We start from the raw sequence: 57,671 nt of genomic DNA, 5'->3' as shown, positions 1-57,671 counted from the left end.
GCGATGACCGTGACTTTCCCTGAGACAGACAATTTACGGAATGGGATGACGTTAGAAGGCAGTCTAGTCGTCGATCGCGCTGAAGATGCAGAGACCTTGTCGCTCGACAGCATCATGTTTGAGGATGAGGATGCATACGTGTATGTGCAAGGAGACGAGGGTCCGGTGAAACAACAGGTCGAGCTTGGGTTGACAGACGGAAGTCGAGTCGAGATCAAAGATGGATTAGACGAGACCGAAGTACTCTTACTCGATGAGACGACGAGTGGCGGGTTGATGCCTCCACGAATCGGAGGTGGGCAATGATGACGACACTCATCTCGGTCGAACAATTGACCAAATCGTACGGTGAAGGTGACAATCAGCAGACCGTATTACGAGGAATCGATTTAGAGGTGAAAGAAGGAGAGTTCGTCGCCATTTTGGGACCATCCGGCTCTGGAAAGTCGACACTCATGAACATCCTTGGTTGTCTCGATGGTTATTCGAGCGGTCGTTACCGGTTTGGGAACAAGGATGTGACCGGATTGTCCGAAACGGAGCTTTCTCTGTTTCGAAACGAACGCATCGGATTTATCTTTCAGCAATTCAATCTACTTCCTCGGTTGAGCGCTCGAGAGAACGTGGAACTTCCGCTCATTTATCAACGATCTTCAAAAGCGGAAAGACAGGAACGAACTCGACAGATGTTAGCGCGTGTCGGATTAGGCGATAAGATGGACCACTTTCCAAATCAGTTATCAGGTGGTCAGCAGCAACGTGTCGCTATCGCTCGGGCGCTCGTGACGAATCCATCGCTTCTTCTCGCGGATGAGCCGACGGGTGCGTTAGATCAAACGAACGGTCGTCAAATTATGGCGCTCTTTCACGAGCTACATGCGGAGGGAAAGACGATCATCATGATTACCCATGATATCGATATCGCCAAAGAAGCGACTCGTATCGTACATGTGCGTGACGGGAAGATTGAAAAGGAGGAACGGGTGCGATGATTCGAGAAAATATACGCATGGCTTGGTTGACGGTCATCAGTCACAAGATGCGCTCCTTCTTGACGATTTTAGGGATTGTCATCGGGACGGCTTCGATTATTGCCTTGATGACGATCATTTCCGGTGTGACCGATTCCATTAACGATGAAGTCGCGACGTTTGGAGCTGATCGTATGACCGTTCAAATCGGAGAGGATGGGAAATCCGGTGTCAGTATGGCGGACATGGATCGGCTCGAAGCCATTGAGGGGGTCGCCTCAATCTCCCCGACATTGAGTCAAATGACCGATGTATATGTATCGGGGCAGACGGAACAGCAAACCATTCTTGGGAAAAGTGAAGCGTTCTTCAAAGACGATTCGGTTGTCGCAACCGGGCGCGGATTGACACCACTCGACGTTAATCAACAGACGCATGTCGCCTTGCTCGGAGAAACGATTGCGAAAGAGGCGTTTCCGACATCCTCTCCTCTCGGGGAAGAGATCTCTGTTGGTGGGATTCGTTACATCGTCGTTGGAACGCTTGCGCCATCATCGGAATTTTCCATGTCAACAGACGAGGCGATCGTCATCCCTGTGACGACTGCACTGACGCAGTTTCATCAAGGGACGATTGCCACGTTCGACTTATATACCGAATCGGGTGCATCAGCTGTCGTACAGGATGAAGTGACACAACAGCTGACGACCGCATTCAATGGACGTGACGCCTTCACAGTAACGAGTTTTGAGGATGCGCTCGCTTCCATCGATCAAATCAATGCGCTTCTCAGTATGCTCCTCGTTGGCATCGCTTCGATTTCTTTACTCGTCGGAGGCATCGGGATCATGAACATGATGCTCGTTTCGGTGACCGAACGAACAAGCGAGATCGGACTGCGTAAAGCACTCGGTGCGACACCTGGTAAGATTCGACAACAGTTCTTGTTTGAGTCCGTCCTGCTTTCGATGCTCGGTGGGCTCGTAGGTGTCTTAGTTGGCGGACTGCTCGCCTTTGGACTGACGCTCGTCATGGGCGTACCGTTTACATTGGCAAGTTCAACCGTCGGATTGGCACTCGGTTTCTCTGTCATCATCGGAGTCATATTCGGCTACATCCCAGCCCGGAAAGCCTCGAACTTGCAACCGATTGAAGCGTTGCGAAACGTATAAGCCATTAGAAAGAAGGGGAAACAGATGGTCACCATTTTACTCGCAGAAGATGATGAGGCGCTCGGCGGTTTATTAGTCGATTATTTGACGGTGGCCGGTTATCGTGTCCTTCATGCAAAAGATGGAGAAGAAGCACTCGATTGGCTCGACCGTGAGCCAATCGATTTGCTCATTACCGACGTGATGATGCCACGGTTGGATGGACGTGAACTGACGGGACAATTACGTGACGCCGGGTATACGCTCCCGGTGCTTATGCTGACGGTCCTCGATGCGATGAATGACAAAAAGAGAGGGTTTCATGCCGGAGCGGATGACTATGTCGTGAAACCGATCGATCTCGAAGAACTCGAATTACGAATTGAGGCATTGTTACGACGAGCGCGCATTCATCACAGTCATCAGATTCAGTTGAACGACTGCGTACTCGATGAGACGACGATGACGTTAGAAACGACTTCTGAGACGATCGAACTCCCTCGCAAAGAGTTTGAACTCCTCTATTTTTTGGCGACGCATTTGAATCAAGTCTTCACCCGGCAACAACTGTTAGACCGGATTTGGGGATATGAGACGGAGAGTGAGACCCGAACGGTCGACGTCCATATTAATCGACTGCGTGCGCGTCTTAAGCCGATTGATGCATTTCAGATCAGTACGGTGTGGGGACTCGGTTATCGATTGGAGCTGAAAAGATGAAACGATTTATTAGTACCATCTACGGACGATTTTTAATGATTTTCTTCGGACTCTTGTTGATTCCAATCCTCTTGACGTTCACGATTTTTTTGACCTTTCAGTTCAATGCACTGAAGACACAAGTCGAAGAAATGTTGGTAGACCGGGCCGACAGCATGCAGATGGCCTCACAAGATTACGGTCTAGCGTCTGATGCGGTCTTGGACCTCTTTGATGACGCGACACTGAATGCCCAGACGATGCGTTATGACCGTGCGGAATGGAGCGTTTCGGAACGAGCGACATTAGAACGGGGTGAAGTGCTGTCACAGACCGACCGTCTTCCACAAGTCGCTTTTTTACTCGACGAGACCGTGGTCACGTTGTCTCCGAACGCAGACGAGAATCCGATTTCAATCTTCCGTGACGTGTCGTTACAGACCTTGTTCCTGACAGCACTCATTTCAAGTGTTCTCATTCTATTCGCAGTTCGACTGATGACACGACGCATCGACCGTGTCACGGATGCCGTCAACCGTGTGACCGCTGGAGACCTATCGGTGCGGATTCATGACGTAGCAACAGATGAGATTGGAATGCTCGCGAAGCAGTTCAATCAGATGACCGAGACGCTTGAAACGAATGAAACGAAGAATGAGGAATTGGCATCCGTTATGGCACATGAATTTAAGACGCCGGTCGCTTCGATTTTAGGGTATGCCACGTTGTTGAAACGGGGAGGACCTTTTGAAAAACAAAGTGAATATGTCACGAAGATTGAGCGTGAAGGGAAACGACTATCGCGCTTGTCACAAGACGTGCTCCGGCTGGCGAAATTAGACCACACGATTGTCGGTCTACATGCGACGGAACTGTCTCTCAGTGAGCAGATCCGGGAGGCAATCTTATCCTTAGATTCAGAGATGACACGCAAACGAATGAACCTAGATTTGACTATGGACGAAGTCGTGATGAAGGGTGATGCTACACTTCTTCAGCAAGTTTGGATCAATCTACTTCAAAATGCTGTCGAATATGCATATGAAGAAAGTACACTGCATCTTCTGGTGGAAGAGGATGCGACGCACATCACGTGTGAGATTCGAGACGAGGGAGAAGGCATGACACCTGAACAAGTGGACCGGGCGTTCGAACGCTTTTATCAGGCCGACACATCTCGTCATCGCAACGGTTCAGGACTAGGGCTAGCCATCGCTCGTCAAATCGTACAGTTACATGGTGGAGAGATTACATTATCGAGTGAGAAACAGATTGGGACAACGGCGAAGGTCGTCTTTCCAAAGGAGGACAGGTAAAGCACCTGTCCTTATTTTCGTAGATTCACACCGCCGGCAACGAGCGGTCCTTCATAGGTGATCGTATAGATAATCCGGGCGATGTCTTCCGCTGTCTCTTCCGAAGACGGATTGTTTAACCACTCATAGATGACGCCCATGTGAGCCGAAGAAAGATAGGCGACGAGATATGGAGGCGGGACCATCATCTTGTCCGGATCAAACAAGGTTACCGGGGAGCGCTGAAACAAGGCAGCCTGCATAAATTTTCGAAGTTTTGCCTGGAACGTCGGATCTCCATTTGGTCCGAGGAGCGGCTTCATGATGATTTGATTGTCTTCGATGAAGCGGATGAACGGGACGAGATAATGATACGAGTTATCAGTTCGCTCGTCTCCAAAGATGTGCGGGAGATGATGAATCAACTTCCGTTCAGCCTCTTCAAAGATCTCGTCGACGCATTTCTCCATCAACTCGAACTTATCCACATAGTGACTATAAAAGGTTCCCCGATTAATACCGGCCCGTTCAGTCAATTGCTTGACGGTGACGGCTTCAAATCCCTGTTCTTCAATGAGACTAAAGAAGGCATCTTTGATCAGTTTCTTCGTTCGGATGACGCGTAAGTCAGTTTGTTCCATATTATTTCTCCTTTTCCTCAACACATTCATTGCATCTGTCGGAAAACCGACACGATGACCGATATTGACGATTGTTGCCACCGTGAACGGGGACTATACTGAACATATAAACCAACACGGTGTCGATTATCTTGAGTATACACGAGGAGGCGCCGAAAAGGAGTGACAGAAATGAACATTCAACTGCAACACGTCGACAAGTCGTTCGGTGACCAGCTCGCCATCGACAACATCGACTTCACCATCCCATCCGGAGAGATTTGCTGTTTGCTCGGACCCTCTGGATCGGGGAAGACAACCCTCATCCGACTCATGATCGGCGCCCTCGCACCGGACAAAGGAAGTGTCCACATCGGCGAAACGAAGATGCCAAACATGGACATGCTCCAACAAATCGGATTTATGCCGCAGAACGATGGCTTGTACGAAGACTTGTCGGCCGAAGCGAACCTCGCCTTCTTCGGGTCGATTTATAAGTTAGGGAAAAAGGCGCTCCAAGAACGCATCACCGAAGTGCTCAACCTTGTCGATTTAACGAACGACCGGAATAAGCTCGTCCGCAATTTTTCAGGCGGGATGAAGAAACGCCTGTCCTTGGCTATCGCCATTTTGCATAAGCCAGACGTGTTGTTTCTTGATGAACCGACGGTCGGAATTGATCCGATCTTACGTCGTCAAATCTGGGATCAGTTTCAGGTGATTCGGAGAGAAGGTACGACCATCATCGTCTCGACGCACGTCATGGATGAAGTGCTCGAATGTGATCGAGCCGCGCTCGTCTATAATGGACGGTTGATCGCCTATGACCATGTGCAAGATTTGCTCGACCAGACCGAGAACGGTCGCGTCGAAGAACTGTTCTTGATTGCTGGGAAAGAGGAGGTGGGTGACCATGCGTAACTTAGCAAAGCGTGTCATCTTTCAGACGTTGAATGATAAACGAAGCGTCGCCTTGATTTTGATTGCGCCACTTCTCATTTTGACACTCGTCTACTTCTTACTCGGGGACTCGGATTATGTGCCGACTGTCGTCCTGGACGACAGTGCACCCGAACAGCTCGTCGATGCGTTCGAAGACGAGACGCTCGAAGTGGAACAGGCATCGTTCGATGATCCAAAAGTATATATCGAAGACAATGAACATGTCGATGCCGTGTTTGAAATGAATCAAGAAGGAACGACCATCACGTTACGCGAACCTTCGACGAAGTCGTCGAAGGCGGTTGGTGAGATTCAACATGCGTTGACGACGCTCAATCCCGCAGCCGAGATCGATACGTCATTCGTCTACGGGAAAGAAGGACAGTCGACGTTCGATTCGTTCGGGTTTGTCTTCCTATCCCTCTTCTCGTTCTTCTTCGTGTTCATCCTATCTGCGATGGCACTCGTCAAAGAACGGAGTGGGGGTACGCTCGAGCGACTGTTGATGACCCCAATCAAACGAGGACAGGTCATTTTAGGATATACACTCGGATACGGGACGTTTGCGGTCGTGCAGTCGATTTTCATCGTGCTCTATTCGATTTATGTGCTCGGCTTGTCTTCGCTCGGGAATATGGCGTGGGTCATGTTGACGATGCTACTCATGGCAGGGACCGCAGTACTCTTCGGGGCGACCATCTCGGTGTTTGCCCGATCGGAACTACAAGTCGTACAGATGATTCCGTTCACCATCATCCCGCAAGTATTCTTCTCAGGACTCATCCCGCTCGACTTGATTCCATACGGACTCGGGAACTTGAGTTACGTCATGCCAATCTTCTACGGAGCGACAGCAATCAAGGAAGTCATGATTTACGGAAGTGGCTTCTCAGGCATCTGGATGTATTTACTCGGTTTGATTCTTTATGCAGGTGTCTTATATCTCTTAAACATGCGAGCGCTCGGGAAATACAGAGGACACTAAGTTAAAAGGACAACACCCAGTCTTGAAACTGTTGAAACGCCGGGATTTTATTGGCCAGTCCGATGACGAGAAACCAAGCACCGGTATAGAAGAAAGCAGAGATGGTCGTATAGAACGCATACGTACGAAGTTTGAGCGATGTGAACCCGGCGATGTAATGGAGCGGGTGCCGAAGGCCGGGAATAAAATAAGAAATCATAATGGTGCGTGCCCCGTATGTTTGATAGAGCGCCTCGGCTTTTTTAAGATAACGAGATTCGCGTTGTCGCACGGGTAGGATACGATGAAGCCCTTTCCCGATTAAATAGAACCAGCCGAACGTGAGCGTGAAGAGAATCCAGGTGGAGACAAATAAAAGCCAACTTGGGACAAAATCATCCGCGACCGTCAGATGGGTGATCATTAAGACGTCGTCAGATAATGGGGTAAACATGATGCCGATGGCGAGCATGGCATAATGTATGATCATTTCCATAATAAATTCACTCCTTACCTTGTCTAGTATTCACTCGCAAGCGTAAGGAGTTTTTAGTATTCTCTTAAGAAATCTTAAGAAGGTGGAAAGGAAGTGCCGTTACTGAGTTTGTTACACTCATTAATAGAGGAAATGAATGTAGTTTACTAGTGAAAAACGAGGAGGAAAGAGATGCGTTCACAACCCGTCATCTGTATCGCTGACGACGATGAAGCGATTCGAGAATTACTTGCTATCTATTTAAAAAATGAAGGATATGCACTCCGATTTGCGAAAAATGGACAAGAAGTGCTCGACCTCGCGTCGACCGAAACGATCGATTTGCTCATTCTAGATTTGATGATGCCTGTCATGGGTGGGATTGAAGCTTGTATTGAGATTCGAAAGACGCAGTTTATGCCGATTTTGATGCTCACAGCCAAAACGAGCGACTTGGATTTGATGCAAGGCATTTCCGTTGGAGCGGACGATTACATCAAAAAACCGTTTAACCCACTTGAAGTGACGCTACGTGTCAAATCGTTACTCAGACGGTATCGTGATTATGGGTCAGATCGAGCAGACCTCACGAGTACACTCGTCTTTGAAAATGTGACACTTGATTTACAGACACGACAATGTCGAAAGGATGAGATGTTGATTCGACTTACACCGAAAGAGTTTGATATTCTCGCCTATTTTATGCGTCATCCAAATCAAGTCCTAACAGTCGAACAGATTTACGAGGCGGTGTGGGGTGAGGCAGCATTTGAGGTCGACAACACAGTGATGGTCCACATCACAAAAATCCGAGAAAAGTTAGAAGACACACCACGAAAACCGACCATTATCAAGACGGTGTGGGGTGTGGGGTATCGATTATGAGACGGAGACAATGGGATCGCTTGCTAGTGAAGTTGATTGGTATCATTTTAGTCAATGCATTGATTGCGACGATTGCTTTTTTAATCATGGGCTATTCAATCAGTTTATACTACATTGAGAACGAAACAACACCAGATCCGCTGACGTCCAATCTTATGTTTTTAGGGGTGACGTTCATTGTTATTTTGATCTTTATTATTGGATTTTCACTGATGATGCGGAAAACACTTCGAAAAATCACGTATTTATCGAGTGAGATTGAACAGATTGCAAACGGTGACCTCGGTCGAACTGTCAAAGTGGAGGGTCGAGACGAAATCGCGTCGCTTGGAGAGAGTGTGAATCGGATGTCAGCTCAATTAAGTGAATTATTTGAGAAGGAACGGGCGCATGAAGAAGAACGGAACCAACTATTCTCCAACCTGTCGCACGATTTGCGGACACCGCTCACGAGCATCAAAGGCTATACGCAACTCCTGCAAATGAATCGGGAACTGACGCTTGCAGAAAAAGATCATTTTCGTATTCTAAATGAAAAAACGGATCAGCTTGAACATTTGCTAGATCAGCTGATGAACGTAAACCGACTCTATGCCCCACATATGCAACTAAAGAAACAGAGACTCAACCTGAGTCTATTGACGACGCAACTTATCCACGAGATGGAGCCGTTGTTTAATGAGCGAGGTCTTCATTTACAGACTTCAATCAGACCAGATATATGGATGGAAGCGGATCAAGAACAGCTCATTCGCGCTTTTGAGAACCTTTTATCGAACGCATGGAAATATGCGGAGCAACCGAGTCCGATTCACATTGATCTCCAGACCAGGGAGGATATGCTTGAGTGGTCCATCTCGAATGCGACAACGACTGAAACGATTGAGTCCATTCCTCATCTGTTTGATCGCACATATCGTGTCGATTCCTCGAGAGGGGTCACGCCAGGTGATGGGTTGGGTCTATCGATTGCCCGCCAAATCATTTTATTGCATGGTGGACGGTTGACGGCCGCACCGCTAGAGGGTCAGGTTATTTGTTTTCGGGTATCGTTACCGATGGAATGAGATATCCCATTAAGATTGTATCGAAGTGCTGTCCATAAATAAGCTTATCGTCCCGTAATCGGCCCTCGACTTCGAAGCCGTAGCGCTCATAGATTGCTATGGCTTTTTTATTTGTTTCAACGACACTTAAAGTGACTTTATGAAGGCCTTCCGTTCGCGCCCAATCGAGAACATATCGTAAAATAGCTGAACCTAAACCGAGTCCCCAATGCGCTTGCAGAATTCCAACTCCAAATTCGACAGTGTGGGATTTTCGAGCGAGCACACTACCTTCGCAGCGGGCAAACCCGACAATTTCCCCATCGGCTTCTGCTATAAGAAATAGTCGATTCATGGTATTCAAATCAGAATCGATTAGAAATTGAATGGCCTCCTCACTCAATACACCTTCTCCAGGTTCGCGGTCTAAATAGTCCGTCTCTTGATCGATTTGCAGACGAATGAAAGCGAGGGATTTCGCGTCGTCTTGTGAGGCTTGACGAATGGTACAGTGTTGTTCGTTTCGTATGTATGAAATAGGGTTCATGATATCCTCCTTTGTAATATCGGTCATAAAAAAAGCACTCGGACCATTGTCCGAAATGCTCATTAGCGTTTGAGTAACAACATCACGCCGGTCACGAATAATGCGATTCCGCTCGCGAGTCTAACTTGTTTGCACGTCACGTTCTTTCACCCCTACATTTCTTATCTGTTTGCTTTAGCGACACGTTTTGGTATTTTCGACATTTCTTGATAAATCGAAAGAATCTCGGTCCCGTAATTTCCTTTCGGCTGCATGGCCCACTTTTGGTGAAGAGATGGCCACGTCGTTGCAGAGCCTCGCTTGACGAGATGGAAGCGTGGGTCGACTTGTTTCGTATTCAGTGCATCGTGTGAGGCGTATGCCTTTAGATGCTGAACTTGAGCAGTCACGCCTTGATGCGGTGAACGGAAATAGTGACCTTTTACGCCATTCCCAGTCGTCCCGATTCCGGAATAGTTATGTTGTTCAGGGAGTACATCGCCACCATATCGAAAGTAGCCTGTCTCTTTCAGTGCTTGAGCGAACGCGACATCCCCACGAACACCTTCCTTAGCGCCGATGATGACGAAGAGGTTCGCCAAGTCTTCGACCGACGTTTGTACTAGCCGGACATCACGAGGATTCTTCTTTTTTACGTAATCCGCCATTTGTTGCGGAGTCAAAGCCGATACTCCCATAATAGCACGATTCTGCTTCTTCGGGGCCGCCTCAACGATTGATCCTGTCGAGAGAAAAGAAGATGTGATCAGAAGAAATACAATCATCAAGCTAAACACTTTTTTCATCATATGTACCCTCCTAAACGAATCCTATCCATTGAGAAATAATACCATATTAGGATTAAATTTTAATTTCAGATTTATTTATGAAGGAAATGAGAAATTAAAAAAAGCCGCTCTGAATTCAACATTCAAAGCGGCTTCTCAACATTTAATTTGCTTGTTTCAATTCTTCAACAGTCTCTACTTGATCATCGAACTTCCGCACATCCACTCGTTTTACGAAGAACGCAAGGACGAGCGCCAAGAGGTTCATCCCAAGTGCGACATAAAATGAATATTGAATCCCAGACAAGAGGGCTTGCTGAGTGATGGCACCCATCGAACTCTCTGTGAGTGTCGCAGGATCGACTCCTGTCATCAATGATTCAGCTTCCGTACGTGTCACCGAGTTCATGATGGTGACGAGGACTGCCGTACCAATCGCACCAGATACTTGTTGGGCCGTGTTGTTGATGGCCGTTCCGTGTGGATTGAGGCGAGTCGGCAACTGGTTGAGTCCATTAGTCATAATCGGCATCATAACCATCGACATCCCAAACATACGCAACGTGTACGTTAAAACGATGTACGTGTAGGTCGAATCGAGTTGGACGTTTGCGAGCATATACGTCGATACGGCGGTAATTGTCAATCCGGTAAGTGCCAATAATTTTGGCCCGAATCGGTCAAACAGTTTACCAGTGATCGGCGACATGATTCCCATGATGATCGCACCAGGGAGAAGCATGAGCCCTGAATCGAGTGGTGAGATGCCACGTACGCTTTGGACGTAAGCCGGTGTCAAAATCATACCGGAGAACATGGCGACCGCGTTGACCATCGCAATGACTGACGCGAGTGCGAACATCGGATGTTTGTAAGCACGCAAGTCGAGCAATGGTTTTTCCATATGAAGCTGGCGGTAGATGAAGGCGATCAACGAAATGGCACCGACAATCATCGTCGCCAAGACGATTGGATTATCCCAGCCGTCCGAACTTGCTGAACTGACACCGTATAAAATCCCACCAAATCCGAGTGTCGATAAGACGAGCGACAAGTAATCCAGTGACTGGTCTTTATTTTGGACCATGACGTTCTCTGCTTTCCAAACAGCGAGCGCGAGACCGATGATCGCGAGCGGTAAAATCATTTCGAATAAGACGCGCCAGTCATAGTACTCGACGATATAACCGGAAAGTGTCGGTCCAATCGCAGGTGCCGAGATCATGACAAGTCCGAAAATCCCCATCGCCATCCCCCGTTTTTCACGCGGGAAGCTGACGAGCATGACGTTCATTAAGAGTGGTCCCATTGTTGAGGCACCGATGGCTTGAATCATTCGACCAGTCAACAACCAGCCGAAGCTCGGCGAGAAGGCCGCGATAGCCGTACCGATGGCGAAGATGCTCATCGACGTAATGAACAAGCTGCGGTTTGAAAAGCGAGTGATCAAATAGGCGGATGCCGGGACGAGCACACCCGTCACGAGCATAAAGCCTGTCGCGAGCCATTGAACGGTCGAGTAGTCTGCAATCTCGAGGTCGACCATGATCGATGGGAGCGCGACGTTGAGTAATGAGTTGTTTAAAAATGCGATGAATGCACCCGCAAAGAGCACCGCCAACATGACGTAAGGCGGTTTCTTTTGGAATTCTGGTTTCATATGGATGGCTCCTTTATTTTCTAAATAGTTATGTGTTGGTAAGTGTCGATGAAATGATTTTATACCCGTTGTATAAATAAAGCAACCATTTTGTACTATTAGTCTAAAAAGGTTTTCGGTGCTATAGTAAAGGTACAAACTAGACAGAACGGAGTTACGAAAATATGAAAGAGAAAAAGAGAAAAGTTGCCGATATTGCCATGTCTCTCTTCATCGAAAATGGGGTACAGCACACATCGGTGCAAGAGATCATCGACCGCGCTAATATCTCCAAAGGGACGTTTTATAATTACTTCTCATCGAAGACGGATTGTGTCGCTAGTATCCTCGAGAACTTACGATATGATGCAGGGCAACGCCGAATCGAAATGCAGATGGGGCGGGATAAGCGAGATCGTGACGTCTTCATCGAACAGATTTCGATATTGATTCAATTGAACGAAGAGCGGAACTTGCACGCGTTATTTGAATCGATCATGTCGTCGAACGAGAATGAATTGAAGAAGCTTGTACTCCAACATCGCATTTATGAAATCGAGTGGATTGCGATGCGTTTGACGGAAATCATCGGAGAGTCCGTCAGACCGTATTCGATGGAATTGACGGTGCTCTTCAACGGAATGTTGCAACATATCTTGTTTACGAACCGCATCACGAATGCTGCCTACTCTCCTCAAAAAGTCGTCCGAAGCTTATACACGTATGTCGAATTGATTGCCGCTCGGATGATGGAGACAGGAGAGCACGTCTTGAACCCGGTCACGGTCGATCAAATGCGTGGGACGACAGATAAACATCTCATAACAATCGAAGAATTGATCGAGATGGCTGCTCGCATCGAAGAGCATGTCGACATGACGGAAGAACAGCGAGATTTGTTCGATGCGATTTCGTTCGAACTTAAACAAGAGCGTCTCCGGAAAATCGTGTTAGAGCAATTGTTAAAGCCATTCCAACGGCTATTTAAAGGCGTGACAGGCGAGACAGAAGTACAAAAGTTCACGAATCTCGTGTGGTTGTATACGCGGACACATTAAGGACAAAAATTTCCCGATACAGTAATATAGAAGAAACAAGGAATGGAAAAAAGAATCAAAAAGTTTCCTCGAAAAAGAATTGATTCCTACAAATCCATACGCTACAATCAAATTACCGAAAGCGCTTTCGGGAAGAGGAGAATGACATGGGTACGATTTATGATTTAGCCAAAAAAACAGGATTCTCAATCACGACAGTGTCTAAAGCGTTGAACAATTATAAAGACGTGAGTGACAAGACGAGAGCGAAGATTCTTCAAGCCGCTGCTGAGATGGACTACTTGCCGAACGCACATGCCCAGTCGTTATCGACGAAAAAATCATGGGCGATTGGGGTCATGTTCTCAGAGGCGAATGAAGTCGGGATGAAGCACCCGTTCTTTAACGGAATCATCGAAAGTTTTCGTCACGCGACAGAGGAGCAGGGCTACGATTTGATTTTCGCCTCGCGGAATCTGCGCAATCGTGACATGAGTTACCTCGAACATTTTAAACACCGTGCGGTCGACGGCATCGTCGTCATCTGTTCGGACCGAATGGATGAGCAAGTTCAAGAGCTCATGCGAAGCGACATCCCGATCGTCGTCGTGGATATGGACAGCGCTAACTGTAGCGTCGTCTATTCCGACAACATCGAAGGAGCTCGTCTCGCCGTGAATTATCTCTATGAACTCGGTCACCGGAAAATTGCCCACATCGCTGGGGATGAGACGATTGACGCTGGAGCGGCACGGATCAAGGGATATGAACTTGCGATGCAAGAGCTGGACCTTCCGATTCGACCGGACTACCTCGTCAACGCCGGTTTCTTCTCGGTTGAGGAAGGCAAGCAAGCGATGGAACGATTGCTTGAACTAGACGATCAACCGACTGCAGTCTTTGTGGCCGGGGATCAAATGGCAATCGGTGTCATAGAAGCCATTCACGAGCACGGTCTTCATGTCCCAAATGACATCTCTGTCATCGGATATGATGACATTGAAATGATTCAATACATCACGCCGAAACTGACCACGATTCGCCAAGATACGGACGAAATCGGAGAAGCGGCAGCAGAACTTTTACTTGAACAAATGACCGCGAAAGAGCGACTCACTGAACGTCGCGTCATTCCGGTACGCTTAGTCGAACGGGCATCCTGTGCACCGGTCAAACAGTGATTTATAGCCAATGATGTTTCGAAGTCGCTCTCTTTTCTTCAGTGGATGGAGAGGGGAGCGCGATTTCGAAAGTCATTTTTGAAAGAAATCGAAACCGCTTTCGATATTTTATTTCGATTACAACGAAAGCGCTTTCGATGATTTTAAACCTCTTTTTGCAAGCGCTTTCTACTATTACTTATAAAAAGGATGGGAACAACACATGCGTAAATTAGTCAGCTTACTTACACTCGGAGCACTTTCAGTTGGCGTCTTGAGCGGTTGCTCAGACAGCGAAGGCGGAGCTTCTGAATCAAAAGATGACGTCTTAAAAGTTTGGTCATTTACGGACGAATTAAAAGAACCAATTAAAACATATGAAGAGAAGAACGGTGTCAAAGTTGAATTGACTATCGTCCCGATCGCGGACTATCCAACGAAATTGAAGCCAGCACTTGAGAGTGGCGTCGGCGCACCGGACGTCTTCACGGGAGAAATCGCATTCCTTAAACAATGGGTTGATGCAGGTTATTGGGAAAACCTTTCGGACGAGCCATACAGTGTCGATGAAATCGCAGACAACTACGTCCCGTACGTGTTTGACCTCGGGAAAGATAAAGATGGAAACGTTCGCGCTCTTTCATGGCAAACGACACCAGGTGGCGTTTACTACAAACGTAGCTTAGCAAAAGAAGTACTTGGTACAGACGACCCGACTGAAATCGGTGAAATGATGAGCTCGATGGACGGTGTCTTCGAAGTTGCTGAGAAGATGAAACAAAAAGGATACAAGATGTTCCCAGACGAAGGTGCGATCCGTTGGTTCTCACAAGGAGCAAACCCAGAAGCGTGGGTCAACGATAAAAACGAACTCGTCTTGACAGAAGATAAGATCAACTACATGGACTATGCGAAAGAACTTCGTGAGAAGCAATACACTGCGCTCGCACCAGAATGGTCACCATCATGGTTCGAAGGAATGGATAAGCCAATCAAAGTGAAAGAGAACGGAAAAGAGACAGAGACACAAGTCTTCTCATACGTCCTCCCAACATGGGGTCTCCACTCTGTATTAAAAGAGAACGCGAAAAAGTCTGCAGGTGACTGGGCTGTCACAAGCGGACCAAGCCCATACTTCTGGGGCGGTACATGGCTCGGAGTCTATGAAGGATCGAAAAACAAAGAAGCCGCTTACGACTTCGTGAAACTCATGACACAGGATGAGGAATTCTTGACAGAGTGGGCACAAGAGACAGGCGACGTACTTGCGTTCAACCCGGTCACAGACAAGATCAAAGACGACTTCAGCGATGAGTTCCTCGGCGGACAAAACAACTATGAGTTCTTCCTCGATGAAGCAGATGAAATCACACCAGGTATCGTCACGAAATACGACCAACAGCTCGATACACTTTATGGTGCATCTGTCCTTCAGTATGTAGAAGGGAAAAAGTCAAAAGAAGAAGCGATTGAAGAGTTCAAAAAACAAGCGAAGAACGCTTACCCAGACATCGTTGTAGACTGACGATGACCAACACGAGGGGGGAGCTCCCCCCTCGGTTCTTATGGAAGGAGAAATACACGTGAAAAAACTAGATCGTTACGGCTATCTGTTCATCGCCCCGTTCTGGGTCGTCTTCTTGACATTCAGCATCTATCCGGTCCTCTTAACGCTTTATTATAGCTTCACGAACTATACGGGGAGCCCGGGTGAAGAGGTCGTCGGGTTTGCGAACTACACACGGTTGTTGACGGATACGTACTTTATCGAGGCGTTTTTCAACACCATCAAAATTTGGGGAATTAACTTCGTCTTGCAGATTGGATTGGCGCTTCTCTTGGCGCTCATCTTCTCTGATCTCCGTTTGAAGTTAAAAGGACTATCGTTCTTCCGCTCGTTCTTCTATCTTCCAAACTTGATCACGATCAGTTCGGTCGCGCTCTTGTTCGGTATTTTACTCGACTGGCAGCACGGTTCACTCAACATGGTGTTGATGAAAATCGGCTTGATTTCGGATCCAATCAACTGGTTGGCAGAACCGGTGACGGCACAGTTATCCGTTTCACTCATCTTGACATGGATGTGGTTCGGACATTCCTTCATCATCGTCATGGCAGGGGTATCAGGCATCTCGACAGATTACTTCGAAGCCGCTCACATTGACGGTGCGAACCGTTGGCAGATGTTTACGAAAGTGACGTTGCCGCTCTTGAAACCAATTCTTCTCTACATCATGATCACTTCACTCATCGGTGGACTCCAGTTGTTCGACCTTCCGATGTTGATTACAGACGGGATCGGTTCACCAGACGGTTCGTTGAACACGATGGTGCTTTACTTGTACAACCAAGCCTTCAAGTATAACAACTATGGCTATGCGTCAGCGGTCGCTTACGGCCTATTCTTGATCACGCTGATCTTCTCGGCGGTCGTCTTCAAGGGTATGTTCCGCAAAGAGCGCGCGACACAGAAGGGGGCGTAAGCAATGGAACAAAATGCGGAATCACGGCGAATGCTTCCAGATAGCGAAGCGCAGCCGAAACGGAAAGAGGAGCGTCCGCTTAAAGTGGCGCCGCCTTCTAAGAAGAAAACGAATAAGCGATTCGCACGAGGTTTGATTTATACAGGGCTCATCCTTCTCGCGATTATCTGTTTCATTCCGTTCTTGATGATGATTGTCAACGCGACCCGGACGAATGGAGAAATCATGGCTGGGTTCTCACTTCTTCCGGGGACGGCGCTCGCAGACAACTATGCGACGCTTAGCGAATACATCAACATTTGGAACGGCTTCAAGAACAGCTTGATCATCTCTGTATCGGTGACGGTCTTGTCTGGTTACTTCTCAGCCCTAACGGCTTACGGCTTTACGTTCTATAACTTTAGAGGGAAAAATGCGATGTTCATCTTCATGCTTGTCATGATGATGGTGCCAGCGCAACTCGGACTCATTGGATTCTATGAGATCTCAAAAACGCTCGGTATTTTGGACACGTTCATTCCATTGATTGTCCCAGCGATTGCAACACCGTTCACCGTCTTCTTCATCCGTCAATATACGCAAGCGACACTTCACATCAGTTTGATTGAAGCGGCACGGATTGACGGTGCGAGCGAGCTACGTATTTTCCACACAATCGCACTTCCAATGATGATGCCAGCGATTGCAACGATGTCGATTTTCACGTTCATCGGCTCATGGAACAACTACTTAATGCCACTTGTCCTCTTGTTCTCGCCTGAGAAATACACGTTGCCTGTTTTGATGGGCTTCTTGAAAGGATCACAAGTCGCAGAGAACCTTGGCTCGCTTTACCTGGGCATCGCGATCTCGGTCGTACCGATCATGATTGCCTTCTTGTTCCTCTCGAAGTACATCGTCAGCAGTATTTCGGCAGGTGCTGTCAAAGAATAAATATAGAGAAAAGAGGAAAACACTATGCATTTTAAGAAAGACTTCGTATTCGGGACAGCCACGTCCTCGTACCAAATTGAAGGCGCACATAACGAAGGAGGCCGTACTCCTTCCATCTGGGATATGTTCTGTGACATCGACGGGCGCGTGTTTGAAAAGCATAACGGCGATTTCGCATGTGACCACTACCATCGTTACGAGGAAGACATCCAGCACATCAAAAAGCTAGGTGTCGACACGTATCGATTCTCCATCGCGTGGCCACGCATCTTCCCTGCCAAGGGAGAGTACAACCCAGAAGGAATGGCGTTCTACAAAAACTTGGCGCTGCGTCTACGTGAAGAAGGAATCAAACCAGCCGTCACGATTTATCACTGGGACCTTCCGATGTGGGCTCACGAAGAAGGTGGCTGGGTCAACCGTGAATCGGTCGTCTGGTTCCTCGATTATGCGAAAGTCTGTTTTGAAGAGCTCGATGACATCGTCGACTCTTGGATCACCCACAATGAGCCTTGGTGTGCCGGCTTCCTCGGCTACCACGTCGGTGTTCATGCACCGGGTCATCGTGACATGAACGAAGCGGTGCGCGCCGTGCACCACATGTTGTTATCGCACGGAAAAGCGGTCGAGTTGTTGAAGCGAGAGATGACGTCCACGACCCCGATCGGCATCACGCTCAACTTATCACCGATGTACGCGAAGACGGATTCGGCGAATGACCGCCTTGCGATGAACAATGCCGACGGGTATTCGAATCGCTGGTTCCTCGATCCGGTCTTCAAAAGTGAGTATCCGGTCGACATGATGAACTTGTTCTCCAAATATGTGCATAACTTCGATTTCATCCAACCGGGTGATATGGAGACGATCTCGACATCTTGTGATTTCTTCGGCATCAACTTCTATAGCCGTGGCATTGTCGAGTTCAACGCAGCAAATGATTTCTTGAAGGCAGACGCTTACTCGGACTACGAGAAGACGGGCATGGGCTGGGATATCGCCCCGAACGAATTCAAAGACCTGATCCGTCGTTTACGCGCCGAGTATACTGACCTTCCGATCTACATCACAGAGAACGGCGCCGCATTTGACGACGTGCTGGAAAATGGCGAAGTCCATGACGATAACAGGATCGACTACGTCCGCCAGCACCTCGAAGCCGTCTCCGATTTGAACGATGAAGGCATGAACATTCAAGGCTACTACCTTTGGTCGCTCATGGATAACTTCGAATGGAGCTTCGGTTATGAGAAGCGCTTCGGCATTCTTTATATCGACTTTGAGACACAGGAGCGCATTTGGAAAGACAGCGCGAAGTGGTATGCCGGTGTCATCGCCGACCATAAAGCCAAACACGCGGATAGCGTCGAGGCGTAATTTGCATCCATCCCCACCGCTACGGGGATGGATTTTTTGTGTGGAATGCTATTTTTTTGGGAACGAAGATAGGGGAGGGATATTCTATGAAACGTGAGTTTGCGACATACGAAGTGACGGGATATGACGACCTTGGGAAAATCAAATTCGTTCATTTGAGAGAAGGCGAGTTTGTGTTGCCCGTTGAGATCAAGGGAGATGACTTACGAAAAATCAAGAAAATGATGGAGCTCAATCCAGGTGTGACCGTGATTATTCATGCGGCGATTGACCAGAGGCGGATGCGGTTGCTTGAAGTGGAGGGCTATTCGCTCCGGAAAGAGGATACGTAAAACGCTAGCACTGAAAAAGGACTAGCGTTTGTTTACATAGATTGGGCAACGAAACACCAGGATAAATCCCACGATTCACTCGTGATGACGCACAAAAGTTACCGACCATGAAACGGTTCGTTGACTTCGTTGGATTGACTGATGCGTTTGACTCTTTTCAATACGTCCCGTTTCGGTAAATTCGGGTAATCATGCTGGATGCGTTCGACGCAGGACACGATTGTTTCGGTTCGTAACAGGTGGATGATCTGCTGATCAATTGAATCAAGTTCAAGAGGTACGTCTTCTTTCGAATTCTCACGATTTAGCCAAAATGATGCACCGAATAAGTGTACGAATACAATCCCCATGACGGTGAGCGTCGATAAATCGATAGACGGAAAGAGTGTCAGTACGACGTATAGACTGATTCCGCTCACTGCTCCGTGCAGAATGGTGTCGATTAGACGCGGTACGTTCGCATGACCAAACGAGCGTAACGCTCCCGTTAACCCATCAACGAACAAACTGAGGATTGTCGACAATAGATAGAAACAACCGAGCATCGCGAGAGTCGATAAGATTCGGAACGGTGTGTCTTCAAGCAGATAGATGAGAATCAAATCGACGGCAAGTAGCGGGGCGAGGGCGAGTGTTAGAATCAATGCGCCCCAACCGAGTCCAGTCACAGCCTTCATGAGACATGTGCCCGATATCGTCCAAGTGCGATGATGGCACAGAAGAGACAGACCGTATGGATTACGACCCCGATGAGCATGGCATACGGCAAAATCGATTGGAAGCCAAGACCGAATGCGAGGGCGGCGCTCGATAGGATCAGAAAGCTCGGCGTATAATTTCGTACGGTTGTTTTCTGCTTCTTCGCATGTACCACAAAGTATCCTACAATGAGTAAAAAGACAGGAAACAACATGATGGGGTAGACCGATTGAAGCAACAGTCCGAGTAATCCGGACAGACCAGCGATAACGGCGAATATAGAAGGATAGTATGCTTTCAAATTTCCAACTCCTTTACTCTTTTCCCTAAATATAACAGCCCTCCTCATTATTGAGAAGGGCTGTCGTTTTTGTTTCAGGCTGATGCTTGATCAGAGCCATCTTGTGCTTTCAATTCTTCACCGTACGAAACGCGGTCTTGAATGCGAACGAACGGAAGGTAGACGGCAACGGCCATGGCGATTGTTGCAATCTGTAAGAGGGCAGCGCGCCATCCGCCAATCAAGAATCCAGAGATGACTGGAGGTGTCGTCCATGGTACTTGAAGCGCGTTGAACGGCTCGACCCAACCCCAAAGGATGGCAAAGTAGACCATGAATGAAGCGATGGCTGGCACGACGACGAATGGGACGAACATGATCGGGTTGAAGACGATTGGCATCCCGAAGATGACCGGCTCATTGATGTTGAAGATACTTGGTGCAAGTGACAACTTCCCGAGCTGCTTCAAGTGTGCCGAGCGTGCAACGATTAAGACGGCAATGATGAAGCCGATTGTAATTCCTGATCCACCGAGTTTCGTGAACACATCGAGGAACTGGATTGTAACGATTTTTGCGTTCTCGCCAGCGACAAGCGTACCACCTGCATCGATGATGGCTTGGTTTTGAAGTGCGTTCGCTGTGAGAAGTGGTCCCATGATTCCCATGAGGATTGCGGCACCGTGAATCCCACACCACCACATGACGGACATGAGCACCATGATGATGACGGCTCCAGCGAGTGTGTCAGTCAAGTTTTGAAGTGGTGCTTGAAGCACATCATAGATGACTTCGGTGAACGTACGCTCTGCAACCGCTTGGAAAATCGCAAACGTCGCAACGGCGAGCGAGATGATCGCTAAACCAGGAACAAGTGCAGAGAATGAGTTCGATACGCCTGGTGGAACACCGTCTGGCATTTTAATGCTGATCCCGCGCTTGATGAACTGCGAGTAGATGAATCCGACTGTCAATCCGACGATGATGGCAGCGAGGACACCTTGTCCACCTGTCCATACTTTTGGAATGACGCCACCGACGAATTCCCCAGATTCAGACAAGACAGAAGCTTGTGTGATGATGAGGAACGAGATGATTCCGAGGATACCAGCTGGCACGCCTTCAATCTTTTCGTTCTTGACGTATGAGTAAGCGATTCCAAAAACACCGATTAAAGCAAGGATGTCAAACGTCGCACCGACGACTTGCGTGAGCGGGAGTGACCAGTCTGCTCCAAATAGACCTGACATGAAGTCAGCCCAACCTGGAATCGGTAACGCCAGGATGAGGAGGAACAACGATCCGATGATTGTCATCGGCATCGTGAGGATGAACCCGTCCTTAATCGCAAGGACGGGCTTGGCGTTCGCGAAGCGAACAAAAGCAGGGGTGAACTTTTCAAATACTCTTTCTAAGCGGCTCATAGGGGAACCTCCTTATAGGTCTTCAGCGCGCGTAGCGATGATCTCTTTATACCAATGGAACGACTGTTTCTTCTTCCGTGCGAGACCGTTGTTGTGGTCGACATAGATGAAGCCGTATTGTTTCTTATAACCGTTCAACCAGCTGAGTAGGTCGATTGCAGACCAAGCATAGTAACCTGCAACGTTGATGCCTTGTTGAACAGCATGTTTGACTGCACGAAGGTGTCCTTCGATGTACTCGATCCGTGGCGTGTCTATGATCTCACCGTCGACGATTGGGTCGACATCACCGAGACCGTTCTCTGTGATATAGATTTTGACGTCGCCGTAACGATCTTTCAGCATATGCATCCCAGCGAGGAACGCTTCCGGTGAGATTTCCCAATCCCACTTCGTGTACACTTTGTCATCCATCTTGACCGTCTTGTAGACGCCATCGAATGATGGGTTACCCGGACGACCTGTCGAGTTCTCACGTCCACCGGCCATGACGAGCGCCGAGTCATTCTTCATGACGCGCTGCGGGCTGTAGTAGTTGAGACCGATAAAGTCGTTCATCGGAGCGGTACGTTTCAAGACGTCGAGTTCTTCCTCTGTCATTTCAGGAAGGAGACCTTGTTCATGTAAACCGTTCACGACGTACTCTGGATATTCACCTTTCAAGATCGGGTCATAGAACCAATGTGTCGCATAAGCGTTCGCATGCATTTCGGCAAACTTGTTCTCCTCTGCATCATCGATACTGAACGCCGGGTTGAACACGTGTGTGATCCCGATTTCGCCAGTGTGACCGTTTTGTTTGAAGAGCTCAACGGCACGGGCGTGAGCAACGAAGACGTTATGTGTCGTTTGGAAATATCCTTTGACATCGCCTTCGATACCTGGCGGGTGTGCGCCTGTTAAGTATCCAAGTGAGCAGAAGATGACCGCTTCGTTGAACGTGATCCAGTGGTTGACACGGTCACCGAACGATTGGAAGCAAGTATCTGCGAAACGGACGAATGCGTCAACTGTCTCTTTATTCTTCCAACCGCCTTTTTCTTCAAGTGCTTGTGGGAGGTCCCAATGGTAGAGCGTGACGAATGGGACGATGTCATATTTCAAACATTCATCGATCAAGTTGTTGTAAAACTCGAGTCCTTTTTCGTTCACTTCACCCGTACCGTTCGGGAAGATACGCGGCCATGAGATGGAGAAGCGATACGATTCGAGTCCCATCTCCGCCATGAGCGCGATATCTTCTTTATAACGATGATAATGGTCGACTGCGACGTCGCCGTTTGTGTTTTCAAATGTCTTACCAGGAATTTTCGAGAAGACGTCCCAGTTCGAGAGGCCTTTCCCGTCCTCGTTCCATGCGCCTTCGACCTGGTAAGAGGCCGAAGCAGCGCCGAACAAGAAATCTTTAGGCATTTTCAAAGTCATCACCTCAGTTTATTTATTTACAAGTTTCAATGAGTGGTCTAATACTTTCGCACCGTTCATCATGCCGTAGTCGACTGTGTTGATGACGTCGATTGGAACACCTTTTGGTTCGCAGATTTGCTTCCCTTTTGAAAGGAGGTACTTCACTTGTGGTCCGAGAAGTGCAACGTCGATGTTGTCAACGTAAGTTTCCATCTCCGATTCTGGGTAAGCTGCGATTTCAGCTTCGATGCCACGTTCAGAGGCAACCGCTTTCATTTTTTCTACTAACATACTTGTTGACATACCTGCCGCACAGAAGAGTCCGATTTTAATCATTGTTGATCCATTCCTTTCAATTCGTTGATTTCGTTTTGCATGTTCATCATATATCCAAGCATTTCTTTGACGAGAATCGTGTTCATCAAGTGATCTTGCGCATGCACCATGAGGACACCGACCGTTGCTGATTTACCTTGTGCTTCGAGCGTCACGAATTTCGTTTGAATCGCATGTGCTTCTTTTAATGTCGCGTCACCAGCAACGACTGCTGCTTCGGCTTCGTCTTTCTTTCCTTCTTGCATGAGGAGCATCGCTTGATGGTAGCTCGCTTTGGCGTCACCCGAGAGGGCGATGAGACCGAAAATATCTTCCGGTGAGATTTCGATTGTTTCAGAAACCATAATATCTCTCCTTTTTGTATGGATAACTAAAATTCATAGGTACAAATATTTTCTACACGTTGATAGTAGCACGAAAGCGTTTTCGTGTAAACCCTTTCTTTTCGAAAAAAATGCATAAAAAATGCGCACGAGAAAAGCATCTCTCGGGCGCGTTTAGGACTTGATGTTCGAGACTTTGAGCATTTTGACATGTTTAAAGTGATGGATGGAACGAGAGACGTCGAAGATTTGTCCGTTCGTCAAATAGACGGTGTTGTCGACAATCAAGGCTGGATCATTCTCGTTCAGGTCGAGCAGGTCGGCGGACTCTGAATCTAAAAAGTCTGCGTAAATGACTCGGTCGGCGAATCCGATGGCAAGTTTTTGGTCGTTTCGTAAATACGTGTAGATCGACTTTTGAACGATGTTCTCATCCAAGTAGATGACGAGCTCTTTTCGGAAGTATGAATCCTCTACCGAGAACGGGTGGTCATCGACGAGACGTAGCCGCTTCACGAAGTAGACAGGTGTCCCGATCGGGCACTTCATACGTTCGGCGACCTCATCGTTCGCCACCGTCTGTTCGAAGTGTAAGACGCGTGTCTCGACTTTTCGACCGCTGAAGTCACTTGTGAGACCTTGGAGTTTTTCTAAATTGATGTAATCACTATTGTAATGGTCACGGACGAAGACGCCGCTCCCTTGAACTTGATAGACGTATCCTTTGTTGACGAGGATCTCGATCGCTTTTCGGACCGTGTTGCGGCTGACGCCATACTTGTTGGCATACTCATCCTCGGTCAATAATTTATTCGTATGTTGGTAGACGTGATTGACGATGTCCGCTTCAATCTGACTCGCAACTTGCTTGTACTTCGGAGACATACAGTTCTACACCTTTCAAAAAAATTTGTGGGAATGAATTTGGTAACAGTATAGCAGATAACCTTTGTAAGCGGATACGTTTCGTTCGTCAATTGTTGAAAAAAGTCGAACGATTCAATGCTAGAATATTCGGAAAATGTGAAACAATGAGGGCATAGAGTACGTATATAGGAGTAATGCATAGGAAGGAAAGGAAGTGCTCTAGTTGACTGAGGCACATTGGCATATGGAAGAAACAACATGGCGCAAGTCACACCTTCGGGTCGGCTATACATTATTGGTGTTTGTTGTGACGGCCATTATTTTATCTTTTTTCGGACGTTATGTCTGGTTGACGATTCCGTTCGTCTTGATTGGAATGGCCATGATTGGATTAGACGTGAAGAAGTATCGGATGCGTCGTACGCATATGAAAGATCGAGATGTCGTGAAGTTACTAAAATGCAACCTACTGTATGATTTGATCAGTTCGGGTGTTCTCGTCTCATTGATTTCGGCTCTGCTAATCTTTCAATATGACAGTTTGATGTTAGCAATCGGATTGCTCGTATGGGGAGCAGTCAGCGATCAGATGTCACGGATGTTTCAAAAGAAGTTAAATGAACGTGTTCCGCTGTTACATCAGTTAGATTTGGAGCGACGAAATCAATGATTAGACGCATGACACAAGAAAAAGCATGGAAGCGTTTATTCGACCAATGGATATTCGGCCTGTTTGGAACATTTGTAGTACTGATGTTACCGATCAGTTTATTAACAGATGACCTTACGTGGGGCGTGCTATATATCGCCTGTGCGCTCATTCCGCTGAACATCTTATATGTGAAGCGCTATCGAATGCGTCTGAGGTTTCAACCAGAACTGAAAGGATTGTATCGTCGTCAACTCGTTCGGGACGGGATCAACAGTGCTGCCTTTTTCCTCGCGTTGAATCATCAACTATTGTTCACATCAAACGTGGCGTATGTGTGTGTCACGGTATTCATTGGTGGTGCAATGCTATGGACGTTGAACGTGAACAAACAAACGAAACAACAAGATATGGAGTATATACATTTCGACAAGGAGGCGATATAGGTGTCACAAGACGTAAAGTGGATGCGACGAATGCGACGTTATGCCGTACCCATCTTGATTCTTTATGTCACGGCCATGATTGTCGCTCTCTTATTAGAGAAAATGTGGCTTATCCCTATCATGGCGTCGGTCTCCGTGATCATCGTCGTGATGGGCTATCAAGAGATGCGTATCATGTGGCGAATGACAAAACATCCGAAAGCTCATCGAATGCTTATATTCCAATACGTATTCGAATGGGTGGATGCGATTTTGTTGACGGCGCTCATGGTGACACTTCTGACAGCGGAAGATTTTGGTCTCGTGATCGGTCTCTTTTTTGGGATATGGGGAGTACTCAGTCCGATTCGGCAGAAGTGGTTCACGAAGCAACTTAAACAAATCGATCCGGAATTACCGACGTATGAGGAAGTGATTGAAGGGAGTGTACTAAATGGACCGTCAATTTGAACTCACGATAACGCATGCCAAACAATTCGAACGGTTTTTTGGCTGGCCGGTACTCGTCATATTCCTCATTTCGTTCATCACCATGTTACGGATACAGGCGACATGGATCATCCCCGTCATGTTGGTCGTATCCATGGGCATGGCTTATAAAGGATATATGGAATATCGAGTCATCCGCCCTTTTGCCGAACATCAAAACGTCGTTCGGGTGTTGCGATATCGACTCGTTGACTGTTGGATTAGTGCTGTTTCGTTATTTGTGCTCTTCATCCCGATGTATGTGAACGAAGATGCCTTCATCCTGACCGGTGGGATCGTCGCCCTTTGGGGGTTGACGAAATCGTACCGAGAGAAGAAGTGGGAAGAGCGAATCCATGCACATCAGTCAGGATTACCAACGTATGAAGCAATACTAGAAAGCGAGGGAGCCATATGGAACCATCACCAAAAGTGAAATCGCAAATCGACACCATTTTAAAAGTAGACCGTTTGACGAAATGGGGTGTCGGCATCATCGGAATCGGACTCGTCGTCAGTTTTTTGATTTACGCCTCATATTGGACACTCTCGGACGGTGTCGTCACGGGAACATTATATGCGGTGCTCGCCGCGGTCTTGACGGGTATTTTTATCCAATATCGGATGTGGTTGCGTTTCGTGAAGAATCAAACCGCGCGTAACCTCTTATCGTTCAAGATGATCGCGCACACGCTCGCTTTGACGGGTGTCGGGATTTATGGACTCTTTTACTTCAAGAGTGAAACGACGGGCACACAATCGTTCCGTATGTTCCTCCTTTCGCAACTGACGTTTTTCGGGATTGAATACTTGGCGAAGCGGTTCGACCGCGTCATTCAGTCTTACGATGAAAACTATTTGACGGATCAAGATTTAAAAGAAATTCGTGAGGTCCGTGAATACGAGAAGGAGCAACGTCGTGAACAAGCGTGATCAGATGAGAGAGCTTGTCAGAGTGGAAACTGAAAAGAATGGAGTCTTCACTTTTCTGTCGTGGATGATCTGTATTGTGCTGTTTGTTGCGACTGAAAAAGGATGGGTGTCAGCAGAAACTGTTCTTTTGATTGGTCAATTTGCGGGTCTATTTGCGATTAAAAAATCTTGGAAGAAAGAAACGATTCAATTGAAGTATTTAACGAATCGAGACGCCAAACGTCACATACACTTGATGTCGATTTTTAATTTTTTGACGTTCCCGATTTTGCTCATCCTCATGTTCGGATGGGTAACGAAACAAATTGAGACACCTTACTTTATCGGATTGATGGTGACTGGAGGTATCATATCCGTCATCGGACATAAATGGTACGAGCGATATATGGTTCGTCTTGATGAGAACTATGTCACGGAACGTGAATTAAGAGAAGAACAAAAATGGGGGAGCGCGTGACTCACTCTAGAAAGTAGGAATATGAAGTGAGGATTGCGACGTATAACATTTGGAACCATGACACGCTATGGCAAAAACGAGTCGATGCGATTTGCCAAGAAGTAAAGCGAATCGACGCGGACGTAATTGCACTTCAAGAAGTCCGTTCTTACGAAGAGGGTAGTGTGGCTCATGACATTGCGGAAGCGACGGGTTATCCATACTGTGTCTTTCATGCTTACCCCGACTCACCGGACGAAGGACTCGCTTTTTTGAGTAAAATTCCCTTGTCTTCAGTTGAAGCGATTTGGGAAGAGGATGTAGAAGAGTCAAACTTTTGTGCGACCCGAGTGACGCTTATCTTCGGCGGTCAGGAATGGGGACTCACGAATGTGCATCTGAACTGGCGCTCTTCTTCGATTCGAGAATGCCAGATGGAAGTGGTACGAGACTGGTTAAGCAAGGGGCGCCAAAAGGCGATTGAGGTGTTGTGTGGAGATTTCAATGATCATTCTCGATCGAATATCTATGATGATGTATCAGATGCAGGGTGGCTGGACGTGACGACGTTTGTTGCGGGAGAATCACAACCGACGTTAGACGTAAAGCACAATCCATACTTGCAATCTTCTCATCTCGAGCAGCCTGAACGATATGATTGGATTCTGTTTCGTTCGGAATGTAGTGAACTCGAGGTTCAGCATGTCGATGTATTTGGAGATGTGCGAACGAGTAAGAACGTTATACCGAGTGATCATTACGGTGTGATGGTTGACTTCACCGTAAATTAACAAGGAGGATGTGCGATTTCGCATCCTCCTTTTATTTGAATAATCGAGCGATGAACCCCACACATGCCGCAAAGGGAAGAAGGAGAAGAAGTCCGAGCCATTGATTGCGCCAAACGACAAACCAGAAAGCGGCTTGCAGACATAGGATACCGACTGCAGCAAAAATCACGAATAAGAATGCTTTCTTACGGGTGGAGCGGTCTTCCCACCATTCCTTGAAATAAGGGAAACTGCAGAGAAAAGCCATCGCCATAAAGAAAATCGCAGGAAACAACATGACATCCCCTAACGTGCTATTCCCTTCAAACTCGAGCCACCTGGATAAGACGGATAACAGAATGCCGATCAATAGGAAGATTCCACCCATGTGTTTCCCCTCGTTTCTTTACTCGTTACTTGTATCATGCCCGTTCTCTCCCTACTCGAAAACCTGATACATTGATGGCATTTTAGTGAAAGTGGTGACTTTTACATGAACGGTAAAAAAGTATTTAGCGACTACTTTAACAATTTCTCTATCCAACACGCCTTGTACTCGATAGCATGAAAGCGTATCTGGAGAAACGGCTAGATATGAAGTGGAAGCGCCAGAACTCTGCGGAGTTGACGAGGACGAAGGTGATCGAGATTTCGGCGGATGCCTTCCAGTCGCGTGTCACGACTGAGAGAGTCTTGATAAAACGTTCGGGTGACCGGGCGGACAAAACGAGACTTGATGACATCACTCAAAAAAGCCCGTTTCCTTTTTCGAGAAATCGAAGCGAAGAGGAGAGTTTTGTATGTGTGGAATCGTAGGGATGATCGGACAAGTTGGAACGAAAGAGATTTTATTGAAAGGGCTTGAAAAGCTCGAGTATCGTGGCTATGATTCAGCAGGAATTGCCTTGGTGGGTGAAAACGTTCGTACGTTCAAAGAAGTGGGACGGATTCAAGCACTCCGTGACATCGTACCGGCTGATGCTGAAGGGACGATTGGAATCGGTCATACGCGTTGGGCGACACACGGGGTACCGAGCGTGCCGAACGCCCACCCGCACCAAAGCACGACTGGACGCTTCACGCTCGTGCATAACGGTGTAATCGAGAACGATGAACAATTGAAAGCCACGCTCGACGTCCCGTTCCTTTCAGAGACGGACACAGAAGTCATCGTCCAGCTCATGGAGAAGCACTTCGTCGAGCTCGGCGATGTCGAGGCGGCGTTCCGTAAGACGCTTTCGGACCTCCACGGTTCGTACGCGATCGCGATGATCGACTCAGAGGACAAAGAGCGCCTCTATATCGGCAAGAACAAGTCACCGCTCCTCGTCGGACTTGGCGACGGCACGTTCAACGTCGTCGCATCAGACGCGATGGCGATGCTCCAGGTGACAGACCAGTACCTCGAGCTCCACGATGGCGAGATCGTCATCCTCACACGTGAGTCGGCGACGATTAAGACGCTCGACGGCGAAGTACTCGAGCGTGCACCATACACGGCCGAGATCGATGCGTCAGACATCGAGAAGGGCACGTACGCGCACTACATGTTGAAAGAGATGGACGAGCAACCGGCCGTCATCCGCAACATCATCCAGCATTACCAGAACGAGAACGGCGACATCGAACTCACGGAAGGCGTGCGTGAGCTCGTGTCAGAAGCGGACCGGATCTATATCGTCGCATGTGGGACGAGCTATAACGCGGGACTCGTCGGAAAAGACATTTTGGAGCGCATCGCTGGCATTCCGACAGAAGTGCACGTTTCTTCTGAATTCGGCTACAACATGCCGCTCTTAAGTGAACGTCCGTTGTTCGTCTTCTTATCACAATCCGGTGAGACAGCGGACAGCCGTGCCGTACTCGTCGAAGTGAAGAAACGCGGATACAAAGCGCTCACCATGACGAATGTACCGGGATCGACGCTCTCACGCGAAGCGAATGAGACGATGCTCCTCCATGCAGGACCAGAGATCGCGGTCGCCTCGACGAAAGCATACACGGCACAGATCGCCGTCCTCGCGATTCTCGCGTATGACATCGCTCGTGCGACAGGGAAAGAATTGCCGTTTGATCTCATGCCGGAGCTTGCCCGAGTTGCGACCATCATGGACTCGATCATGGCGCAAAAAGAGTTGTTCGAAGACCTTGCGGAACGTTATTTGAAAACGACACCGAACACGTTCTTCATCGGTCGTGGGCTTGACGCTTCTGTCTGTCTCGAAGGAGCGCTCAAAGTAAAAGAGATTTCGTATATCCAAGCGGAAGGGTACCCAGGTGGGGAACTGAAGCACGGATCGATCGCCTTGATTGAAGACGGGACACCGGTCATCGCGCTCATCTCACAACCGAAGACGAACTTGAATATTCGTGGGAACGTCAAAGAAGTCGTCGCCCGTGGTGCGAACGCCTGTATCATTTCGATGCAAGGAGTCGAACATGAGAATGATGACTTCATCTTGCCGCACGTCGAGCCACTCTTGGCACCGCTCATCAACGTCTTACCGGTTCAGTTGATGGCATATTATGCGGCGCTCGCCCGTGGCTGTGACGTGGACAAGCCACGTAACTTGGCGAAATCGGTGACAGTGGAATAAATAATGAAGAGGCTGAGTTAATAAAAACTGCACTTTGTTTGTTGGATACTTTCAACATACAAAGTGCAGTTTTTAATTAGTTCCTTCGGATTGCCTTAGAATAAATGATTGAATCATTGTATCGAATCGATAGTGTTCAAGTAAGGATTTGTTCTTTCTTGAAATGTTTAATCCGTACTCAGGTTTACTCTTTTGTCCGGGTTTATCGTAATCTCGATCAACGAATAATTCATTGGGGGCTAACCAAGCGACGTTAGGGATTAGATAAAGTTCAGGGTGTGCGTCTTGGGTGAATAAAAGAAGTGTCAAATAAAGGTTTGGAGTCGTAAGGTCGAATTTACTTTTTTGCATAAAAACATATCCTGAATTACGAATTGCTTTTACTTGAATCTCACAAAAGCGGTTATTGGAATCTTTAATGACAAAATCGACTCCGTGATCATCTACTTCTGATGTATAGACGTCACATCCGTAGGACGCGAATTCCATTTTTGCATAGTACTCTGCATATCTTCCGAGCTGTAAGTGGTTTAAATGCTCCCAATTAAAGTTAGGCAATTCTGTCCATTCCTCTCTGTAAATACAAGATGTAATAAATTATAATACAATTCATTACAAGAATAGATATTTTAATCTAAAAGTATATCTTTAATGAACTGTCGATTAAACCGTAGATGAATACTTTCATGAAGACTTTAGCTCCTTATTAAGGAGTGAGTCTAGTGACGTAGACATAACCTTTTTACTCCTTGCCGATATCTTTGCCAACAAGCAAAATAGTAGGAGAAGTAAGCGGTTCCAACTTATGATTAGATAAAGATAAGCGACGAAAGAAGGGCTGACATGAACGTATACATTGCTTGCCATAGCGGGTTTGTGACAAGTGCGATGGCGGCGAAGTTATTCGCGCAGGCAAGCGAGGGGCGCTTGTCTTGTACGATCACGCACGGAACGATTCAAAACATCCCGAATGAGGTGGATTTGATTCTCTATCAGGAAGGGGCGACCCCGGTCACCCATCCAACCGCACGTGTCCGGTCAGTCCGACAACTCCTGTCGCTCGAGGAATACCGACTACTTGTCGAAGAATGGATGGATGAGCATGAGACATGAGTGGACCGCGCGAGAGCGGTCGATTTTACTACACTTATTGGCAACTGAGACATCGACACCGCTCGCCGAAATCGCGCAGGCGGTGAATTTGTCTGAGCGCACGATTCAACGAGAACGACAATTACTTGAAGGCATCTTAAAAGAGTTCGAACTTGAACTCGCTTGGCAACGCGGTCATGGACTGAGCTTGGTTGGCAAACCAGCTGCGAAACAACAGTTACGAGAAGATCTCATCTTATCTGCAGAAGCGATCCCCACGAGCGAGGACCGCTTATTTGAACTGGCGTGGCGTCTCTTGTTTGAGAACGATACACTCAAATTGCAGGCGGTCGCTAAACAGATGCACGTTTCGCCGAGCACGTTGACGCAAGACTTAGAGAAATTGGACAGATGGTTCGAAGAGTATCATTTAGAAGTTGAACGGAAAAAAGGTGTTGGGGCTAGAGTGCTCGGTTATGAGTCCGAGAAGCGTAAGCTACTCATCAACGCTCTGCTTGCCCACTGGGACACGCTCGCATTTTATCGCTTCGTCCGTGGAGAAGATGACTACATTCCTGCTTTTTTGAAGACGGTGCCATGCGAGGAGATGCTTGAAGGTCTTCGGGACGGCTATGATTATTTAAAGTCTCGCGCGTTTGAGCGGATGGACGACCGTACCATCATGCGAGTCACGTTCGCTTACGGGGTACAACAAGAGCGGTTAGCTTCTGGATTCTTTTTAGAGATGTATACGAAAGGACGGTCCGAGGACTATCTGAAAGTCGCCACCGATATGGAAGAGGCACTCGGGATCACCTACTCGATGGCGGAACGCGTCTGGTTCGCGGAAGAGGCGAACCGTCTGCGCTCAATTAAAGATCAAATGAAAGAAGACGAGGAAGAACGCTGGATTATGCAGATTCGGGTGCATAAACTGATTCATCACGTCTCGCTCATCTATGGATTCACCTTTACGGATGACACGGCACTCGAACGGGGACTGCTCGCGCACATCCTCTCGAGTATGAATACGCAGGCGCTACCAGAGACGAGTACAGTCAAGCCCCACATCGACCGCGACTATCCTGGACTTCGTTCGGCGATTCAACAGGCCGCCGACATCGTCTTTGGGACGAATACGTTCTCCGAAGAAGAGACGGTCTTTTGGGCGATGCACTTTGCGGCAGCACTCGTCAAACCGGTGCGCCGCCGCGAATATCGGGCGCTCGTCATCTGTTCGGCCGGACTCGGTTCGTCGAAGATGCTCGTCAATCGGGTACGCCAAGAGTTCCCAGAGATGCAAGACGTCGTCAACTCATCACTTTTCGGACTCGAACAGCACCGATTGGAAGAATATGATGTCATCTTGTCGACGGTACCGTTACCACCGCTATCGGTACCAACGTTAATCGTCAACCCGCTTTTGACGAGTGAAGAAGTGCAACGCGTCCGCCATCTCTTACTGTCATTACCGCAATCCTTTCAGACACTCGCAACGAAGCCGCGGTCAACGATGCTTGATTTCGCAGAACTCGGGGAATTGGTCGAGACGTTCGAGCGGATGGATGACCAGTTCGATTTGGTCACGCTCAATAATACGGACCGTTTAGAAGATATCTTGCTTGATATCGGTACACATTTAGAAGAACGTGACCTCGTACAAAGCGGGATTCAGCTCTCTGCCCAACTGCTTCGTCGTCACGAGGTCGCGGGCCTTGGTGTGCCTGGTACGAAACTGGCGTTATTCCACGGACGACATGCCTCGATTGAGAAGGCGAGTGTGTTTGCGTTTGATTTAACGACATCGATTCCGCTCCTCATGATGGATCAGTCGACCGAACCCGTGACACGTCTGCTTGTCTTGCTTGCACCGGAAGAAGCACGTGACATCGAGCTTCAGTTCCTAAGTGCGATCAGCGGGTCGCTCATTGAGAGTGAGGAGCATATGCGGCTATACAGCACGGGGACAAAAGAGGACCTCCGTTTGCTCCTGCACGAATGCATGAAGAAAATGATTCATGAGACATTGTACGAAAAATGACCGAACCATGGTCATTTTTTTGTTTGGCATAAAATGTTGCCAAAGTGTGAACTGGATTGAATTGAGAAAGCGCTTACTCCAGGCATACAATACAGGTGTAGAGCACAAACCGGTTAGCTACACTACACATTCAACCTTTCACATTTAAACGACTGGAGGTTTTATACATGGCGAATACGCAAGCAAGCTCGGGCGGGGTCCGAGTCAAAGTACAACGGTTCGGTAGTTTCCTCAGTGGGATGGTCATGCCGAACATCGGCGCCTTCATTGCCTGGGGGATTATCACAGCACTCTTCATTCCAACAGGATGGTGGCCAAACGAAAAATTAGCAGAACTCGTTGGTCCAACCATCACGTATCTCTTACCATTACTCATCGGTTTCACTGGTGGTAAATTACTTCATGACGTACGAGGTGGTGTCGTCGGGGCACTCGCCACGATGGGGGTCATCGTCGGTACCGACATTCCGATGTTCCTCGGTGCGATGATCATGGGTCCACTCGGTGGTTATGTCATCCGCCAAGTCGACCGTGCCCTTGAAGGCAAAGTTAAAGCAGGATTTGAAATGCTCGTCAACAACTTCTCAGTTGGAATCATCGGTGGTCTTCTCATGCTTGGAGGATTTGAAATCTTCGGTCCGATCATGAGTGCCCTCGATAAAGTCATGGCGGCAGGTGTGGACTGGATTGTCGGCGCGAAATTGCTTCCGATTGCGAGTCTGTTCATCGAACCAGCAAAAGTTCTCTTCTTGAACAACGCCATCAACCACGGCATCTTGAGTCCGCTTGGTGTCGATCAAGTCGCCGACGCTGGAAAATCAGTTCTCTTCTTACTTGAAGCAAACCCAGGACCAGGTCTTGGATTACTTCTCGCCTATATGTTCTTCGCCAAAGGTGCAGCGAAACGTACGGCACCGGGTGCAGCCATCATTCACTTCCTTGGTGGGATTCACGAGATTTACTTCCCATACGTATTGATGAAGCCAGTCTTGATCCTTGCGATGATCGCAGGGGGCGCAACAGGGATCTTCACGTTCGTACTCTTTGATGTCGGTCTCGTCGCACCTGCTTCACCAGGTAGTATCTTTGCCATTCTTGCGATGGCGTCACGCGGTTCATATCTCGGACTCGTGGCAGGGATTCTCTTGTCAGCAGCGGTCACGTTCGCTGTGGCGAGTGTCATCTTGAAATCGAGCGCAGCAGAGGAAGTATCACTCGAAGAAGCGACACAAAACGTGAGTGCGATGAAAGGCAAACAGTCTTACGCATCGACTCTCGTGACAGATCGTCTTGATAAAGTCGACCACATCATCTTCGCTTGTGACGCTGGAATGGGATCGAGTGCCATGGGAGCATCGGTTCTCCGGAACAAGGTCAACAAAGCGAACTTGCCAATCAAAGTGACGAATACGTCCATCAGCAACTTGCCGAAAGACGCCCAGTTCGTCATCACACACGAAGATTTGACGGAGCGTGCGGAAGCGCAAGCACCGGATGCGATTCATCGTTCGGTCACGAACTTCTTGAACGCCGATTACTACGACCAATTGGTAGAAGAAATTAAAGCGGAACGCAGCAAAATTTCTTGAACTCAGAACAGATAGAGATACGGTTTAGCCATTAGGAGGAAATCAAAATGCCATTCATTCAAACAGAGATGATTCGACTTAACCAAACATTCGCAACGACAGAGGAAGCGATCACAGCAGCCGGAGCCGTCCTACAAGACGCCGGCTGTGTGACGCCGGAGTATGTAGAAGCGATGCATGAACGTCAAGCGATCGCCAACGTCTATATCGGAAATCACGTCGCCATTCCACACGGTACAGAAGCAGCGAAATCAGCGGTTCAGAAGACGGGGATCTCGTTCCTGCAAGTACCAGACGGTGTCGACTTTGGAGGTCAAACGGCCAAACTCGTCATCGGAATTGCAGGCGTGAATGATGAACATTTAGAGCTCCTTTCGCAAATCGCGATTCTCTGCTCGGACGAAAGTAATGTGGAGCGTCTTGTTCAGGCGAAAACGAAAGAAGAAATCTTGGCGCTCTTTATGGAAGAGGTGGCGTAAATGAAAGCTGTTCATTTTGGGGCAGGGAACATTGGACGAGGATTTATCGGATTATTGCTCAATCAAAGCGGTTACGAGGTGACGTTTGTCGACATCAATGACACGGTCATCGAAGCGCTTGAGGTAAAACGTCATTATGAGGTCGGGTTCGCAGAAGACGGCGTCGATCGTATCGTCGTCGACCGGGTTCGTGGTGTCAATAGTTTGAAAGAACCGGCTCGTGTCGTGGACTTAATCGCAGAAGCAGATCTCGTGACGACGGCTGTCGGACCGTCACTTCTCTCAAAAGTGGCACCGTTGATCAGCGAAGGACTTCGTGCTCGTGAAGTCGAGGATGCACCGGTCTATGTCATCGCATGTGAGAACATGATTGGTGGGAGTGCAATTCTTCGTCAAGAAGTAGAGGCGTGTGGCGGTGTCGGGGAGGCGAATGTCTTCTTCCCGAACGCGGCTGTCGACCGCATCGTCCCGCTACAACAACATGAGGATCCACTTTACGTGGAAGTCGAGACGTTCCATGAATGGGTCATCGAGACACAAGGGCTCAACGAACAACCACCGATTCAAGGCGTGACGTGGGTCGAGGAGATCGGACCGTATATCGAACGGAAATTATTCACGGTCAATACGGGACACGCCATCGCCTCTTATATCGGCTCGTTGTTCGGGAAGGCAACGATTGACGAGGCGTTGAAGGATCGTCGCGTGCGTCAAGTCGTCCAAGGCGCATTGTATGAGACAGGTTGGTTATTGCTTGAGAAATACGGATTCGAGGCGAAAGAGCATAGCCAATACATTCAAAAAATCATCAAGCGCTTTGAAAACCCGAAACTGAAGGATGAAGTGTCGCGCGTGGCGCGTTCGCCGATTCGTAAACTTGGACCGAGCGACCGTCTCGTCAAACCGGCACGCGAATTGATGGATAACGGCATCGAGCCAAACGAACTCGCTTACGGGATTGCAGCAGCCCTTCATTACTACAACCCGGAGGATTCGGAATCATCGGAGCTGAACTTGTCGATCGAAGAACACGGCATCTCGTCAACGATTGAAAAATACCTTCATCTTCATGAGGGGGATACGTTGACTCAGTTGATTCTCGATCAATATCATTTGATTCGTGAAGAAGAAAAAGAACGCGTGTCGTAACTAAAAATCGCTCCTGTCAAATGGACAGGAGCGATTTTTAGTGTTTTCCGAACTCGAGATAGGTGGTCGTCTCTTTGACATGAAACGGAACGTCTGTCTCAGACAACGGAAGACTGAAGTAGTAGCCTTGTACGTAGTCACATGATTCCTTGAGTAACCATTCGAGTTGAGCGGATGTTTCCACGCCCTCCATGAGAACTTTCATGCCCAGGTTGTGACCGAGTTGAATCATCGAGCGGACGATGGCCTCTTGATTGCGGTCGGTGAACAGGTTCTCGATAAACGACCGATCGATTTTCAGCACTTGCACAGGAAGTTCCCGAAGTTGGCTGAAAGAAGAATAGCCGGTCCCAAAATCATCGAGAGAAATGAGGATCCCGAGCTGATGCAACTGCGTCAGTTTTTCACGAGTCGAGGCCTCATATGAAAGCATCGAGGACTCGGTCACTTCCAATTCGAGATACATCGGGTCCATCCCCGTCTCCAAAAGAATGGATTGTAGCGTATCAACAAAGTCTTCGCGCGCAAATTGGAGGGGGGAGACGTTAAGGGATAATGTAAAGGGACGTATCCCAGTCCGTTGCCAACGTACCCAAGTGCGACAGCCTTCCCGAATGACCCAATGACCAATCGAATGAATTAACCCCGTGTTTTCTGCAATCGGGATGAAGTCAGATGGCGCAACCTTTCCGATTTGTGGATGTTGCCAGCGAAGTAACGCTTCCACGCCTTCTAATCGATTCCGCTTCAAATCGATTTTCGGTTGATAGACAAGTGTCAGTTCGTTTTTACTTAGTGCGGTGACGAGTGCTTTTTCTATCTCGATATTGCGCAAGAGTTGAGGTCGTGATGATTCTTCGAATAATTTGATATTATTCTCTCCATCTTGTCTGGATTCATCAGCGGCAAGACGAGAAAACTGAATAAGTTCTTCAGAAGAAGCACTATCCTTAGGGAAATGACTGATTCCCGCACTCATCGTCAATTCAAGAGTCGCGCCATCCACGTCGAAGCTGGATGAAAGCGCCTTAATACATTTTTCAGCCTTTTGATGAGCGAGCGAACTTCGTTGCGCAAATAGTAAGATGACAAACTCGGATGGTCCGATTCGTGTCAACACATCGTCTGGGTGAATCGTATGTTTGAGGCGGTCAGCGACTTGAATGATCAACTCATCTGCTCCGTGATGCCCGAGAATGTCACTTAGGAAACGCCAGCGGTTTACGTCGATATATAAACAGGCGACCGAACGTTCTTGTGAGATACATTCCTTCAAGAGGGCATCCAGTTTATGCCGATTTGGTAAATCCGTCAATGCATCGTGAAAAGCCATATGTTCAATCAGACGCTGAGAGGCGACTGCTTCGGTCACATCTCGGATAAACCAGAGTACTTGATTGTTCGAACCATCTTGAAGTGGGTAAGACGTCACTTCTAACGTACGATGATTCGTGTCAATTTGTACCGGCTGATAGAACGGCTGTTGAGCCGACAGCAAAGGATGATAATCTTGAAAAAATGGTTCTGTTACATGCCCCTCGAATAAGTGAGCGAACGCTTGATTTTGATATTGGATTTCACCATCGCTTGTCGTCGTCACTACGGCATCCGTTGTCGATTCTAAAATCGTCGTTTGGAAGAGGTCACGTTTTTGGATTTGTCGTTCTAACGTATACGCAATAAAGTACATCCCGAATAAGAGAAATACGATGCTTGTGACTAACCATGCGAGTAGGGTCGGATCAATCGGAACCTGCCTGACGGGTGAAGCATCGGGGATAATGGTCGTTGCCCGCATTCCAGCAAGGTGCATACTGAAAATAGCTGTCCCCATCAGAAGGGAGAACATCAGTTTCACGGAAAAAGCGGAATGCTGCATAGAGTAGGATGAAAAGAAACCTACCCATAAGGCGAGAAAGGAAGCGCCCCAAGCGATACCAATCGAAATCAATACCCATAAGGGATCAAAGTCTAATTGAACACTTTGTATAGCGGTCATCCCGATATAATGCATGCTGACAATTCCGAATCCCATCAAACCGGAAGATTGCAGTAAGGTCATCCATGTCGTCTTTCGGGAAATCAAACCGAACGACAGGATGCACCCGGCAATCGCCGGAATCATCGATCCGATAATGAGCCAGATGGAGTACGTGCTTTCGTGTAAAGAAGCATGACCGAGCATGGCCACAAAATGCATGGACCAGATGCCGAGACCTAGGGTGGTACCACCAAATAAAATCCAAGTACGATGAGACGTTGTCACACCTCCTGTGACCCGCTTCGCTAATTCGAGTGCCATCAAGGCTGAAACGCTAGCAATGAGGAAAGCGAGCATCATCAAAAATTCATTATGACTCGTTGTGTGCGTGCTAATCTGTTCCATAGTGTCGATACCTCATAGGGTTTTTAATTTATGATTCACTTTATTATATGCCGAACAATTGTAATTACATATAAAAAGATTCAAATGCTATTCTTCCAATCAAATAACGGGTACTACATTGCTGAAGGGGTGCTGACTATGTATAAAAATAAATACATTCACTTGTTCTTATTGGTCTCATTCGGCTACTCATGGCTTATATGGGGAAGTTTGTACTGGTGGACCGATTTACCGATTATGGCAATCGTTATTTCGGGAGCGTTTGGACCCAGCATTGCAGGGTTCGTCACGATGTATCGACTTCGCGGTGGGGAAGGGGTGACACATCTTTTTCGGAAAAGCGTTCAGTTCCAGATGAGTTGGAAGATGTATGTGATTCCCCTTTTGCTGGTGCCGTTCTTATTTCTCGTGGCGTATTGGTGGACGGATCGAAGCGATGCCTTACTCGTTCGCGAACCGTGGTGGATCGTCCCATACTTTCTCTATATGCTATTTCTCGGTGGGGCGGTGCAGGAAGAGTATGGATGGCGCGGCTATTTGCTCGACGCCTTGCAATCAAGACTCCAGCCGCTTCTAGCCAGCTTGTCACTCGGAGTGATTTGGACGCTATGGCATATTCCGCTCTTCCTCATGGTTGGAACAGTTCAGGCGAATCTATCGTTTTGGGCATATGGATTAGCCGTGATGGCTTATACGATTCTCATCACTTGGGTATACAATGGTTCGTCGCGTAATTTATGGTCGGTCTTTCTCATGCATACGATGTTTAATGTCATGCTCGTGATGGTCGGGTTCGAAGCGGAAAGTGGTTATCCAATCGGGTTTATTCATTTGACGATCACGTTATGGACCGCTGCGATTTTAGTCATTTGGAAAACGTACGGTAAATTGAGTTATGAGCCACTCGAGGAAATGATTCCTTCATACCCGAGTGTTACGCAACGGATGCGTGAGGGTAAAGAGTAGGACAAAAAAGAAAAGGAAGTGGACGTCTTGAATTTTCGCGCACTCGAACAATCAGACGTGAGATCCTTGCAGCGCTTGTTTATGGAGAGTCTGAGTGACTTGATTCGACGAGAGCGTTTTGAAGATGCCGATTTGCTCGATGAAGAAGTGGCACGTCTGAACACGACGATTCAAGATCATTTCGATGATGACACCGTTCAACTGTACATTGTGGAAGAAGACGGAATCATTGTGGGAGCAGGGGCGTTACTACCTCCGAATGATATCATCTCAGGAAACATACAAATTGAGCGTGGTGCGATCGAGTTAGGGAGTGTCTATGTGTCACCTCGTATGCAGCGGCGAGGTGTCGGACAATACTTGTTAGAAGAAATGATGCGTGAAATTTCGGATCGAGGGAAAGACGTCTTTTATTTAGATGCCGGATTCCCGAGCGCCCAAGCCTATTGGCAAAAACGATTGGGTGAGCCATCTCATATCCTCGAACATTATTGGGGTCCCGGGGCATCACATATGATTTGGCGGGTCAATATCAAACAAGGAACTTAGCTGAGTGCTAAGTTCCTTGTTTTTAGTAATAAGATCGCATGAATTGATGAATGCCGGATGCCGTTGCTTCAGCCATTCGTTGGCGATATGTCGTACTCGTTAAATGTGAGCGGTCGCTTGAATTACTGATGAATCCGTATTCGACAAGGGTAGAAGGTGAAACGTTACGTCCGACTACGTATACATTTTGATACTTGACCCCACGGTTTTGAATCGTGGAAATCCGTGAAGCGATCTCTTTATTGATACTTGAGCCGAGACTACGGCTGGCAGAAACGTAAGGGTTTGTCGTATAGCTATCTGACGTTGGGACGAGTACCTCATGTCCATGAGCCGTGTTATAAACAGAAGAGTTCGCGTGAAGACTGACGAACACATCCCCTTTATAAGACTTGTTGAGTGACACACGTTGGTCAAGGGAGAGGTACGTATCGTTTGAGCGAGTCAATTTAACGTTGTAGTCATATGTGCTCGATAAGACGCCAGCAAGGCGTTTCGCGATATCAAGTGCAATTACTTTCTCGTAAACCGATCCGTAGACAGCGCCAGGGTCGTTTCCGCCATGCCCTGCGTCGATGACGACCGTTTTACCAGTTCCGTCTGTATCGGTTGGTGTCGTGACAGTCGTAGGCTTCAAGTACTCGGATGCTACATAACCGGTTTTTCCATTGTATGTGACTTTATACCACGAGTCGTAACGACTGACATACTTGACGACCGACCCGGCCGGAATGACGGTTAAGACATTGCTCCAAGAGGCCGCGCTAAGGCGCATGTTCAAGTTCACGGTCGTTTCATAATAAGCAGACGGGGTTACAGGAGCTGTCGTCGCCGTTAAATAGTCAGAAGAAACGTAACCAGTTTTTCCATTATAGGTAACCTTATACCATGATCCGTAGCGACTCACATATTTGACCGTCGCACCCGACGGAATCGTCGTGACGACAGAACTCCATGAAGCGGCGCTGAGACGAAGGTTTAAATTGGCAGTCGTCTTATAATAGTCCGAAGGTGGGACGGGAGCACTCGTAGCTGTTAAATAAGCAGAAGCGACGTAGCCCGTCTTTCCATTGAACGTCACTTTGTACCATGACCCATAGCGACTGACATACTTGACGGTCGCGTCGGCAGGGATCACGGTGACGACATCGCTCCATGAAGCGGCAGTAAGACGCATATTTAATCGGTCTGTTGTCTTATAGTAAGCAGAAGTGTTCGAGACCGTAACGTATTGAGAAGAGACATATCCTGTTTTGCCTCCATAACTGACTTTGTACCACGAACCGTATGTACTGATATACGTGACGCTTGAGCCAGATGGAATGGTCAACAGGACAGGGCTCCAAGTGGCTGCACTTAAGCGAAGATTTAAGTTGGCGGTAGTGGTATAGGTCGAGGCGGCTTCAGCAACAGTCGATTGAATACCAGATGAATCCAGTTGGAACGGGACGATTGCTGCCCCGGATATTGCAAGTGAAGAGCTGAGTAACAGCTTTAAACTCCATGATGATTTTGTTTCATTCAATGTTCAAACTCCTTTATTCATTAAACTAGTGACAAGGGCGGCGTATGAGAGTGCATCTAGGTTGTCCCTGTTTATTATATAAGTAAAAAGGAAAAAATGGAGGGGAATATATAATTCATTTACCTTTTTTCTTAAAATGAAAAAAGACGCACAAGGCGTCTGGAGTAAATCAGATTAAACGATGCGAGGCATATCATCAACAAGTAGTTTAACTGGTTCATCTACTTTAACAATGCGAGGCATGTCGTCAACGAATAGTTTAGCAGGCTTGTCTACTTTAACAATGCGAGGCATATCATCAACAAAGAGTTTGATTGGTTCGTTCACTTTAACGATACGAGGCATATCATCAACGTGTAATTTGACGGGCTCATTTACTTTAACAATGCGAGGCATATCATCTACTAGAGGTCTAACAGAACTTCCTAAAAGTAAAACTGCTGTAGCGATAAATAGTATTCCTGTTACTTTTTTCATTAATAAAACCTCCATCAAATTATTATTTTATGCTTTTAAAGCAGAAAAACCTAAATTATCATAGATCATTCGTCAGCTTTCAAAGAATCGAACAATCGGTATAGTGTCTCAGATTGCTGATATATACGTGTCTCCAAATCTCCTGAGTAAGCATCTGGAGTGTCGGCAGGAAAGATCACTACTTTTTCAGATTCACTTTTTACAGCAGTTGCTAGAATAGAAACATTTACTTGTTGACTCAATAACGTACTGCAAAGAGAATGTGATATCTTATCAGTTTCATTGAGTAAATTTGGTCTCCAGCAAACTGATGTTTCGGGCAAAATATACAAAATATGTCCTTCTTCAAGTAGGGTCATGCATTGATTAGTAACAAAGTCTGAATCCTGCTCAACGTTAATATATTCATAATCAAGTAACTGTTTTTCATAAATTGTTTTTGTACTTCGTTTTAAAATCGAGAGGGAAAGTTCAGGTCCTAGAATATAAAGTTTTTTGAAAGAGTGAATGTGATTCAATGAACGAGCTATCAGTCGAGGTAATGATTGATAGTAATCGATTTGAAAAGCGTTTACAATGAAACCTCTAGGAGAACTTAACAATTGGGTCAGGTGCTCTAACCCTGAAAAATTATTATGATCTTCAGAAGTGTACATTGTATCCATGGTTGGAACTTGCTTTGACTTAAAATAAATTTTAGGCTTAATGTAGTCTTCGGCAAGTAAGAAACTTAGTTTTCCCATTTGTCATTTTCACCCCCGGATAAATAATTGAAATGTGTTATTTAGTAAAAATTAACTAGGAAATTTGTAGAAACTGTTTTTACTAGTTCAATATTATCATGTCATCTTTTATAAAGGGGGATGTTTTGGTTGGGAAAATCATTCCTAGAAATGCTCTTTTAAGATGCTTTTTTGTGGCGAATTTCCTGTATGCGTGACAAAAAGACTAATATTTTTTGAAAAAACCAACCATTTTAGTTCGAAGGGGCTACTTTTTGATATGGAATATAACTTTGGGAATTTAATAAAAGTAGAACGTATGCGGAAAAATATGAAGCAGTCAGTGCTTGCTAGAGGAATCTGCTCAATCTCATACTTAAGTAAAATTGAAAATAATCAAACTACTCCTAGTGACGAAGTCTTAGAACTGATTTTTGAAAGGTTAGAATTAGAGGTTCCACTTTATTATGACTTCAGTGAAAAAGTAGATCAAACTAAAAAAGAAATTCGAGATATATTGAAAGAAGCATTATTGTCACGCCAAGAAGATAAGTATTTTAAGAGGATTGAAAAATTTAAAACAAATCCTGTTGTCTTACAATCGAAGGAATTGTACATTACTTTATTAATCACGCTAGCGCGATTTGGTCTCACACCTGGTGGTAATGTTCAATATTTAATTGAAGTAGGTTGGATTAAAGATCAACTAAACAAAGACAATCGTTTGCGATACGATTTATTGCAGTGCCTCTACATGTTTCTCTATCAGTCGGCTGATCGAGAAACTACTGTGAGTTTGTTAGAGAATGTTGGTAAAGAGCTTGCGGATTCAAGTATTCCTGATTGGGAAAAAGCAGATATGCGATATGTGATGGGCGCACTTTATCACCGATTTACAGATTATTCTCAAGCTATTGATTACGTGAAGTTGGCACTCGAGTATTTTCAAGAGAATTTTTGCTTGGAACGAATTATCGAGTCGCACATGATCATCGGTTTGTCATTTAAACGTCGGAAACGATACACAATTGCTTTAGAACATTATGAAAAAGCAGCGAAAGTGGCAGATAAGGCAAAATTGAACGATTATTATGGAATGCTTTATAACAATATGGGGGATATATATTTTTTAATTGGGGATCAAGAGAAAGCACAAAAATATTTTCTTGATAGTTTTAAGGTTAAAGAAGGAGCAAAAAGTAAACTATATAGTGTAATGTCTTTGCTTGAAGTCAATGCCGCTAAAAATAATATTGAAGGCATTATGGAATGGTTGGCAATAGGCTATGAGTTAAAAGGGGATCAAGATGATTTAGTAGAGTTTAACTATCACTTTGATATTTACGTAAGTAAGTATAAAAAAATTGATCAAAATGAGTTAATCCAAAGTCTAAAAAGGGCTGTTAATTAATTTTGAAGCATATGATGAATACTACACTCATAAGTATGCATTGTGGTTGTCTAGAGAATTAAGAAGCACAGGAAAGTACAAACTTGCTACAGAATACTATGAAAAAACAATCTCAATGATGTCACGTTGGGAGTAAACAAAAAGAACTCGAGATAAGTAATGATACTTAAATCGAGTTCTTTTCTATGGCGTTGTAAAATAATGCACAGTCCACACTTGTTCTTGAACGAGGCGTTCGTCTTCAATATGACCGTTAAGGACCTGCTGTAATAGATGAATCAAATGTTTTTGAAGATTCGCATCATGAGAGCCACTATGCAAAATTTCCTCTTCGCTCGCAACAATGTAAAAACCACCAAGCCGCAATGGCACATGCTTCCGAATCAAAGCAGCGGCAGTTTGAAACTTCGCTTGCTCCCCCATGTGAGGCACGTCAATCTCGAAACGTCCCCATTGATTAAAATCTCCAATTTCTGAAAAAGGTGGGTCACGATGATCCAATGGCAAGTCCTCCGATCCTAGCAATCTCTTTATATTCAGTATATCTTGTTTTCGACTTAAAACGTGCAAAAATAAATGGATAGGATAACCTACATCTACGAAAATGAATCGGTTTCTTTCCTTTCTATATTCTGTAAAAGGATTCCTTCCAAATTAGGCAAAAAAGAGTCAAAAATAACACGGTCGTTTGGACCGTGTTATTGCATGATGGGTTCTTTTGAGGTTGGTAGTTCACAGATAAATGTACTTCCTTCCCCGTATACCGATTCGACATGGAGTTGACCATCATGGGCTTTGGCAATTTCTTTACAAATTGCGAGACCGAGACCGGTACCTCCGATTTTACGACGATCCGAATTATCGACGCGGTAAAATTTCCCGAAGAGGTGAGGGAGCGAGGCACTCGGTATACCCATACCGTGGTCTCTCACTTTCATCACGACCTCTTCGTCTATACGTTCGAGCGATACAAGGATATTCCCGCCATCTGGCGAATATTTGATGGCGTTACTTAATAGGTTACCAAGTAATTGACGCATCCCTTCTAAGTCTGCATCGATAATAAAGTCTTGTTCGGTATCGGCATCGATGAATAGTTCATGCCGGTCCGTCGTTTCCTGATAAAACGCGACACTGTCTGTGATGAGCTTGTATAAATCGACCGGTTCCCACTCGAACGTTTGCTTTCCGGACTCCATTTTTTGAAGATCCAAGAAATCGTTGACGAGATACGAGAGTCGTTTCGCTTCATCGTGGATTGTCTTCAAATACAGTTCACGACGACTTTCCTTCAAATCTCGTGACAGCATCAGTTCAGTAAATCCGTAAATCGAGGACAATGGTGTCCGTAATTCATGTGAGACGGTCGAGACGAGTTCGGATTTCATCCGATCGATTTCTGTTTCGGCCGTGACGTCACGTAAGACGAGCATCGTTCCACGGAGTTTGCGGTCTCGATAGACACTTTCGGCATAAAGTTGAATGAAGCAATCGCCTTGGTCGATTGAAATCGTGAGCCCATCCTCCGGCGGATCTTGCGTGAAGACGCGTTCGAAGTATCGGACAAACTGTTCATGTTGATCGACCCTTTCCGCCAGCTGTTCGATATCGATGTCAATGGCAGAGAGTTCTTCGTATCCCTTATAGTCAAAGTGTAAATCATCAAACATACGGATGAAGGCGCGATTGCCGACGATAGTGTCATCTTCATAGTTCACATATAAAATGGCCTCACGTACAGAATTGATTAGTTGCGCCGTCTCTTTCCGATCCTGTTGCATCTGGCGATAAAGCTGCATGCGGAGAAGTGAGATGGCGAGTTGACCAGCGAACGCGTTCAACTCCGATTTTTCACTGGCATCGTACTGTTCGTCGTAACGTGCCAAATAGAGACATCCAATGAGACTATTATCTGATGGGTCCATAATCGGGATGACCGTCTCATATATATAATATGGATACGTGTGTAACGCATCGACGACCCGCTTAGAAGTGGCGGCCGGTAACTTTGAAATCATGACTCGTTTAAGCAAAAGGGAATCTTTCTTTAGACTTTCTTGTTGATCTTCGGTCATCTCTTTCGGTACAACAGACGTGATTTCTCCGTCTTTAGTGAGTAAGAGGGCGCCGAACTCAGATTTTGTAAGCAACACAATCTTTTCAATAACAGAAGAGTAATCAAATAAGGATTCTTTCGAGGCCAATACTTCAATCAACTCATTGCGATATTGAAGATTAATTTCATTTAATTTCGATTCATTTAATACGTTTTCGAGCTTTTCTTTCTTCGCTTTCAGTCTGCTGTTCTGGTCGGCCATCCGTTTGATGAGTGGGCGTCCGATTAATAAGATGGCACTGATGAACATGACGAGCCCAATCATCCAAATCCATCGGAGAGCAGTGAGTTCGAGAGTAGAGACATTCCCATCACGCACGAACCAGGCTCCAATCAAGGTTAAAACCAGACTGAATCCACAGACACTATATAAAATACTGAGTATTTGACGACTGTTCAATTGTTCAATCCACTTGCTGATCATTCGTTCTACTTCCTTCCTTGAACATAAAAAACGAGAGGTCACCTTTTCCTTGCCCTGAATTTTATGAGACCGGGAAAGGAAAATGAAGCAATTTGCTTATAAAAAATGCTGAAAATCACATCTACATAATGCGATTTACCCAAAATACATGAAATGTACACGTGTCAACCTGCTTTGCGTTGACATTATTTAACGAAGTGATTACCTTGATATTAAGATAAAACAACGAGGAGTGTAGTCTATGTTATCAATTGAACCGTCTGCCTTGACTGAACGAGACACATATAAGTTTTTGATTGGCAGCATTGTACCAAGACCGATTGCGTTTATCACAACACAAAATGGGGACGTGATTAACGCCGCCCCGTTTAGCTATTTTAATGTAGTCGCATCCAACCCTCCGCTCGTCTCCGTCTCGGTTCAACGAAAAGATGGCGTCATGAAAGACACGGCGCGTAACGCACTCCGTACGAATGAACTAGTGATTCATGTCGTAGATGAAACGAACGTCATCAACGTGAACGAGACGGCCGCCAACCTTGCGGCAGATGAGAGTGAGCTGTCTCGTACAGACTTTACGCTTCAACCGAGTGATGTGATTTCGACGCCAGGAGTCAAGGAGGCAAAGGTTCGATTTGAATGTGTGCTCCATCATCACTTGCCGATCGAACATGACGGAAAAACGACTGCTGATTTATTGATTGCGCGAATTGTCCGTTTCCATATTGACCGAGAGTTATATACTCAAGGACGCATCGATGCTAAACGGCTTGCGCCTGTCAGTCGGATGGCTGGCAATAGTTATGCGACCCTTGGGGAACTATTTGACGTGCAGCGTCCAGAGTAATCGATAAACGTGCCCGTTTTTTCTAAAGAACGGACACGTTTTTTGGGTAAAGAAATAGGAAGCGCATTTGGGTGCGGTATTTCTTTCTTTCCGACACTCGCTTGTGTCACAATAAAGTCAGAACATTCTAACTTTCAGTCATCCTAGATCAGAGAAAAAGGGGAGTCCGTCATGTACCGTCCAACTGTCCAATCGATTATTACTGCTATTGAAACCGTGATTGTCGGAAAAGAAGAAGTCATCGCAAAAAGTCTCACTGCCTTGCTAGCAGGTGGGCATGTGCTGCTTGAAGACGTACCAGGAGTCGGAAAGACAATGCTCGTCCGTACGTTCAGCCGAGCGATTGACTTAGATTTTAAGCGCATCCAATTCACACCGGACATGCTACCGTCCGACTTGACCGGGATTTCGATGTACAACCAAAAAACGAGGGAATTTGAATATCGACCAGGTCCGCTCATGGGTAACATCATTTTAGCGGATGAAATTAACCGGACCTCACCGAAAACGCAATCAGCTCTTCTTGAGGCGATGGCTGAGAGAAGTGTAACAGTGGACGGGGAATTGAAAGTGTTACCGTCACCTTTCTTCGTCATGGCGACACAAAACCCGATTGAGCATGAAGGGACGTATCCATTGCCGGAAGCACAGTTGGATCGCTTCTTACTTAAAATCGAGATGGGCTATCCGACATTCAATGAAGAGATTGCATTATTGTCGCGGTTTGAAAAAGAAGAGCCGCTCGAGGCGCTTCAGAGCGTGATTACGAAGCAAGAAGTCGAACTCATGCAACGTGAAGTGAGAGACGTGCATGTGTCGAGTGCGGTCAAACAGTACATTGTGCGATTGGTGCATGAGTCTCGAAAAGATCCGCATACGTATTTAGGAGGAAGTCCGCGAGCCACACTGGCGTTAATGAAAGCGGCACAGTCGTGGGCGTATATCCATAATCGCGATTTCGTCTTACCGGATGACGTGAAGGCGATGGCGACGAGTGTGCTTGGACATCGCGTACTCTTGACAGCAGAAGCACGGTATAAAGGAAAATCACCGAATCAGCTGATTCAAGATTGGCTGGATACGTTGCCCGTCCCGATGGATCGTGAGGTCAATGAAGTATGAAAAACTGGATGAAGCTGTTCGTTGTATGGGCGGCGGCATTCGGATTGTATGCATTTGCCCGCATCGAAGGCAGTATCGTCGCTTCGACCTTATGGTGGTCGTTCGCTGTGTTGACCGTCTACTGGACACTCTTTATGATTTATCCGGTCACGGCGGCAAATGTGGTGCGCCGTGTGACAACGAAGCGACTTGTTTCTGGACAAACAATGGACGTCGAGTTACGAATTGAACGGAAGTACCCTTTCTTGATTGGGATGGTCACGTTAGAGGAGCGATTGCCACAACGTTTGACGGATGAAGACAAGACGATTGTCGTGCCTGTAGACCGTTTTTTCCGACAAGCAGAAGTCGTCCATTATGAGGTCGAGGCGATCAAGCGTGGGATTCATGTCTTTGACCGCACCGTTCTAAATGTACGTGACGTATTTGGTCTGTTCGACCGGAAGCGGACGTTACGACTCGAGACGGTCGTCGAGGTGTCACCCGCTGAGTTGCCGTTTGATTTACCTCGAGACGAACATGTCGGGGGTCGTGGGGAGCAATATCGTCAAATGCGGACATATACCGAAGTGGCCAATACGACCAGCGGGGTTCGGGAGTATGCGGCAGGAGACCGAATCGGACGGATTGATTGGAAGGCATCCGCACGCCGAGGGAACTTGATGACCAAGACGTTTGACCAAGAACAAGAGAAGAAGCTTTCACTCGTGTTCGTACCAGCCGTCTCTGCCGGGTATGAAGAGGCATTTGAACGTTCCCTATCCTTACTTGTTGGAGCGATTCGTCAGTTAGAACGAAAAAATCTGCCGTTTGAGCTCTACGTCATTGAAGAGCAGGTGCGACTGTTCCATCTTCCTGACCAGAGTGCAGAAGTCGGTCATTACTTGTTGACCGCAACGCCAGAAGCTGAGGGGCGTCTCGTCGAACGAGTGAAGCAGAAACTGCCTCAACAAACTGGAGATTTGATTTTGATCAGTCCTTTTGAAACGACGTCCATTCGAGAGTTGATGCATGAGACACAGGGTAGCTATCATCTCTACACGGCAGTTAATGAGGTGACGGTATGAAGACATGGGTAACCCGAATCGTCTATACGGCGCTTGCCGCCTATTTGTTGTCGTTCTGGATTGAGCCGATTGTTGGAAGTACGACGTTCGATGTGACGTGGCCGTTTTACTTCCTGCTCATCGTGCCGATGTTTGCCAGTATTCTGCCTTGGGCAGCTTTTCTTGGGATCTCGCTTCTTAATTTCCTCATCGTCTTGTATGCCTATCACGGCAGTATTTTGGACTGGTTTGGTCTATGGATGGAAGATTTGATGGGTGTCATGAGCGGTGAACTGCCGAATGAAGCGATTTTCTTCTCTGCCATGGCGCTGATCGGCTTACTGTTTGCTGTGCTCGTCGGACGAACGTATCCAAGTTATAGTTTTGCCCTTGGGATGATTGTGTCGACTCTCGGCATCATGGCCTATTTTGATACGTGGACGTTGTATGACGGGGAAGGCAATATCCTGTATGCCATCGTCACATCGCTCCTCTTACTATTTGTCACCGATTTGGCAAAACGACCGAGTCAATCGCTCGTCCGATTCGTCAGTATCGGACTACTCCTCAGTGTCGTCGTGGCTCTCGCAAGTGCTTCACCCACGCTTGAAGGCGATTGGTCTGACCGTATCACTACGAGTTTTCGGAATGCGACGACGGAAGGTGATGGGAGTGGCCCGGGTCGAGTTGGGTATGGAGTGAACGACGAATCGCTAGGTGGTCCGTTCGAACAGGATGACGGCATCGTCTTCATCGCTCGCGGCGTGCCGGCACGCTATTGGCGTATCGAATCCAAGGCGATTTATACGGGGAAAGGTTGGGTCGAATCACCAGTCCTGGACTCTAACTACAATCGTGGTCAGTTAGTGGACTCGGAAGTGGATACGACACCGGAACAGGCATTGTTACGTTTTGAGCGCCGACAACCGTTTGTTCCTTATGGTGGAGAATATCCGCAAGCTATCGAAACAGAGTCCGGTACCGAATTTCGAGTCGGTGATATCGAACGGGCTTTCCCGAACGAGACGATTACGATGCAACCGTCCGGAAAGATTGTATTTGAAAATGAGGAACAATCGACTCCGCGGACGATCCAACTTCGTTATAGTGTCCCGGCTTTCTCTGAAGAACAACTGGCATTAAATGAAGAGATCACATCGCTCACGGAAGAAGAGCAACAGGTCTATTTACAGCTACCGGAATCGTTGCCAGAGCGTGTACGAGATTTAGCCGCTGACATCACGGCGGAGAGTGAGACACCGAACGAGAAGGCGGAAGCGGTAGAAGCCTATTTCCGAAACGGAGAATTTCAATACGACACCGAAAATGTGGCACAACCGGAAGGGGACACGGATTATGTTGACCAGTTCCTGTTCGACACACAAATCGGGTATTGCGATAACTTCTCGACGTCAGCTGCCGTATTGCTGCGCGCGAACGGCATACCGACGCGTTGGGTAAAAGGATTTACGATGGGTGACACACGAGGGGTCATTCAAGGTGAGGAAGAACATACGATTCGAAATCGTCACGCCCACTCGTGGGTCGAGTATTTCATTGAAGGCGCGGGCTGGGTTCCGTTAGAAGCGACAATCAGTTTCTCGGACGCCAACTTATTGCAGATGGAACGAGAAACGGATACGGAAGATACGACGCCGGCTGCGAATGATCCCCAAGCAAATCAGGACAACGATACGCAAAACCGTCCGCAAGAAGATTTGTTGATCGATGACGTGACGACAGGTGATGTTCAAGAGGAGGCACGTAACATGCCGGTGTGGGGATGGGTTGTCATTCTCTTCCTCGTGGCGGTCCTCGTTTGGAACCGGAAAATCATCGAGCGTCAAATCATGTATGTCTGGTGGATGAGTCGTCCGCTCACGGATGGGCGCCTCGTCTCGATGCACCGCTATTTGATGAAACGACTGCGTGCGAACGGATTCAAAATTGAGGGACGTACGCCTTCGGAACTCGCCAAAGAGGTCGACGCCTACTATGAAACGAATGATATGACCCGTCTGACGGCTTTGTTTGAGCAAGCTGTTTATGCGGAACAAGAGCCGAATTCAAAATATAAAGAATATTGGAAAATCATGATTCATCGAATTATGAGTTGAAGTGACGGGATGCATCAAGTAAGATAGACGCATTAGTTAGATAATTGAACATGGCATTCCTTCGTATATACTCGTGAATTGGCGCGAGAGTCTCTACCGGACCACCGTAAATGGACCGACTATGAAGGAGCACGTTTCGTATACAAAGAAAAGGGCGTGCTTCTTCTTCGGTTTGGATAATCTGGGGAGAGGCGCGTCCTTTTTTTGAGGAGAAGGCAGAAAGGTGGAGATTTCGTGAAAGTAGAACAAGAAATGATTTTGGTGCTTGATTTTGGTGGTCAGTATAATCAGTTGATCACACGTCGTGTCCGTGACCTTGGCGTATACAGTGAGTTGCATTCGCATAAGATGACGGCAGACGAGATTCGCGAATTGAACCCAGTCGGCATCATCTTCTCAGGTGGACCGAACAGCGTATACGCGGAAGGCGCATATCGTTGCGACCCAGAGATCTTTGAACTTGGCATTCCGATTTTCGGAATTTGTTACGGCATGCAACTTATGACGCATCACTTCGGTGGTCGTGTGGAACGCGCCGCTCATCGTGAATATGGAAAAGCGACATTGTTCTCGACGCCGGAAGCATCAGCGATTTATACCGGTCTTCCAGTCGAACATACAGTATGGATGAGCCACGGTGACCTCGTCATGGAAGCACCGGAAGGATTTATCGTCGATGGAACGAACCCGTCTTGCCCGGTCGCTTCAATTAAAAACGATGAGTTGAAAATGTACGGTGTCCAATACCATCCAGAGGTTCGTCACTCGGAGTACGGAAACGACATCTTGAAAAACTTCATCTATGAAGTATGTGGTGCGAAAGGCGAATGGTCGATGGAAAACTTTATCGACCTCGAAGTGGAGAAAATCCGTGAAATCGTTGGCGATAAGCAAGTTCTTTGTGCGCTTTCGGGCGGTGTCGACTCTTCTGTCGTGGCCGCACTCGTTCATCGCGCAATCGGTGACCAGTTGACGTGTATGTTTGTAGACCATGGTCTCCTTCGTAAAGGGGAAGCGGATAGCGTCATGAAGACGTTCGCAGACGGATTCAACATGAAAGTCATCAAAATCGATGCACAAGAACGTTTCTTGACGAAGTTGGCTGGTGTCTCGGACCCTGAGCAAAAACGTAAGATTATCGGAAACGAGTTCATCTACGTATTTGATGAAGAAGCATCGAAACTCGTCGATATGGACTTCCTCGCACAGGGGACGCTCTACACAGACATCATCGAGAGTGGGACAGACACAGCGCAAACAATCAAATCACACCATAACGTCGGTGGATTGCCGGAAGATATGAACTTCACGTTGATCGAACCACTCAACACGCTCTTTAAAGACGAGGTCCGTGCACTCGGTACAGAACTCGGTCTTCCTGACTATATCGTTTGGCGCCAACCGTTCCCAGGTCCAGGTCTCGGAATTCGTGTCCTCGGTGAAATCACGGAAGAGAAGTTAGAAATCGTGCGTGAATCCGATGCGATTCTACGTGAAGAAGTGAAGAAAGCTGGACTTGAACGCGACATCTGGCAATACTTCACGGTGCTCACGCCGATTCGCTCGGTCGGAGTCATGGGTGACGAGCGTACGTACGACTATGCTGTCGGTGTCCGTGCGGTCACTTCCATCGATGGCATGACGTCCGATTGGGCACGTATTCCATGGGATGTGCTTGAGAAGATCTCTGTCCGGATTGTAAACGAAGTCAGCCACGTTAACCGTGTGCTGTATGACATCACGTCTAAGCCACCTGCAACAATCGAATGGGAATAAGCGGAACAGAGGGGGATTCCCCTCTGTTTTGTCTTAAAACCGAACATTAACGTTTTTTATCGATGTAAAATCCGTGAATTTAGTTGACATTCTATTTTTACGCTGATACGATAAGAACGTTCTTATTATAACCGAACAATTATAAAATATTTTGCCGTATAATATCGGGGATATGGCCCGAGAGTCTCTACGAAATCACCTTAAATGATTTCACTACGGCGAGACATGGATGAGGGTGTATGCCCTCGTATGTTTCGCGTGGGGTCCTCGGTCATTTGCCGGGGGCCTTTTCTCGTTTTACGGCGAGCACAAGGAGGAAAACAAATGAGCACACAGCTCAAGCAAGAACAGCAACAACCATCAACGACGAGTCGGATCGATCGTTACTTCCAACTCACAGCACTCGGTACGAGTGTCCGCACGGAACTGATCGCAGGATTTACAACTTTCCTCGCGATGGCGTACATTCTTTTCGTTAACCCGAACATTCTTGGGGCAGCGGGTATGGATACTGGAGCGGTCTTCGTGGCGACAGGTCTTGTCGCGGTAGTCGGTTCATTGACGATGGGACTTCTCGCGAACTACCCAATTGCGATTGCGCCAGGCATGGGCCTTAACGCGTTCTTCGCATATAGCGTCGTCATCGGGATGGGTATTTCTTGGCAAACGGCTTTGTCAGGTGTACTTGTATCAGGTCTCTTCTTTATCGTATTGACGTTATCAGGAATTCGCGAAACGATTGTTAATGCGATTCCGGCTCCGCTCAAAATGGCGGTTGCTGCAGGGATTGGTTTCTTCATCGCTTTCATCGGTTTGAAAAACGCAGGCATCGTTGTCGCGAATGAAGCAACACTTGTTAGTCTTGGTTCACTTGGTACGGGCACGACGCTTCTCGCGGTGTTCGGTCTTGTGGTCAGCGCCTTGCTTATGGCGCGCGACATCAAAGGTGGTATTTTCATCGGGATGTTGTTGACGGCGATTGTCGGGATGATTTTCGGTCTTGTGCCGACACCGACAGCAATCTCAGACGTTGTGTCGATGCCGCCGAGTATGTCATCTACATTCGGTCAAGCCTTCATCAACTTCGGTGATGTGTTCACGCTTCAAATGCTCGTTGTCATCTTGACGTTCTTCTTCATCGATTTCTTTGATACAGCAGGAACGCTCGTCGCGGTAGCGCGTCAAGCTGGGATCATGAAAGAGAACAAAGTACCACGTGCGAGTAAGGCGTTGTTAGCTGACTCGACAGCGACGGTGGCAGGTGCAATCTTCGGAACATCTACAGCGACTTCATACGTTGAATCGTCAGCAGGTGTCGCTGCTGGTGGACGAACAGGATTGACTGCTGTTTTCGCAGGATTGTTCTTCGGTTTGGCATTGTTCTTCTCGCCTCTCTTGGCAGTTGTTACGGCGCCAGTCACAGCTCCTGCGCTGATTATTGTTGGTGTGCTCATGGCTTCGGCTCTTCTTGATATCGATTGGAAAAAGATCGAGATTGCAGTTCCTGCATTCTTGACGATTATCATGATGCCACTTACATCATCAATCGCAACGGGAATTGGGCTTGGGTTTATCCTTTACCCACTCATGATGATTGCAAAAGGGAAAACGAAAGAGATTCATCCGATCATGTATGGGATGTTGGTCATCTTCTTGGCATACTTTATGTTCTTGCCACACGCATAAGTTCATTTGAAAAGCCGGCTCTGTTATTACGAGTCGGCTTTTTTGTATGCAGTATTTTCAGGAAGGAATGGATCGTACATCGTGATCGCGTGATTTTCTGTGATGAACTCATTTCGAAGATGTGTGCCATTCATTGAAGTGACTTCTCTAAAAATCTGGTTATGTCGTATCGTTCCACCCCACCATTCCCGGGTGAAATGATGGTTTTCTTCATATATACGATACTGTTCTTTATTCGGGATGTTCGAGCGCCATTCCCCGACGAGATGATCTCCCTCTATATATAGAAGGAGTTGATACGTTTGTGCCGTCTGGTTTGTGATTTGTAAGTCGAGATAATTATAAGAACATGTCGCGCCACTTCCGAAAGGTTGGTCCCGTCGGTAATCTGGGAACACATCGTAGCTGTGACGATAACGTTCGGTCACGGTCAATGGGCTATGTAAGGTGATCCAATAGATTAGATTCGACAGTTGGCAAAGTCCGCCACCGATTCCTGAAGTGACTTTTCCGTAATGGAGAATCATTCCGTCGACGTATCCTTTACGTTTCGTTGGCTTGCCGATCATCTTCCAATAGGAGAAGACATCGTTTGGAGTCAGGATAGAGCCGTTCAGTTTGGTGATTGCAATTTTTAGGTTGGTTACCTTGTTATGCTGGACTTCCATGTCGACATCTCGGAGTTGGCGATACAAAGGAGTTCGGTGTGTATGGATCAGATATGACATCGGGTCAGTGTTTCGTTTTGAAACATACTTTCGTTTGTCCGTCATCCATTCTATTCGTCGCTTAAGCGTATAAATTTGTGTACCAGACCAGATTCTGAACGGTGAACGTTTCTTAGGCTGCTGTAAATCGGATTGCATCATTGGTTGACTCCTTATAGGTTTATAGTCGTTTTTAGATATAAGTGTATTCTTTAAAGTGATTTATTCTTCCTTCTTCCATTAAGGAGTTGGGATTCGAACTTTGGATGATGTAGAAAAAGATTTAAAAGTTTTTTTAGAATAATGCTTGCAAGATCAAAAAGCAGGTGATATAGTTATCTCTGTTGCCAGCGACAAACGTTGAACAAACGAAAAAGTTGTTGACATCAAAATGAATTAAATGTTATTATCATTTAGTCGCCAAGAGCGGCAGACGAACTTTGAAAACTGAACGATGAGGCAAAAAAAGTTTTACAATTTTTGAAT

At 47.0% G+C, this 57,671-nt stretch carries 59 protein-coding genes and 2 riboswitches (1 of these 61 running past the window's edge); of the genes, 38 read left to right on the top strand and 21 right to left on the bottom strand.

Annotated features, from left to right (window positions below; all coding sequences use genetic code 11):
- The 5 genes in view from BBB58_RS00300 to BBB58_RS00280 are tightly spaced (at most 24 nt apart) and all read left to right on the top strand, a layout consistent with a single transcriptional unit that may run on beyond the window.
- Window positions 1-306 carry the end of an efflux RND transporter periplasmic adaptor subunit gene (locus BBB58_RS00300; RefSeq protein WP_074034757.1) on the top strand. Its footprint begins 336 nt before the window's first position, so the window shows 306 of its 642 coding nt (coding positions 337-642); its start codon lies off the left edge, out of view; the stop codon is at window positions 304-306.
- Window positions 306-992, top strand: a complete 687-nt coding sequence (locus BBB58_RS00295) for an ABC transporter ATP-binding protein (RefSeq protein WP_084543011.1) — start codon at window positions 306-308, stop codon at window positions 990-992. The genes BBB58_RS00300 and BBB58_RS00295 overlap by 1 nt, the downstream gene beginning before the upstream one ends.
- Window positions 989-2,143, top strand: coding sequence for an ABC transporter permease (locus tag BBB58_RS00290; RefSeq protein ID WP_074034755.1), 1,155 nt, complete (start codon window positions 989-991; stop codon window positions 2,141-2,143). The genes BBB58_RS00295 and BBB58_RS00290 overlap by 4 nt, the downstream gene beginning before the upstream one ends.
- 24 nt (window positions 2,144-2,167) lie before the next feature.
- Window positions 2,168-2,842, top strand: coding sequence for a response regulator transcription factor (locus BBB58_RS00285; RefSeq protein WP_074034753.1), 675 nt, complete (start codon window positions 2,168-2,170; stop codon window positions 2,840-2,842).
- On the top strand, window positions 2,839-4,137 hold the full coding sequence (locus BBB58_RS00280) for a HAMP domain-containing sensor histidine kinase (RefSeq protein WP_074034752.1): 1,299 nt from the start codon (window positions 2,839-2,841) through the stop codon (window positions 4,135-4,137). Before BBB58_RS00285 ends, BBB58_RS00280 begins: the two co-directional genes overlap by 4 nt.
- Window positions 4,138-4,148: 11 nt before the next feature.
- Here the strand turns inward: BBB58_RS00280 and BBB58_RS00275 are convergent, their stop codons facing one another.
- Complete coding sequence (locus BBB58_RS00275; protein ID WP_084543010.1) at window positions 4,149-4,757, bottom strand: TetR/AcrR family transcriptional regulator; 609 nt, start codon at window positions 4,755-4,757, stop codon at window positions 4,149-4,151.
- A 171-nt stretch (window positions 4,758-4,928) separates the two neighbouring features.
- Here BBB58_RS00275 and BBB58_RS00270 point away from each other — a divergent pair, with 171 nt between their 5' ends.
- Window positions 4,929-5,657 (top strand): ABC transporter ATP-binding protein, encoded by a 729-nt coding sequence (locus tag BBB58_RS00270; RefSeq protein WP_015880653.1) that lies wholly within the window; start codon window positions 4,929-4,931, stop codon window positions 5,655-5,657.
- Window positions 5,650-6,663: an ABC transporter permease gene (locus BBB58_RS00265; RefSeq protein WP_074034751.1), complete on the top strand. Its 1,014-nt coding sequence runs from the start codon at window positions 5,650-5,652 to the stop codon at window positions 6,661-6,663. The genes BBB58_RS00270 and BBB58_RS00265 overlap by 8 nt, the downstream gene beginning before the upstream one ends.
- 1 nt (window position 6,664) lies before the next feature.
- On the opposite strand, the gene BBB58_RS00260 is transcribed toward BBB58_RS00265, so the two are convergent.
- On the bottom strand, window positions 6,665-7,138 hold the full coding sequence (locus BBB58_RS00260; protein WP_074034750.1) for a DedA family protein: 474 nt from the start codon (window positions 7,136-7,138) through the stop codon (window positions 6,665-6,667).
- A gap of 171 nt (window positions 7,139-7,309) precedes the next feature.
- On the opposite strand from BBB58_RS00260, the gene BBB58_RS00255 reads away from it, so the two are divergent.
- Window positions 7,310-8,002: a response regulator transcription factor gene (locus tag BBB58_RS00255; protein ID WP_015880656.1), complete on the top strand. Its 693-nt coding sequence runs from the start codon at window positions 7,310-7,312 to the stop codon at window positions 8,000-8,002.
- Window positions 7,999-9,069, top strand: a complete 1,071-nt coding sequence (locus tag BBB58_RS00250; protein WP_074034748.1) for a HAMP domain-containing sensor histidine kinase — start codon at window positions 7,999-8,001, stop codon at window positions 9,067-9,069. The genes BBB58_RS00255 and BBB58_RS00250 overlap by 4 nt, the downstream gene beginning before the upstream one ends.
- On the opposite strand, the gene BBB58_RS00245 is transcribed toward BBB58_RS00250, so the two are convergent.
- From BBB58_RS00245 to BBB58_RS00235, 3 genes are all read right to left on the bottom strand, one after another.
- The gene (locus BBB58_RS00245; RefSeq protein ID WP_074034746.1) at window positions 9,035-9,595 is read right to left on the bottom strand and encodes a GNAT family N-acetyltransferase; all 561 of its coding nucleotides are present in this window, start codon (window positions 9,593-9,595) and stop codon (window positions 9,035-9,037) included. The two genes, BBB58_RS00250 and BBB58_RS00245, sit on opposite strands and share 35 nt — an antisense overlap.
- Before the next feature lie 161 nt (window positions 9,596-9,756).
- Complete coding sequence (locus BBB58_RS00240) at window positions 9,757-10,380, bottom strand: glucosaminidase domain-containing protein (RefSeq protein WP_244150650.1); 624 nt, start codon at window positions 10,378-10,380, stop codon at window positions 9,757-9,759.
- A 145-nt stretch (window positions 10,381-10,525) separates the two neighbouring features.
- Entirely contained in the window at window positions 10,526-12,022 is a 1,497-nt protein-coding gene (locus BBB58_RS00235; RefSeq protein ID WP_074034742.1) for an MDR family MFS transporter, read from the bottom strand.
- Between the two features lie 164 nt (window positions 12,023-12,186).
- Here BBB58_RS00235 and BBB58_RS00230 point away from each other — a divergent pair, with 164 nt between their 5' ends.
- The 7 genes from BBB58_RS00230 (at window position 12,187) to BBB58_RS00200 (ending at window position 19,323) form a co-directional block, all read left to right on the top strand.
- Window positions 12,187-13,059: a TetR/AcrR family transcriptional regulator gene (locus BBB58_RS00230; RefSeq protein WP_074034740.1), complete on the top strand. Its 873-nt coding sequence runs from the start codon at window positions 12,187-12,189 to the stop codon at window positions 13,057-13,059.
- A gap of 146 nt (window positions 13,060-13,205) precedes the next feature.
- On the top strand, window positions 13,206-14,219 hold the full coding sequence (locus BBB58_RS00225) for a LacI family DNA-binding transcriptional regulator (RefSeq protein ID WP_074034739.1): 1,014 nt from the start codon (window positions 13,206-13,208) through the stop codon (window positions 14,217-14,219).
- 202 nt (window positions 14,220-14,421) lie between these two features.
- Complete coding sequence (locus BBB58_RS00220) at window positions 14,422-15,723, top strand: ABC transporter substrate-binding protein (protein WP_074034738.1); 1,302 nt, start codon at window positions 14,422-14,424, stop codon at window positions 15,721-15,723.
- Between the two features lie 58 nt (window positions 15,724-15,781).
- Entirely contained in the window at window positions 15,782-16,681 is a 900-nt protein-coding gene (locus tag BBB58_RS00215) for a carbohydrate ABC transporter permease (RefSeq protein WP_015880663.1), read from the top strand.
- A gap of 3 nt (window positions 16,682-16,684) precedes the next feature.
- Window positions 16,685-17,614 carry a carbohydrate ABC transporter permease gene (locus BBB58_RS00210; protein ID WP_201302255.1) on the top strand — a complete coding sequence of 310 codons (930 nt, stop codon included), beginning with the start codon at window positions 16,685-16,687 and terminating at the stop codon, window positions 17,612-17,614.
- Window positions 17,615-17,638: 24 nt separating this feature from the next.
- Window positions 17,639-18,991, top strand: a complete 1,353-nt coding sequence (locus tag BBB58_RS00205) for a GH1 family beta-glucosidase (protein WP_074034737.1) — start codon at window positions 17,639-17,641, stop codon at window positions 18,989-18,991.
- A gap of 86 nt (window positions 18,992-19,077) precedes the next feature.
- Window positions 19,078-19,323 carry a hypothetical protein gene (locus BBB58_RS00200; protein ID WP_031424613.1) on the top strand — a complete coding sequence of 82 codons (246 nt, stop codon included), beginning with the start codon at window positions 19,078-19,080 and terminating at the stop codon, window positions 19,321-19,323.
- A gap of 98 nt (window positions 19,324-19,421) precedes the next feature.
- Here BBB58_RS00200 and BBB58_RS00195 read toward each other — a convergent pair whose 3' ends face one another.
- The 7 genes from BBB58_RS00195 to BBB58_RS00165 all read right to left on the bottom strand — a co-directional run bounded on the left by BBB58_RS00195 (window position 19,422) and on the right by BBB58_RS00165 (window position 24,677).
- The gene (locus BBB58_RS00195; protein WP_074034736.1) at window positions 19,422-20,000 is read right to left on the bottom strand and encodes a hypothetical protein; all 579 of its coding nucleotides are present in this window, start codon (window positions 19,998-20,000) and stop codon (window positions 19,422-19,424) included.
- On the bottom strand, window positions 19,997-20,323 hold the full coding sequence (locus tag BBB58_RS00190; RefSeq protein ID WP_074034734.1) for a hypothetical protein: 327 nt from the start codon (window positions 20,321-20,323) through the stop codon (window positions 19,997-19,999). Before BBB58_RS00190 ends, BBB58_RS00195 begins: the two co-directional genes overlap by 4 nt.
- A 74-nt stretch (window positions 20,324-20,397) precedes the next feature.
- A complete protein-coding gene (locus BBB58_RS00185) occupies window positions 20,398-21,726 on the bottom strand; it encodes a PTS sugar transporter subunit IIC (RefSeq protein ID WP_074034733.1) in 1,329 nt (442 codons plus the stop codon).
- A 12-nt stretch (window positions 21,727-21,738) separates the two neighbouring features.
- Complete coding sequence (locus tag BBB58_RS00180; RefSeq protein ID WP_074034732.1) at window positions 21,739-23,145, bottom strand: GH1 family beta-glucosidase; 1,407 nt, start codon at window positions 23,143-23,145, stop codon at window positions 21,739-21,741.
- Between the two features lie 15 nt (window positions 23,146-23,160).
- The gene (locus tag BBB58_RS00175; protein ID WP_015880671.1) at window positions 23,161-23,469 is read right to left on the bottom strand and encodes a PTS sugar transporter subunit IIB; all 309 of its coding nucleotides are present in this window, start codon (window positions 23,467-23,469) and stop codon (window positions 23,161-23,163) included.
- On the bottom strand, window positions 23,466-23,813 hold the full coding sequence (locus BBB58_RS00170) for a PTS lactose/cellobiose transporter subunit IIA (protein ID WP_074034730.1): 348 nt from the start codon (window positions 23,811-23,813) through the stop codon (window positions 23,466-23,468). The genes BBB58_RS00175 and BBB58_RS00170 overlap by 4 nt, the downstream gene beginning before the upstream one ends.
- Before the next feature lie 153 nt (window positions 23,814-23,966).
- Window positions 23,967-24,677, bottom strand: a complete 711-nt coding sequence (locus BBB58_RS00165) for a GntR family transcriptional regulator (RefSeq protein WP_074034729.1) — start codon at window positions 24,675-24,677, stop codon at window positions 23,967-23,969.
- Window positions 24,678-24,882: 205 nt separating this feature from the next.
- Here BBB58_RS00165 and BBB58_RS00160 point away from each other — a divergent pair, with 205 nt between their 5' ends.
- The 7 genes from BBB58_RS00160 to BBB58_RS00130 are packed head-to-tail and all read left to right on the top strand — an operon-like array spanning window position 24,883 to window position 28,382.
- Complete coding sequence (locus BBB58_RS00160) at window positions 24,883-25,329, top strand: hypothetical protein (RefSeq protein WP_074034727.1); 447 nt, start codon at window positions 24,883-24,885, stop codon at window positions 25,327-25,329.
- Window positions 25,326-25,754 (top strand): hypothetical protein, encoded by a 429-nt coding sequence (locus BBB58_RS00155; RefSeq protein WP_074034725.1) that lies wholly within the window; start codon window positions 25,326-25,328, stop codon window positions 25,752-25,754. Before BBB58_RS00160 ends, BBB58_RS00155 begins: the two co-directional genes overlap by 4 nt.
- Complete coding sequence (locus BBB58_RS00150) at window positions 25,755-26,204, top strand: hypothetical protein (protein WP_074034723.1); 450 nt, start codon at window positions 25,755-25,757, stop codon at window positions 26,202-26,204.
- On the top strand, window positions 26,188-26,658 hold the full coding sequence (locus tag BBB58_RS00145) for a hypothetical protein (protein ID WP_074034721.1): 471 nt from the start codon (window positions 26,188-26,190) through the stop codon (window positions 26,656-26,658). The genes BBB58_RS00150 and BBB58_RS00145 overlap by 17 nt, the downstream gene beginning before the upstream one ends.
- A complete protein-coding gene (locus tag BBB58_RS00140) occupies window positions 26,637-27,155 on the top strand; it encodes a hypothetical protein (protein WP_074034719.1) in 519 nt (172 codons plus the stop codon). The genes BBB58_RS00145 and BBB58_RS00140 overlap by 22 nt, the downstream gene beginning before the upstream one ends.
- Window positions 27,142-27,612 (top strand): hypothetical protein, encoded by a 471-nt coding sequence (locus tag BBB58_RS00135; RefSeq protein ID WP_074034718.1) that lies wholly within the window; start codon window positions 27,142-27,144, stop codon window positions 27,610-27,612. The genes BBB58_RS00140 and BBB58_RS00135 overlap by 14 nt, the downstream gene beginning before the upstream one ends.
- Before the next feature lie 26 nt (window positions 27,613-27,638).
- Window positions 27,639-28,382: an endonuclease/exonuclease/phosphatase family protein gene (locus BBB58_RS00130; RefSeq protein WP_074034717.1), complete on the top strand. Its 744-nt coding sequence runs from the start codon at window positions 27,639-27,641 to the stop codon at window positions 28,380-28,382.
- 31 nt (window positions 28,383-28,413) lie between these two features.
- Here BBB58_RS00130 and BBB58_RS00125 read toward each other — a convergent pair whose 3' ends face one another.
- On the bottom strand, window positions 28,414-28,749 hold the full coding sequence (locus tag BBB58_RS00125) for a hypothetical protein (protein ID WP_074034716.1): 336 nt from the start codon (window positions 28,747-28,749) through the stop codon (window positions 28,414-28,416).
- Between the two features lie 412 nt (window positions 28,750-29,161).
- Here BBB58_RS00125 and glmS point away from each other — a divergent pair, with 412 nt between their 5' ends.
- A complete protein-coding gene (gene glmS / locus BBB58_RS00115) occupies window positions 29,162-30,958 on the top strand; it encodes a glutamine--fructose-6-phosphate transaminase (isomerizing) (RefSeq protein WP_074034713.1) in 1,797 nt (598 codons plus the stop codon).
- Window positions 30,959-31,030: 72 nt separating this feature from the next.
- On the opposite strand, the gene BBB58_RS00110 is transcribed toward glmS, so the two are convergent.
- Complete coding sequence (locus BBB58_RS00110; protein ID WP_196431521.1) at window positions 31,031-31,516, bottom strand: DUF4365 domain-containing protein; 486 nt, start codon at window positions 31,514-31,516, stop codon at window positions 31,031-31,033.
- A gap of 285 nt (window positions 31,517-31,801) precedes the next feature.
- On the opposite strand from BBB58_RS00110, the gene BBB58_RS00105 reads away from it, so the two are divergent.
- The 5 genes from BBB58_RS00105 to BBB58_RS00085 all read left to right on the top strand — a co-directional run bounded on the left by BBB58_RS00105 (window position 31,802) and on the right by BBB58_RS00085 (window position 37,308).
- Window positions 31,802-32,071: a PTS sugar transporter subunit IIB gene (locus tag BBB58_RS00105; RefSeq protein WP_074034712.1), complete on the top strand. Its 270-nt coding sequence runs from the start codon at window positions 31,802-31,804 to the stop codon at window positions 32,069-32,071.
- Window positions 32,061-34,091 carry a BglG family transcription antiterminator gene (locus BBB58_RS00100; RefSeq protein ID WP_074034711.1) on the top strand — a complete coding sequence of 677 codons (2,031 nt, stop codon included), beginning with the start codon at window positions 32,061-32,063 and terminating at the stop codon, window positions 34,089-34,091. The genes BBB58_RS00105 and BBB58_RS00100 overlap by 11 nt, the downstream gene beginning before the upstream one ends.
- Window positions 34,092-34,258: 167 nt before the next feature.
- Window positions 34,259-35,680, top strand: a complete 1,422-nt coding sequence (locus tag BBB58_RS00095) for a PTS mannitol transporter subunit IIBC (RefSeq protein WP_074034710.1) — start codon at window positions 34,259-34,261, stop codon at window positions 35,678-35,680.
- Window positions 35,681-35,727: 47 nt separating this feature from the next.
- Window positions 35,728-36,159, top strand: coding sequence for a PTS mannitol transporter subunit IIA (locus tag BBB58_RS00090; RefSeq protein WP_026824364.1), 432 nt, complete (start codon window positions 35,728-35,730; stop codon window positions 36,157-36,159).
- Entirely contained in the window at window positions 36,160-37,308 is a 1,149-nt protein-coding gene (locus BBB58_RS00085) for a mannitol-1-phosphate 5-dehydrogenase (RefSeq protein ID WP_015880685.1), read from the top strand.
- Between the two features lie 37 nt (window positions 37,309-37,345).
- Here the strand turns inward: BBB58_RS00085 and BBB58_RS00080 are convergent, their stop codons facing one another.
- Complete coding sequence (locus tag BBB58_RS00080) at window positions 37,346-39,694, bottom strand: bifunctional diguanylate cyclase/phosphodiesterase (RefSeq protein ID WP_074034709.1); 2,349 nt, start codon at window positions 39,692-39,694, stop codon at window positions 37,346-37,348.
- A 138-nt stretch (window positions 39,695-39,832) separates the two neighbouring features.
- Between BBB58_RS00080 and BBB58_RS00075 the strand changes: the two genes are divergently transcribed.
- Together BBB58_RS00075 and BBB58_RS00070 are read left to right on the top strand one after the other, a co-directional pair.
- Window positions 39,833-40,660, top strand: coding sequence for a type II CAAX endopeptidase family protein (locus tag BBB58_RS00075; protein ID WP_244150649.1), 828 nt, complete (start codon window positions 39,833-39,835; stop codon window positions 40,658-40,660).
- Window positions 40,661-40,687: 27 nt separating this feature from the next.
- Window positions 40,688-41,209, top strand: a complete 522-nt coding sequence (locus BBB58_RS00070) for a GNAT family N-acetyltransferase (RefSeq protein ID WP_074034705.1) — start codon at window positions 40,688-40,690, stop codon at window positions 41,207-41,209.
- A 22-nt stretch (window positions 41,210-41,231) separates the two neighbouring features.
- On the opposite strand, the gene BBB58_RS00065 is transcribed toward BBB58_RS00070, so the two are convergent.
- From BBB58_RS00065 to BBB58_RS00055, 3 genes are all read right to left on the bottom strand, one after another.
- Window positions 41,232-42,734: an N-acetylmuramoyl-L-alanine amidase family protein gene (locus BBB58_RS00065; RefSeq protein WP_074034703.1), complete on the bottom strand. Its 1,503-nt coding sequence runs from the start codon at window positions 42,732-42,734 to the stop codon at window positions 41,232-41,234.
- 174 nt (window positions 42,735-42,908) lie between these two features.
- Window positions 42,909-43,211, bottom strand: a complete 303-nt coding sequence (locus BBB58_RS00060) for a hypothetical protein (protein ID WP_074034700.1) — start codon at window positions 43,209-43,211, stop codon at window positions 42,909-42,911.
- Window positions 43,212-43,276: 65 nt separating this feature from the next.
- A complete protein-coding gene (locus tag BBB58_RS00055) occupies window positions 43,277-43,954 on the bottom strand; it encodes a hypothetical protein (RefSeq protein ID WP_074034698.1) in 678 nt (225 codons plus the stop codon).
- Window positions 43,955-44,213: 259 nt separating this feature from the next.
- Between BBB58_RS00055 and BBB58_RS00050 the strand changes: the two genes are divergently transcribed.
- Complete coding sequence (locus BBB58_RS00050; RefSeq protein ID WP_244150648.1) at window positions 44,214-45,344, top strand: tetratricopeptide repeat protein; 1,131 nt, start codon at window positions 44,214-44,216, stop codon at window positions 45,342-45,344.
- A 183-nt stretch (window positions 45,345-45,527) separates the two neighbouring features.
- On the opposite strand, the gene BBB58_RS00045 is transcribed toward BBB58_RS00050, so the two are convergent.
- Both BBB58_RS00045 and BBB58_RS00040 read right to left on the bottom strand, forming a co-directional pair.
- Window positions 45,528-45,845, bottom strand: coding sequence for a hypothetical protein (locus BBB58_RS00045; protein WP_074034697.1), 318 nt, complete (start codon window positions 45,843-45,845; stop codon window positions 45,528-45,530).
- Between the two features lie 197 nt (window positions 45,846-46,042).
- Entirely contained in the window at window positions 46,043-47,884 is a 1,842-nt protein-coding gene (locus BBB58_RS00040; protein ID WP_074034696.1) for an ATP-binding protein, read from the bottom strand.
- Between the two features lie 241 nt (window positions 47,885-48,125).
- Here BBB58_RS00040 and BBB58_RS00035 point away from each other — a divergent pair, with 241 nt between their 5' ends.
- From BBB58_RS00035 to BBB58_RS00010, 6 genes are all read left to right on the top strand, one after another.
- Window positions 48,126-48,731 (top strand): flavin reductase family protein, encoded by a 606-nt coding sequence (locus BBB58_RS00035; protein WP_074034695.1) that lies wholly within the window; start codon window positions 48,126-48,128, stop codon window positions 48,729-48,731.
- Between the two features lie 171 nt (window positions 48,732-48,902).
- The gene (locus BBB58_RS00030; RefSeq protein WP_074034693.1) at window positions 48,903-49,853 is read left to right on the top strand and encodes an AAA family ATPase; all 951 of its coding nucleotides are present in this window, start codon (window positions 48,903-48,905) and stop codon (window positions 49,851-49,853) included.
- The gene (locus BBB58_RS00025; protein ID WP_074034692.1) at window positions 49,850-50,920 is read left to right on the top strand and encodes a DUF58 domain-containing protein; all 1,071 of its coding nucleotides are present in this window, start codon (window positions 49,850-49,852) and stop codon (window positions 50,918-50,920) included. Before BBB58_RS00030 ends, BBB58_RS00025 begins: the two co-directional genes overlap by 4 nt.
- On the top strand, window positions 50,917-53,016 hold the full coding sequence (locus BBB58_RS00020; protein WP_074034691.1) for a transglutaminase domain-containing protein: 2,100 nt from the start codon (window positions 50,917-50,919) through the stop codon (window positions 53,014-53,016). The genes BBB58_RS00025 and BBB58_RS00020 overlap by 4 nt, the downstream gene beginning before the upstream one ends.
- Window positions 53,017-53,057: 41 nt before the next feature.
- Window positions 53,058-53,158: riboswitch (purine riboswitch) on the top strand.
- A 110-nt stretch (window positions 53,159-53,268) separates the two neighbouring features.
- On the top strand, window positions 53,269-54,792 hold the full coding sequence (guaA, locus tag BBB58_RS00015) for a glutamine-hydrolyzing GMP synthase (RefSeq protein ID WP_074037843.1): 1,524 nt from the start codon (window positions 53,269-53,271) through the stop codon (window positions 54,790-54,792).
- 134 nt (window positions 54,793-54,926) lie between these two features.
- Window positions 54,927-55,028: riboswitch (purine riboswitch) on the top strand.
- Window positions 55,029-55,116: 88 nt separating this feature from the next.
- Complete coding sequence (locus tag BBB58_RS00010) at window positions 55,117-56,478, top strand: NCS2 family permease (RefSeq protein WP_015880700.1); 1,362 nt, start codon at window positions 55,117-55,119, stop codon at window positions 56,476-56,478.
- Between the two features lie 26 nt (window positions 56,479-56,504).
- Here BBB58_RS00010 and BBB58_RS00005 read toward each other — a convergent pair whose 3' ends face one another.
- Window positions 56,505-57,347, bottom strand: coding sequence for a VanW family protein (locus BBB58_RS00005; RefSeq protein WP_084543007.1), 843 nt, complete (start codon window positions 57,345-57,347; stop codon window positions 56,505-56,507).
- Window positions 57,348-57,671: the final 324 nt, after the last annotated feature.

This window comes from Exiguobacterium profundum (assembly GCF_001909285.1).
Taxonomy (GTDB): domain Bacteria; phylum Bacillota; class Bacilli; order Exiguobacteriales; family Exiguobacteriaceae; genus Exiguobacterium; species Exiguobacterium profundum.
This window is presented reverse-complemented; position numbering and strand designations above follow the sequence as displayed.

Excerpts from the sequence above, each read along its gene's own strand:
- BBB58_RS00275 (WP_084543010.1), bottom strand. The coding sequence starts at position 4,757 with ATGGAACAAACTGACTTACGCGTCATCCGAACGAAGAAACTGATCAAA.
- BBB58_RS00270 (WP_015880653.1), top strand. The coding sequence starts at position 4,929 with ATGAACATTCAACTGCAACACGTCGACAAGTCGTTCGGTGACCAGCTC.
- BBB58_RS00295 (WP_084543011.1), top strand. The coding sequence starts at position 306 with ATGACGACACTCATCTCGGTCGAACAATTGACCAAATCGTACGGTGAA.
- BBB58_RS00250 (WP_074034748.1), top strand. The coding sequence starts at position 7,999 with ATGAGACGGAGACAATGGGATCGCTTGCTAGTGAAGTTGATTGGTATC.
- BBB58_RS00220 (WP_074034738.1), top strand. The coding sequence starts at position 14,422 with ATGCGTAAATTAGTCAGCTTACTTACACTCGGAGCACTTTCAGTTGGC.
- BBB58_RS00080 (WP_074034709.1), bottom strand. The coding sequence starts at position 39,694 with ATGGAACAGATTAGCACGCACACAACGAGTCATAATGAATTTTTGATG.
- BBB58_RS00185 (WP_074034733.1), bottom strand. The coding sequence starts at position 21,726 with ATGAGCCGCTTAGAAAGAGTATTTGAAAAGTTCACCCCTGCTTTTGTT.
- glmS (WP_074034713.1), top strand. The coding sequence starts at position 29,162 with ATGTGTGGAATCGTAGGGATGATCGGACAAGTTGGAACGAAAGAGATT.
- BBB58_RS00285 (WP_074034753.1), top strand. The coding sequence starts at position 2,168 with ATGGTCACCATTTTACTCGCAGAAGATGATGAGGCGCTCGGCGGTTTA.
- BBB58_RS00280 (WP_074034752.1), top strand. The coding sequence starts at position 2,839 with ATGAAACGATTTATTAGTACCATCTACGGACGATTTTTAATGATTTTC.
- BBB58_RS00155 (WP_074034725.1), top strand. The coding sequence starts at position 25,326 with ATGATTAGACGCATGACACAAGAAAAAGCATGGAAGCGTTTATTCGAC.
- BBB58_RS00095 (WP_074034710.1), top strand. The coding sequence starts at position 34,259 with ATGGCGAATACGCAAGCAAGCTCGGGCGGGGTCCGAGTCAAAGTACAA.
- BBB58_RS00035 (WP_074034695.1), top strand. The coding sequence starts at position 48,126 with ATGTTATCAATTGAACCGTCTGCCTTGACTGAACGAGACACATATAAG.
- BBB58_RS00125 (WP_074034716.1), bottom strand. The coding sequence starts at position 28,749 with ATGGGTGGAATCTTCCTATTGATCGGCATTCTGTTATCCGTCTTATCC.
- BBB58_RS00200 (WP_031424613.1), top strand. The coding sequence starts at position 19,078 with ATGAAACGTGAGTTTGCGACATACGAAGTGACGGGATATGACGACCTT.
- BBB58_RS00090 (WP_026824364.1), top strand. The coding sequence starts at position 35,728 with ATGCCATTCATTCAAACAGAGATGATTCGACTTAACCAAACATTCGCA.
- BBB58_RS00240 (WP_244150650.1), bottom strand. The coding sequence starts at position 10,380 with ATGAAAAAAGTGTTTAGCTTGATGATTGTATTTCTTCTGATCACATCT.
- BBB58_RS00225 (WP_074034739.1), top strand. The coding sequence starts at position 13,206 with ATGGGTACGATTTATGATTTAGCCAAAAAAACAGGATTCTCAATCACG.
- BBB58_RS00100 (WP_074034711.1), top strand. The coding sequence starts at position 32,061 with ATGAGACATGAGTGGACCGCGCGAGAGCGGTCGATTTTACTACACTTA.
- BBB58_RS00010 (WP_015880700.1), top strand. The coding sequence starts at position 55,117 with ATGAGCACACAGCTCAAGCAAGAACAGCAACAACCATCAACGACGAGT.
- BBB58_RS00145 (WP_074034721.1), top strand. The coding sequence starts at position 26,188 with ATGGACCGTCAATTTGAACTCACGATAACGCATGCCAAACAATTCGAA.
- BBB58_RS00050 (WP_244150648.1), top strand. The coding sequence starts at position 44,214 with ATGGAATATAACTTTGGGAATTTAATAAAAGTAGAACGTATGCGGAAA.
- BBB58_RS00170 (WP_074034730.1), bottom strand. The coding sequence starts at position 23,813 with ATGGTTTCTGAAACAATCGAAATCTCACCGGAAGATATTTTCGGTCTC.
- BBB58_RS00140 (WP_074034719.1), top strand. The coding sequence starts at position 26,637 with ATGGAACCATCACCAAAAGTGAAATCGCAAATCGACACCATTTTAAAA.
- BBB58_RS00195 (WP_074034736.1), bottom strand. The coding sequence starts at position 20,000 with ATGAAGGCTGTGACTGGACTCGGTTGGGGCGCATTGATTCTAACACTC.
- BBB58_RS00265 (WP_074034751.1), top strand. The coding sequence starts at position 5,650 with ATGCGTAACTTAGCAAAGCGTGTCATCTTTCAGACGTTGAATGATAAA.
- BBB58_RS00025 (WP_074034692.1), top strand. The coding sequence starts at position 49,850 with ATGAAAAACTGGATGAAGCTGTTCGTTGTATGGGCGGCGGCATTCGGA.
- BBB58_RS00245 (WP_074034746.1), bottom strand. The coding sequence starts at position 9,595 with ATGAACCCTATTTCATACATACGAAACGAACAACACTGTACCATTCGT.
- BBB58_RS00005 (WP_084543007.1), bottom strand. The coding sequence starts at position 57,347 with ATGATGCAATCCGATTTACAGCAGCCTAAGAAACGTTCACCGTTCAGA.
- BBB58_RS00255 (WP_015880656.1), top strand. The coding sequence starts at position 7,310 with ATGCGTTCACAACCCGTCATCTGTATCGCTGACGACGATGAAGCGATT.
- BBB58_RS00060 (WP_074034700.1), bottom strand. The coding sequence starts at position 43,211 with ATGAAAAAAGTAACAGGAATACTATTTATCGCTACAGCAGTTTTACTT.
- BBB58_RS00055 (WP_074034698.1), bottom strand. The coding sequence starts at position 43,954 with ATGGGAAAACTAAGTTTCTTACTTGCCGAAGACTACATTAAGCCTAAA.
- BBB58_RS00235 (WP_074034742.1), bottom strand. The coding sequence starts at position 12,022 with ATGAAACCAGAATTCCAAAAGAAACCGCCTTACGTCATGTTGGCGGTG.
- BBB58_RS00230 (WP_074034740.1), top strand. The coding sequence starts at position 12,187 with ATGAAAGAGAAAAAGAGAAAAGTTGCCGATATTGCCATGTCTCTCTTC.
- BBB58_RS00075 (WP_244150649.1), top strand. The coding sequence starts at position 39,833 with ATGTATAAAAATAAATACATTCACTTGTTCTTATTGGTCTCATTCGGC.
- BBB58_RS00085 (WP_015880685.1), top strand. The coding sequence starts at position 36,160 with ATGAAAGCTGTTCATTTTGGGGCAGGGAACATTGGACGAGGATTTATC.
- BBB58_RS00040 (WP_074034696.1), bottom strand. The coding sequence starts at position 47,884 with ATGATCAGCAAGTGGATTGAACAATTGAACAGTCGTCAAATACTCAGT.
- BBB58_RS00165 (WP_074034729.1), bottom strand. The coding sequence starts at position 24,677 with ATGTCTCCGAAGTACAAGCAAGTTGCGAGTCAGATTGAAGCGGACATC.
- BBB58_RS00205 (WP_074034737.1), top strand. The coding sequence starts at position 17,639 with ATGCATTTTAAGAAAGACTTCGTATTCGGGACAGCCACGTCCTCGTAC.
- BBB58_RS00290 (WP_074034755.1), top strand. The coding sequence starts at position 989 with ATGATTCGAGAAAATATACGCATGGCTTGGTTGACGGTCATCAGTCAC.
- BBB58_RS00260 (WP_074034750.1), bottom strand. The coding sequence starts at position 7,138 with ATGGAAATGATCATACATTATGCCATGCTCGCCATCGGCATCATGTTT.
- BBB58_RS00105 (WP_074034712.1), top strand. The coding sequence starts at position 31,802 with ATGAACGTATACATTGCTTGCCATAGCGGGTTTGTGACAAGTGCGATG.
- BBB58_RS00020 (WP_074034691.1), top strand. The coding sequence starts at position 50,917 with ATGAAGACATGGGTAACCCGAATCGTCTATACGGCGCTTGCCGCCTAT.
- BBB58_RS00175 (WP_015880671.1), bottom strand. The coding sequence starts at position 23,469 with ATGATTAAAATCGGACTCTTCTGTGCGGCAGGTATGTCAACAAGTATG.
- BBB58_RS00210 (WP_201302255.1), top strand. The coding sequence starts at position 16,685 with ATGGAACAAAATGCGGAATCACGGCGAATGCTTCCAGATAGCGAAGCG.
- BBB58_RS00030 (WP_074034693.1), top strand. The coding sequence starts at position 48,903 with ATGTACCGTCCAACTGTCCAATCGATTATTACTGCTATTGAAACCGTG.
- guaA (WP_074037843.1), top strand. The coding sequence starts at position 53,269 with ATGATTTTGGTGCTTGATTTTGGTGGTCAGTATAATCAGTTGATCACA.